The organism is Moraxella sp. ZY200743 (assembly GCF_050885545.1).
GTDB classification, from domain to species: Bacteria; Pseudomonadota; Gammaproteobacteria; order Pseudomonadales; family Moraxellaceae; genus Moraxella; species Moraxella haemolytica.
In genome coordinates, this window is sequence record NZ_CP091313.1 from 2,076,176 (window position 1) to 2,133,846 (window position 57,671).

At 44.5% G+C, this 57,671-nt stretch carries 38 protein-coding genes (2 of these 38 running past the window's edge); 21 read left to right on the plus strand and 17 right to left on the minus strand.

The genetic code is table 11. The features are described 5' to 3' along the window. Positions 1-625, minus strand: partial view of a TRAP transporter substrate-binding protein gene (locus L3D27_RS10125; protein WP_432481111.1) — the 5' portion only. 446 nt of this gene lie to the left of the window's left edge; only the first 625 of its 1,071 coding nucleotides appear in the window; the start codon lies at positions 623-625; its stop codon lies beyond the left edge, outside the window. A gap of 332 nt (positions 626-957) precedes the next feature. Beyond that, complete coding sequence (locus L3D27_RS10130) at positions 958-2,508, minus strand: phospholipase D family protein (RefSeq protein WP_432481112.1); 1,551 nt, start codon at positions 2,506-2,508, stop codon at positions 958-960. A 389-nt stretch (positions 2,509-2,897) separates the two neighbouring features. On the opposite strand from L3D27_RS10130, the gene phhA reads away from it, so the two are divergent. Both phhA and L3D27_RS10140 read left to right on the plus strand, forming a co-directional pair. Then, the gene (gene phhA, locus L3D27_RS10135; RefSeq protein WP_432481113.1) at positions 2,898-3,686 is read left to right on the plus strand and encodes a phenylalanine 4-monooxygenase; all 789 of its coding nucleotides are present in this window, start codon (positions 2,898-2,900) and stop codon (positions 3,684-3,686) included. A 167-nt stretch (positions 3,687-3,853) separates the two neighbouring features. Further along, the gene (locus tag L3D27_RS10140; RefSeq protein ID WP_284673541.1) at positions 3,854-4,204 is read left to right on the plus strand and encodes a 4a-hydroxytetrahydrobiopterin dehydratase; all 351 of its coding nucleotides are present in this window, start codon (positions 3,854-3,856) and stop codon (positions 4,202-4,204) included. Between the two features lie 66 nt (positions 4,205-4,270). Here L3D27_RS10140 and maiA read toward each other — a convergent pair whose 3' ends face one another. The 5 genes from maiA to hppD form a co-directional block, all read right to left on the minus strand. Next, entirely contained in the window at positions 4,271-4,906 is a 636-nt protein-coding gene (gene maiA / locus L3D27_RS10145) for a maleylacetoacetate isomerase (RefSeq protein WP_284673542.1), read from the minus strand. Between the two features lie 73 nt (positions 4,907-4,979). Next, the gene (locus L3D27_RS10150) at positions 4,980-6,371 is read right to left on the minus strand and encodes a Na+/H+ antiporter NhaC family protein (protein WP_432481114.1); all 1,392 of its coding nucleotides are present in this window, start codon (positions 6,369-6,371) and stop codon (positions 4,980-4,982) included. 114 nt (positions 6,372-6,485) lie between these two features. Next, positions 6,486-7,484: a fumarylacetoacetate hydrolase family protein gene (locus L3D27_RS10155; protein ID WP_432481115.1), complete on the minus strand. Its 999-nt coding sequence runs from the start codon at positions 7,482-7,484 to the stop codon at positions 6,486-6,488. A 77-nt stretch (positions 7,485-7,561) separates the two neighbouring features. Beyond that, positions 7,562-8,107: a VOC family protein gene (locus L3D27_RS10160; protein WP_284673545.1), complete on the minus strand. Its 546-nt coding sequence runs from the start codon at positions 8,105-8,107 to the stop codon at positions 7,562-7,564. A gap of 279 nt (positions 8,108-8,386) precedes the next feature. Continuing rightward, complete coding sequence (hppD, locus tag L3D27_RS10165; RefSeq protein ID WP_284673546.1) at positions 8,387-9,481, minus strand: 4-hydroxyphenylpyruvate dioxygenase; 1,095 nt, start codon at positions 9,479-9,481, stop codon at positions 8,387-8,389. Positions 9,482-9,678: 197 nt separating this feature from the next. Here hppD and L3D27_RS10170 point away from each other — a divergent pair, with 197 nt between their 5' ends. The 7 genes from L3D27_RS10170 (at position 9,679) to parC (ending at position 17,114) form a co-directional block, all read left to right on the plus strand. Next, complete coding sequence (locus L3D27_RS10170) at positions 9,679-10,578, plus strand: LysR family transcriptional regulator (RefSeq protein WP_432481116.1); 900 nt, start codon at positions 9,679-9,681, stop codon at positions 10,576-10,578. Between the two features lie 173 nt (positions 10,579-10,751). Next, on the plus strand, positions 10,752-11,030 hold the full coding sequence (locus L3D27_RS10175; RefSeq protein WP_284673548.1) for a GNAT family N-acetyltransferase: 279 nt from the start codon (positions 10,752-10,754) through the stop codon (positions 11,028-11,030). A gap of 48 nt (positions 11,031-11,078) precedes the next feature. Continuing rightward, positions 11,079-12,881, plus strand: coding sequence for a DUF294 nucleotidyltransferase-like domain-containing protein (locus L3D27_RS10180; protein WP_432481117.1), 1,803 nt, complete (start codon positions 11,079-11,081; stop codon positions 12,879-12,881). A 9-nt stretch (positions 12,882-12,890) separates the two neighbouring features. Then, positions 12,891-13,538 carry an exonuclease domain-containing protein gene (locus L3D27_RS10185; protein ID WP_284673550.1) on the plus strand — a complete coding sequence of 216 codons (648 nt, stop codon included), beginning with the start codon at positions 12,891-12,893 and terminating at the stop codon, positions 13,536-13,538. Between the two features lie 141 nt (positions 13,539-13,679). Further along, positions 13,680-13,964 carry a 4a-hydroxytetrahydrobiopterin dehydratase gene (locus tag L3D27_RS10190; RefSeq protein WP_284673551.1) on the plus strand — a complete coding sequence of 95 codons (285 nt, stop codon included), beginning with the start codon at positions 13,680-13,682 and terminating at the stop codon, positions 13,962-13,964. Between the two features lie 97 nt (positions 13,965-14,061). Continuing rightward, positions 14,062-14,739: a thiaminase II gene (gene tenA, locus L3D27_RS10195; protein WP_284673552.1), complete on the plus strand. Its 678-nt coding sequence runs from the start codon at positions 14,062-14,064 to the stop codon at positions 14,737-14,739. 137 nt (positions 14,740-14,876) lie between these two features. Then, the gene (gene parC, locus L3D27_RS10200; RefSeq protein ID WP_432481118.1) at positions 14,877-17,114 is read left to right on the plus strand and encodes a DNA topoisomerase IV subunit A; all 2,238 of its coding nucleotides are present in this window, start codon (positions 14,877-14,879) and stop codon (positions 17,112-17,114) included. A gap of 113 nt (positions 17,115-17,227) precedes the next feature. Here the strand turns inward: parC and L3D27_RS10205 are convergent, their stop codons facing one another. The 9 genes from L3D27_RS10205 to L3D27_RS10245 form a co-directional block, all read right to left on the minus strand. Beyond that, positions 17,228-17,539: an NGG1p interacting factor NIF3 gene (locus L3D27_RS10205; protein ID WP_284673554.1), complete on the minus strand. Its 312-nt coding sequence runs from the start codon at positions 17,537-17,539 to the stop codon at positions 17,228-17,230. A 102-nt stretch (positions 17,540-17,641) separates the two neighbouring features. Continuing rightward, positions 17,642-18,358: a phosphoribosylaminoimidazolesuccinocarboxamide synthase gene (gene purC / locus L3D27_RS10210; RefSeq protein ID WP_284673555.1), complete on the minus strand. Its 717-nt coding sequence runs from the start codon at positions 18,356-18,358 to the stop codon at positions 17,642-17,644. 50 nt (positions 18,359-18,408) lie between these two features. Then, positions 18,409-18,684, minus strand: a complete 276-nt coding sequence (locus tag L3D27_RS10215; protein WP_284673556.1) for a hypothetical protein — start codon at positions 18,682-18,684, stop codon at positions 18,409-18,411. Between the two features lie 35 nt (positions 18,685-18,719). Then, entirely contained in the window at positions 18,720-19,631 is a 912-nt protein-coding gene (gene dapA / locus L3D27_RS10220) for a 4-hydroxy-tetrahydrodipicolinate synthase (RefSeq protein WP_284673557.1), read from the minus strand. Between the two features lie 109 nt (positions 19,632-19,740). Next, on the minus strand, positions 19,741-21,126 hold the full coding sequence (locus L3D27_RS10225; protein ID WP_284673558.1) for a trypsin-like peptidase domain-containing protein: 1,386 nt from the start codon (positions 21,124-21,126) through the stop codon (positions 19,741-19,743). A gap of 241 nt (positions 21,127-21,367) precedes the next feature. Beyond that, complete coding sequence (gene tmk / locus L3D27_RS10230; RefSeq protein WP_284673559.1) at positions 21,368-22,006, minus strand: dTMP kinase; 639 nt, start codon at positions 22,004-22,006, stop codon at positions 21,368-21,370. A gap of 40 nt (positions 22,007-22,046) precedes the next feature. Continuing rightward, positions 22,047-23,183, minus strand: a complete 1,137-nt coding sequence (gene mltG, locus L3D27_RS10235; RefSeq protein ID WP_432481119.1) for an endolytic transglycosylase MltG — start codon at positions 23,181-23,183, stop codon at positions 22,047-22,049. A 137-nt stretch (positions 23,184-23,320) separates the two neighbouring features. Beyond that, positions 23,321-24,175, minus strand: a complete 855-nt coding sequence (locus L3D27_RS10240; RefSeq protein WP_432481120.1) for an aminotransferase class IV — start codon at positions 24,173-24,175, stop codon at positions 23,321-23,323. A gap of 9 nt (positions 24,176-24,184) precedes the next feature. After that, complete coding sequence (locus L3D27_RS10245) at positions 24,185-24,784, minus strand: hypothetical protein (protein WP_432481121.1); 600 nt, start codon at positions 24,782-24,784, stop codon at positions 24,185-24,187. Between the two features lie 154 nt (positions 24,785-24,938). Between L3D27_RS10245 and aroE the strand changes: the two genes are divergently transcribed. The 6 genes from aroE to L3D27_RS10275 all read left to right on the plus strand — a co-directional run bounded on the left by aroE (position 24,939) and on the right by L3D27_RS10275 (position 30,190). Continuing rightward, entirely contained in the window at positions 24,939-25,751 is an 813-nt protein-coding gene (gene aroE, locus L3D27_RS10250; RefSeq protein ID WP_432481122.1) for a shikimate dehydrogenase, read from the plus strand. 167 nt (positions 25,752-25,918) lie between these two features. Beyond that, positions 25,919-27,739, plus strand: a complete 1,821-nt coding sequence (locus L3D27_RS10255) for an acyl-CoA dehydrogenase C-terminal domain-containing protein (RefSeq protein ID WP_432481123.1) — start codon at positions 25,919-25,921, stop codon at positions 27,737-27,739. Between the two features lie 99 nt (positions 27,740-27,838). After that, the gene (locus L3D27_RS10260) at positions 27,839-28,126 is read left to right on the plus strand and encodes a tetratricopeptide repeat protein (protein WP_432481124.1); all 288 of its coding nucleotides are present in this window, start codon (positions 27,839-27,841) and stop codon (positions 28,124-28,126) included. Positions 28,127-28,133: 7 nt separating this feature from the next. Further along, complete coding sequence (locus tag L3D27_RS10265; protein ID WP_432481125.1) at positions 28,134-28,319, plus strand: tetratricopeptide repeat protein; 186 nt, start codon at positions 28,134-28,136, stop codon at positions 28,317-28,319. Between the two features lie 165 nt (positions 28,320-28,484). Further along, a complete protein-coding gene (locus L3D27_RS10270) occupies positions 28,485-29,018 on the plus strand; it encodes a tetratricopeptide repeat protein (RefSeq protein ID WP_284673566.1) in 534 nt (177 codons plus the stop codon). Positions 29,019-29,224: 206 nt separating this feature from the next. Then, the gene (locus tag L3D27_RS10275) at positions 29,225-30,190 is read left to right on the plus strand and encodes an SEL1-like repeat protein (protein ID WP_432481126.1); all 966 of its coding nucleotides are present in this window, start codon (positions 29,225-29,227) and stop codon (positions 30,188-30,190) included. A 61-nt stretch (positions 30,191-30,251) separates the two neighbouring features. Here L3D27_RS10275 and L3D27_RS10280 read toward each other — a convergent pair whose 3' ends face one another. Further along, positions 30,252-31,526 carry a glutamate-5-semialdehyde dehydrogenase gene (locus tag L3D27_RS10280; protein WP_432481127.1) on the minus strand — a complete coding sequence of 425 codons (1,275 nt, stop codon included), beginning with the start codon at positions 31,524-31,526 and terminating at the stop codon, positions 30,252-30,254. A 277-nt stretch (positions 31,527-31,803) separates the two neighbouring features. On the opposite strand from L3D27_RS10280, the gene L3D27_RS10285 reads away from it, so the two are divergent. The 6 genes from L3D27_RS10285 to L3D27_RS10310 form a co-directional block, all read left to right on the plus strand. After that, entirely contained in the window at positions 31,804-32,580 is a 777-nt protein-coding gene (locus L3D27_RS10285) for an ABC transporter ATP-binding protein (RefSeq protein ID WP_432481060.1), read from the plus strand. Positions 32,581-32,690: 110 nt separating this feature from the next. Further along, a complete protein-coding gene (locus tag L3D27_RS10290) occupies positions 32,691-33,443 on the plus strand; it encodes a transporter substrate-binding domain-containing protein (RefSeq protein WP_284673460.1) in 753 nt (250 codons plus the stop codon). 72 nt (positions 33,444-33,515) lie between these two features. After that, positions 33,516-34,292 (plus strand): transporter substrate-binding domain-containing protein, encoded by a 777-nt coding sequence (locus L3D27_RS10295; protein ID WP_432481061.1) that lies wholly within the window; start codon positions 33,516-33,518, stop codon positions 34,290-34,292. A 291-nt stretch (positions 34,293-34,583) separates the two neighbouring features. Then, complete coding sequence (locus tag L3D27_RS10300; protein ID WP_432481063.1) at positions 34,584-36,602, plus strand: YadA-like family protein; 2,019 nt, start codon at positions 34,584-34,586, stop codon at positions 36,600-36,602. 485 nt (positions 36,603-37,087) lie between these two features. Beyond that, on the plus strand, positions 37,088-57,544 hold the full coding sequence (locus L3D27_RS10305) for a YadA-like family protein (RefSeq protein WP_432481128.1): 20,457 nt from the start codon (positions 37,088-37,090) through the stop codon (positions 57,542-57,544). A 40-nt stretch (positions 57,545-57,584) separates the two neighbouring features. After that, positions 57,585-57,671: the start of an OmpA family protein gene (locus L3D27_RS10310; protein ID WP_432481066.1), read on the plus strand. 780 nt of this gene lie beyond the right edge of the window; only the first 87 of its 867 coding nucleotides appear in the window; the start codon lies at positions 57,585-57,587; its stop codon lies off the right edge, out of view.

Genomic DNA, 57,671 nt, shown 5'->3' on the forward strand with positions numbered 1-57,671 from the left:
CTGATAAACTTGGCAACGGAATACTCACAGGTGTTGCACCAAACGCTTCTAGTGTTTTATTGGTCAAGCGGGTTGGAGCTCGCATTTTTAGCCCTTTAAAGTCTTCTAGCCTAGTGATTGGACGAACATTATTATGGATCTGCCCACGGTCATGCACATTAAATGCCAGAGGCTTAACTTTTTCAAAATCTTTTTTTCCGAACTCCTCATATATTTGCCAAGCCACCCGACTGCTCTTTTCACCGTCAATAGTCATAAAGGGAAGCTCCATCACTTCCATACTAGGAAAACGCCCCGCAGTATAGCCTGGCAAGGTCCACACAATATCTGCCACACCATCGGTTACTTGGTCAATCAACTGAGCCGGCGTACCTCCAAGTTGCATGGCAGGATAAAATTGACAGGTTAGTTTACCATCAGATTCGGCAGCGATTTTATCGCACCAAGGCTCAAGTACTTTTTTTTGACTCATGGCTGTCGCTGGCCAAAAGTGAGAAACTTTCAATACTACTTTTTCACCACCACTTGGCGTAATCACATTCTGTACACCGATATCCTCTGTACAAGCACCCAACACCAATGATACCGCACCCAACAACGCCAACTTTACCGTCTTAACTTTCATGTCAATACTCCTAAATACCATTTAATCATCATAAGCTTAAAAGAGCTTAATCAATCTAGATTATTAAACACCAACTCTACATCAAAAATACAATCGTTTTTTTTAATTTATTTATCTAAATTTACAATAAATATAGATGATTTTATTGCTTTATACACCTAATCCTCATAGGACTGACTTTTAGATAGATAATACTGAATAAAAAAACCATTTATTTAAATCATCAAATAAATGGTTTTTTTATTCAAATTTTTAGCGATTTTATGCCTTATGCACCTATTGATGCTTAGTACTTTTTTGGTTTGTTTATTTGCTTAAGCATAACCCCACCACTACAACAACCACTCAATCGGCAGATGACTGGCTATCCATACCTGAATACGCCGATGCAAAGGAGAATCAGGTTCGGTGGTGCGTTCTAGTAACTGACCATTTTCTGTGGTGGTCCACACTTTTTTACCCTCATCATTTAAGCTTAACGCATAGGTGTGCGTTGGGATATTGGTAGACAAACCTTTTACCAACCTCTCTGCTAATACAGGACTTTCAATAATCAGACCCATCTCGGTATTAAGATTGGCAGAACGGGGATCCATATTAAACGAGCCGACATACAGATACCGACCATCCACCATAAAGGTTTTGGCGTGCAGGCTTGCCCCTTGTCCGTCATAGGCATTACGCACTTTGGCAGGCTTGACCGTGGCATTGTCTTTTAGTTCGTAGAGCCTAACCCCACTTTGTAATAAATCCTCTCTATACTTAGCATAACCTGAATGCACCACCGCCACATCGTTGGCAGCTAAAGTATTGGTCAATACCTGTACGGATTTGCCATTTTTGGCAAGTTCGCTTAATAGTCTTTTGCCTTGATTGGTTGGCACAAAATAAGGAGAGACAATGATGAGTTCTTGTTGGGTGTTTTGAATTAACGGGGCAATGTATTTAACCAAGATATTTGAATCTTTATGCTTCTTTAGTACTTTATCAGGGTGGTCGCTGATGAGCTGTGTTTTTGCCCAAACCAAAGGCATATCCCCATCTGTTAGATACTTAGCGAAATTGGTCTGCGTTAGTAGCTGTAGATATGCTTTTGATGCCTCAGACACACCTGATAGGTCAGCAGGGGCAACCTTACCGATAATATCACTTGCCATATAAGACGACCGACTATTCCAATAACGGTCAAAATCGTTAGCCGTCTTGCGAGAAGCGTCGCCCACCACTGCCACATCTAAGTCGGCAAACATCACCCCGCTACCTGCATCAAAGTACTCATCGCCAATATTGCGACCACCTACGATACTCACCAAGCTATCGGCAGTCATTGATTTATTGTGCATACGACGGTTTAGACGAAAAAAGTCGCTCAAGTAGCCCAATGGGCGAAAAGTACGGTGCATATAAGGGTTGAATAAACGAACTTCAATGCGATCATGATTATCCAATGCCTTAATCACGCCATCCATGCCTGCCATTGTATGATCATCTAAGAGTAGTCGCACTCGCACACCCCTATCTGCCGCCGCCAGTAGTCTTTGGCTAAGTAGCCTACCTGAAAGATCATCGTGATAGATATAATACTGCACATCTAGGCTGTCTTGGGCAGACTCCACCAACGCAAGCCGTGCCAAAAACGCATCACGACTGTCCGCAAGCACATACACCCCACTTTCATCTTTACGCTTAATGACTTCTGGCAAAAGCATTTTGGCAATCTTGCTATCAGGATTGGTTGCTAGATGAGTGGTTTGGATATTATGGCTATTATCAGGCAAGGGGCGATAAGTCGCCAATCCGATAAAAATAAGAAACAAGGTCAGAATCAGCAGTCCGATCAGAAACCTTTTAATACAGCCTTTTATGGCGGACATAGATGGCATTGTTATGAACCTTTTATCTAAAACAAGACAATGAATGGTACTGTTTAATTGGCGGTATTATTTGATTGATACATTATTCTCATCAATGGTGTTATTTATTATACATTCCGATAATTTATAGAATACCAAATCACAACCCATCAAATTATACCCCCATCATCTCACATGGACTTATCTAGCATATCATGTAAACTACAATCCAGCAAATACCATCAACTATGCTCCAGCTCTTATTATAACAAAAAAGCCATCTCAATACGCACTTGACAAACATTTTTTGTTATTTTAAGATATGTTTAGCAAACAATCAGGAATTTAATTGGTAACTTTTGGTCATTTATTGGTTAACTCAATAAATTATCTTAAAAAATCATCTTACAAGGAGTTTTATGCAAATCAAAACCCCCTATATCTCTCACACCCCAGACGATAAAAAACGCATCATATGGAGCGATGAGGAAAATGGTATCTGGAGAGACTTAATCACCCGCCAACAAAAAAGCACGGTCGGCAGTGCTTATCAGCAATATTTGGACGGTTTAAACACCTTAAATCTACCAATTAACCATATTCCCCAACTGCCTGATTTGGATGCGGTATTACAACAAACAAGTGGTTGGCAAACCGCTCCTGTCCCTGCCTTAATCTCATTCGGTAAATTTTTTGAATTACTCGCTAATCAAAAGTTCCCTGTAGCGACTTTTATTCGTACCAGAGATGACTTTGATTATATTCAAGAACCTGATATTTTCCACGAAATTATTGGGCATCTACCCCTATTGACCAATCCTAACTTTGCCAATTTTACGCATATTTATGGAAAGTTAGGATTGCAAGCCGACAAAAAAGTACGGGTATTTTTGGCACGCCTGTACTGGTTTACCATGGAATTTGGGCTGATCAACACCCAAGACGGACTGCGTATTTATGGAGGCGGTATCTTATCATCACCTGCTGAAACAGAATACGCCCTAAGCGGTAAGCCAGAGTACAGACCCTTTAATGTCAATGATATTCTAAGAACACCTTATCGCATTGATAAAGTGCAGCCGATTTATTATGTCATTGACGACCCAGAGGCATTATTTTCTTTGACCGAACAATCATTAATGCAAGAAGTTGATAAAGCAATGGAGCAAGGGTTGTTTGACCCCCACCCAAGTTTATTAGACGACTAGCAGATTTAATGACTGTTGAGCTCACTACCTTTACAGCATGACTTGCCCTAAGATGCCTTTGAAAGAGAAAGTCGTCATGGCTTACTAGCTTATCACGAACGGTTTTTTAATCCTTCAAGGTGTAATTAGGGCAATATTTTTAACTTAATTTTTATAGGGAATTTTTTATGAGCGATTTAAAAAACCAATTTTGTGAAGCCTGCCAAGCAGACGCTCCAAAGGTAACAGATGAAGAGCTTGCCACTTTCATGAAACAACTACCAGACTGGGCTGTCATCTCCGAACAAGTCGGCGAGCATCATGTTTTACAATTAAAAAGGGTATTTAAGTTTAAAAACTTCAAAACAGCTTGGGCATTTGGCGATAAGCTCATGCAACTGGCTGAGAGTGAAGGACATCACCCTGGCATTTTTGTAGAATGGGGGAAGGTAACAGTAACTTGGTGGTCGCACAGCATCAAGGGTCTGCACAAAAATGACTTCATCATGGCAGTAAAGACAGACGAGCTATACACATAACCCAAGAATATCATTGAAATAAAAGCGATAATCTAGGTTATCGCTTTTATTTATCTTTTTATTTTGTTATTCAAAGTCAATTTGTTTTTCTGGGCTTGCCTGAATGAACGCATCTAGTTGATTGCAGTTTTCTACTACCTTGACAATATTAGGAAAGGCACTCAAATCCACTTTAAAGCGATTGGCATTATATACTTGTGGCACCAGACAAATATCAGCCATTGTGATATTATCGCCAAAAGCATATTGACCGCCATGTGTTTTTAATAATTGCTCCAAAGCAGTAAAATTGACCTTAATCCAGTGAGCATACCAGCTTTGTTTTTGTTCATCGCTTATGTTTAATTCACCTGTTAAATATTGCAACACTCGCAAATTATTCACAGGGTGCGTATCACAAGCGATGATATGACACATAGACAGCACAGTCGCCCTGTCATAATGATCTTTTGGTAGCAGTGATGGGCTAGGATACTCATTCTCCAAAAAATCTAAAATCGCCATTGATTGGCTAAGTATCTTACCATCATCAATCTGTAAACTTGGCAATAATTGGCTCGGATTTTTGGCCTGATAGTCGTCTGACCTTTGCTGACCTTTGACCAAGTGTACAGGAATGATGCCATGAGAGATGTTTTTGAGATTTAAAGCGATGCGTACACGATATGCCGCCGAACTTCTAAAATAAGAGTAAAGTTCCATAATCCTTCCTTGAAAATGGTAGGGAAAATGCCATCTAAAGCCAGTGGCACCGCCCCACTTTGATGATTGGTTATTAGTTTTTGGCAGGTTCTAACTTGCTGATGGTAAAGCCAGTAAACCCATAAACCAGTGTCAAAATAAAGCACAAGTAACAAAAAAACGCAAACGGTACATAGTTAATCACTGGCATTCCAAATATCCCCGTCAAAAATCCGCCATACACTCCCCATGGCACTAAAGGATTGATGACCGTGCCGGCATCCTCAATGGTACGAGACAAATTTTTTGGGTGCAGTCCAAGCCGTTGATACTCTGGTAAAAAAGCATTGCCCGATAAAAGCAAACTTAGATACTGCTCACCGACAAGCACATTAATCCCAAAAGCCGTAAAGGCAGCAGCAGCCACGCCATGAGAGGCTTTGGTGAGTAGATGACGCATCGCATCAAGCAGTGCTGGCAATACGCCAAGCCCTTGAAGCAATCCACCCAAAGACAATGCCAAAATCACCAAAATTTGGGTAAAAAACATACTCTCCAAACCACCACGAGAGACCAGTTTTCCTACCGCCCCCAAGTCCACACCCTCTGGCAATGAATAGCCCTTAAAGAACCAACCACCAAGCTGTGATAGACTTGGGCTAGAATGGGTGTAGGTCAAGGCAAGTGCCACAACGATGGTTGCACCAATGGCATAGATGGCATTGACACGCATGATGGCAAGTGCAATCAACACCAAAAAGGGCAATAAGGCATAGCTGTGCACCAGTCCACTTGCGACCAGACTGTCTTTTAATTCTGTCACGCCTGTCAAATCGCCAGTCGCCGATGGCATGAACATAAATAAAATCGCTGTAATAATCCACGCAGGCACTGTGGTGTACATCATATTTTTGATATGCCCAAACAAATCCACGCCAACAATAGATGCTGCAATGCTTGTGGTGTCAGATAATGGCGACATCTTATCGCCAAAGAGTGCACCAGAAACGACCGCCCCTGCCACAATCGCAGGATTCGCCCCAAAGGCTGCCGCCATTCCCAAAAACGCCACACCCACTGTCGCACAAGTAGTAAATCCGCTACCAAGTGCCAGACCAACCACACTTGCTAAAATAAAAGCAGATAAATAAAACCACTCCGCCAACAAAAAGTTAAACCCATAATACATCAAAGTAGGAATAGACCCACTCATCATCAAAGCAGAAACTAAAAGCCCAATGAAAGAAAACAGATAAATCGCCCCCATTCCTGTGGCGACCCCACCTATCATCTTATCTTGCATTGCTTCAAATTTGACACCTTTGGTCAGTCCAAATATCATCAAACCCAAGATAACAATCAGTAGCGATAACAATGGCACAAAGCCGAGTTGAATCATCGTCAAGGCAAGCACCGCCACCACAATAATGGCAATCGGTACGGCTTGTTTGGGGGTTAAATGTAAAAGCGGGGCTTGCTTACTCATAAAAAAATTCCTTACTGCCATATGATGACAGCTCATCTGCCCTAGTCATCACTTATGATCAGCAGTCATTATAATCAAAAACAACCGCATAATTCAATGAAAATAAAACCAATGTCAAAAATCGGTCTTCACTGTATTAACAATCTCACCAAAAATGCTATTACCATCTTTGTCATTCATATAGATTTTGACAGTGTCGCCATGATCCAAGAACTCGGTGCTAGGCTTACCATTTTCAATGGTCTCATACATACGCACTTCAGCGATACAGCAGTAACCTACACCGCCTTGTTCTACCGATGAGCCATATAGATTGCCTTGTTTGTTGGATACTGTGCCAGAGCCGACAATCGTCCCTGCTTCAATTTCACGAGTTTTAGCAAGATGGCTAAGCAAGCGTGCAAAATCAAATGTCATGTCCACGCCTGCATTGGGGCAACCAAATGGCTTGCCGTTAATCTCTACATTTAAGGGCAAATGCACCTTATTATCCACCCAAGCATCGCCCAATTCATCAGGGGTTACAAACACAGGGCTAAATGCCGAAGCAGGCTTAGACTGCACAAAACCAAAACCTTTGGCAAGCTCATCAGGGATAAGATGACGCAAAGAAACATCATTAACCAACCCAACTAAGGCGATGGCTTTTTCTGCCTGCTTTTGGCTCGCCCCAAGCGGTAAGTCAGTTGCCACCACCACCACTTCTGCCTCTAAGTCAATGCCCCACTCTTTTTTGGCAAGTATATCATCTGTTGGTGCGATGAAACTGTCTGAGCCACCTTGATACATGAGTGGGTCATCATAAAAAGAGACTGGCACTTCTGAGTTACGAGCTTTTCGTACCAGTTCTACATGGTTAAGATAAGCAGAGCCGTCTGCCCACTGGTATGCTCTTGGTAATGGTGAATGACAAGCGTTTTGATCAAAGGGCTTGCCAACTTCTGATGCGTTTAGCTCATCGTAGAGTTTTTGTAGGGTAGGCTTATGCACTCCCCAATCGTCAAGAGCTGATTGCAGTGTGCTAATTTCTGGCTCAAGATAACGACTCAAATCACGGCTAACCACAATTAGGCGACCGTCTCGGCTGTCAGTTTTTAGGGTGGCTAATTTCATCGGTTTTCCTTAAATTTACAAAAACAAACCGTCTATTTATTGTATCAGTATACTTTAAAATAAACGGTTTTTATGCGTTATACTTCAGGCGGTTCTGTGCCATCATGCACCCATCTGGCATGCTTGGGTGCTTTTTTGGTTATCGCCCATTCGTTTAGCATGTCCCATTTGACTTTATCTAACGCTTTTGATTGCTTTTTTGTGGTTACATCAAAGGCAAGCTCGATGCGGTGTCCATTGGGGTCAAAAAAGTAGATGGAGTGGAACAAGGTGTGATTAGTTGGACCTAGCACATCAATGCCCTCACTGATTAACCTGTCTTTGGTGGCAAGTAGTTTTTCCATGCTATCTACTTTTAATGCCAAATGCTGTGTCCAAATAGGTGTGTTCTCATCTCTACCCATCTCTGGGCGAGTTGGCAATTCAAAAAACGCCAAAATATTACCACCCCCAGCATCCAAAAAAATGTGCATATAAGGATCAGGCTCGCCTGTGGAAGGAACTTTGTCCTCACCGATGGCAAGCACAAAATCCATATCAAGGTGCTTTTGATACCATTCTACTGTCTCTTTGGCATCACGACAACGATAGGCGACATGGTGTACGCCTTGAGTTAGAGCCATAGTCTATTCCTTTATCTAAGATGGGCTTTATCTAAAGCCTAACCAATTTTAAACCCTTTAAAAAGCGAGCCGTATTTTTCAACCATATCCGCCAACCCTGTTTTTTAGCACAGTTGCCAATCACGGTTTTTTGCATGATTTACCATCACAAAACACTGCCTGCTTTTTGTCATTGAAAGTAACATTTTAGTGCCAATCAAACTTTATAAAAATGACCAACTGTACTTAATCAGCCTAAGATGGATAAAAAGTTTGACTGACAAAAAATTAAACAGCTTATTACAATGATTCTGCTGGCACTTCTAACGCCCCACGGCGGATCTGGTCTCGCTCAAGACTCTCAAAGAGTGCCTTAAAATTGCCCTCACCAAAGCCTTGTGCGTAGTCGCCCTTACGCTGGATAAATTCAAAGAACACAGGACCCATCAAAGTTTCAGAGAAAATTTGTAATAGCAGGCGTGGCGTACCATCTTCGGTGGTGCCATCTAGCAATATGCCACGAGCTTGAAGCTCTGATGTAGGCTCGCCATGATTTGGTAGTCTTTCTTCTAGCATCTCATAATAAGTATCTTTTGGTGCGGTCGCTAGTGGCACGCCTGCTGCACGAAGCTGGTCAATGCTTTCAATCAGGTTATCCGACAAGAACGCAATGTGCTGAATGCCCTCGCCATTAAACTTCATCAAAAATTCTTCAATCTGACCACCACCCTGCTTGGATTCTTCATTCAAAGGAATGCGGATTTTACCATCTGGAGCGGTTAAGGCTCGGCTTGCCAAACCTGTGTATTCACCCTTGATATCAAAGTAGCGAATTTCTTGGAAGTTAAAGAATTTTTGGTAAAAATTATACCAATAGTCCATACGACCACGATATAGATTATGCGTTAGATGGTCAATGACTTTAAAGCCAAAGCCGACAGGGTTTTTATCCACCCCTTCAATGAACTCAAAATCAATATCATAAATGGTATTATCGCCCTCAAAACGGTCAATAAAATAAATCAATGAACCGCCAATGCCTTTGATGGCAGGCAAGCGAAGCTCCATTGGGTTGGTCGGTACTTCTACAGGTTCAGCACCCATCTCAATGGCACGATTATAGGCGTATCGTGCATCTTTGACACGAAAACCCATCGCACAGGCACCCGCCCCATGCTCTTGGGCAAAGTAATAAGCCTGACTGTTTTTGGTGCGGTTCACCAAAAGATTGATGCCACCTTGACGATAAAGTGAGACATCTTTTGAGCGGTGGTGAGCCACTTCGGTAAAGCCCATTTTCTCAAAAATTGGCTCTAAAAAATTTGGGTGTGGGCTTGAAAACTCTAAAAACTCAAAACCATCTAGCCCCATTGGATTTTCAAATAAATCTGCCATAATAATCCCTTGCTTGTTAATGAAAAACTGGCTAAAATCCCATGAAGAATACTTGCAATCAATTGAAAGCCAGCTGTGATTATCATAAAATAAGCACTGCAAATCTACAAATGGGTTTTTTGCTTTATTTATTGGATTTTACAATAATTTGGATTTTTATAATTTTTTATAATAATGACGACAATACGGATTAGTTTATGAATGTTACCTTTCGCCAGATTAACGCCTTCATTGCTGTGGCTCGCCACAAAAGCTTTACCAAAGCCGCCGATGAGCTACATCTGACACAGTCATCGTTGAGTGGTCTAATTAAAGAGATGGAACGCCAACTTGACATCACGCTATTTGACCGCACCACTCGTCAATTACATCTATCAGAAGGTGGCACAAGACTGCTACCCTATGCCTTAAAAGTGCTAGATGATATGCAGCTGCTGAATAATGAAATCTATGATTTAAAGGATTTTCATCAAGGCAAAGTACGAGTAGCAGCCAGCCAGCAACTTGCCGCCACAATCATGCCTGAGCTTATCAAGGAATTTAAAAAAATCCATCCAGATGTTCAAGTTAGCCTTATTGATTGTGGTATTGGCGAGGTCATGGATCGTGTGCAGATTTTAGATGCCGATATTGGCATCGGTCCTGAATATCCGTTTAGCAATGACATTGTAGCGACAGAGCTGTTCGCTTCACCGTTTTATTTAATCATCAAAAAAGACCACCCTTTAAGTGGTCATGATGAATTAGATTGGGGCGATATTCCACAAGGCGAACTCATCACCCTACAATCTGCCTTTGCTGAACAAATCCGCAACGCCTTGCCACTTGATTTATCCGAGCGGTTATTTCGTGCCGATTATGAGGTCAATTTTTTGTCCACTGCTCTTGGTATGACCAAAATGGGACTTGGCATTACCCTTGCCTTAACTTATGCCAAAACTTGGGTAGAACAGCACAACTTGACCATGATACCGATTAAAAACCCCACGATAGAAAGAAAATTTTTACTGTACACTCACAAGCATCGTTCACCCAGCCCTGCGGTCATCACCTTTAAAAAATTCTTGGTGGATTATGCCAAGCATTGGGATGCCTAATTTGGCACAGCTAACCGACCGTACAACACCACACAGTCTAAAATGAGACACCCTAATGCCAAGCATTAACAAAAACAATCTGCAATCTTTGTACGAATGTTATTTACAATCTGCATAAAATTTCTTATGCTAAACAACTCATTTATTTCATCTCATCAATCTGACCAGAGACCATGACAAACATCATACACGACACCGACAACCATCGCTTTACAACCACCATTGACGGCTTGACCGCATTTATCAGCTATGTTGATACAGGCGAGACACTCATCTTTGACCACACCATCGTCCCAAACGCTCTTGGTGGTCGTGGCATCGGCACTGCACTCGTCAAGCACGCCCTAGCCTACGCCCAAGTACAAGGCAAGAAAATTGTGCCTGCTTGTAGCTTTGTGGCACACTATGTTCAAAAACACCCCGAATACCAGTCGCTACTGCATTTGGCTTGATGAATCAAATCACTCAAGCAGTCCTAGAATCAACACAAGGAAGTCGTGATGAATCATGCATTAAACCACCTATTCGCCCCACCGTTTGATGTCCTAACTGACGATGAACGAAAGTCGCTCACCAAAAAAAGCCAAATCGTCTATTTGCCCGAAAATACCGCCATCAATGATGAATGGCGTGGCGATTTATTCATCGTCATCAAGGGCAAGCTGACCCAGTACCAAGATGACGAGCTAATAGCAGGCTTAAACATGGGTGATTGGTTTGGTCTTGCGGATAAAAACGGAGCATTGTTTAAGGTTATCACCCAAGAACAAAGCCTGCTGTATCGCCTAGATGGGGCAACCATCAATAAAATCAGCGAACATAATGACCACTTACGCACCTTGCTGTTTGATGACCTATCCACCCGTAAATCCAAACAAGAAGCTCGCCTTGCTCACCACCAAAACCAACAGATGCTCTATCGCAGTGTGATGAGTATTGGCGAACACATCAAACAGCCAAATTTCATCGATGCCAACGCCACCTTGTATGATGCCACCTGTGCCATGATGGCAGTTGATGCCAAGCACATTTTGGTCAGTAGTGAGCATGGCACAGGAATATTCACCCAAGCTGATGTCTGCCGTGCCATCATGGATAAGACGGACTTTACCAGTACATCTGTCTGTGCCTACAGCCAATTTAAACTTACCACCATTCACGAGACGCACGATTTAAGCGAAGCACTCATCACCATGATTGGCAAGCGAATACACCGCCTGCCCATCGTCAATGATACAGGAGATATCATCGGCGTGATTGGGCAGACCGAGCTTTTAAATTATCTGACCAATCAATCCCAACTCATCACACAGCGTATTGACCAAGCAACAACACTGCACGAGGTGGCTCTTGGTGTAGAGATGATTGGCAAATTTATCCGTCATCAAAACCAAAGTGGCATGAAAATCCATGTTATCGGTCGCATCGTCCAGAGCCTAAACGCCCATGTCTTTGCCAAGGTATGGCAATTGATTGCCCCATCTCACATCATTGCTAATAGCTGTATGATTGTCATGGGTTCAGAAGGTCGTGGCGAGCAGGTCATGCGTACCGACCAAGACAACGCTCTGATTGTGCGTGATGGTTTTATTGATGACACCTTACCAAACCATGCTCGTGCATTTAATGATGCTTTATATCAACTAGGCTATCCCTACTGCGATGGTGGTATCATGATGAGCCATGACACTTGGCGACAGTCACTTAGCAACTTTAAGGCTCAAGTAACCACATGGGTTGCTACGCCCAACGGTGAATCTATGGTTCATCTTGCCACCTTAATAGACGCTTACCCTGTGTGTGGCGATACGACATTATTTACCGAATTAAAATCACATTGGCAACACGCCATCAAACACGCCCACACCAATTTTATCAACCGCTTTGCTGCACCGACCATTCAGATGGCAGGCGGAGCAACTTTTTGGCAAAAATTTACAGGCGGTGCAGACAGCGACATTGACCTAAAAAAAGCAGGCATCTTTCCCGTCGTACACGGCGTGCGTAGCCTTGCCCTAGAATATGGCATTGATGAAACCAGCACCCGACTACGCCTAAAGCACTTATCTTCGCTTAAAGCCATTGATGATAAAACCGCCCAAAATCTCATCGAAGCCTTAGAATTCTTTTTATCAAAACGCCTTGAAGTCGCCCTAACCACCGATGATAAGTCTGCTCGCAAGGTCAATCCAAATACCTTATCATCACTGGAGCGAGACCTACTCAAAGAAAGCCTGTCAGTGGTCAAATATTTTAAAGGATTTATCACTCGTCATTATCGGCTTGATGTCTTTGTGGGATAGGAGAGCATCATGTTTGATTTTTTAAACAACCTACTAGGCGGTCAATCGTCTCAATCTAAAGACCCAAAATATGCTCATCTAGCCGCCCACTTGACTGGAAAACCGCCTGCTGATGAATGGGTATGTCTGGATTTGGAATTGACAGGGTTAGACCCAAAAAACCATCACATACTAAGTATTGGTGCGGTCAAAATATCAAAGGCTCATGACACCTTTGTCATTGATACAGCAAATGCCCTATCCATCATCTGCCGTCCACCCATCATGCCAAGCACGAACAGCATCATCGTCCATCACCTTCGCCCTTGTGATGTCAAAAATGGTGTCAGTACCGATGAGATGATAGCGTGTTTATTGCCCTTTATCGGCACTCGCCCCATTATCGGCTTTTGTACCAGTATGGATGCTAAATTCATTAACGCTTTAATCAAACCAAGGCTCGGCAAAAAACTGCCCAACACGCTCATTGATGTTACCCAACTTGACCAAAAACTTAGACAAAAAACCAATAAAAACAGCGATTTACCGATTGATAAACGGCACTTAACCGAGCTTTTGCAAGCCTATCAGATTCCCATCTTGCCTGCACACGATTCACTCAATGATGCCTTAATGACTGCCATGTTATTTTGTCATTTAAAAAGTAAGTTGGGCTAAATCAGACAAGGAAAATCAAGGCGGATTGATGATATCCAACCAACCCTATGCCAACACATTCCGTCAAAAATCTGCTCGCATTTGCGATGAAATATGCTAAACTAACAAACAGTTCTATCACACCTTTAACGAAGGAATCTCATGAGTAGTCTTACCTCAGACCAAGTCTCCCTACAATTAGAAGGGCTACCTAACTGGCAACTAGAAGGTCATAGCTTGGTACGCACCTATGAATTTAATGATTTTGCTACTGTGGTGGCATTCATTGTAAAAATCTCATTCCACGCCCAAGAGCTAGAACACTACCCACAGTGGGAAAATTGCTACACCACCTTAAAGGTACGCATTGGCAATCCTGAGCGTGGTGCGGTAAGAAACCGAGATGTGCAGCTTGCCAAACGCCTAGAAGCAGCTTTTATTGCCTAAATTTCAACCTTAAAAAGCCAAGCCATCTTGTTTTTTTAGTTCTTGGTGGGTTTTACGCCCACCGCATCCCCCTTAACCAATCAACGACAGGACGGTCATGCAACCATTTAGCCAAACCCTGTGGCAAGAAAATCAGGCTTTGTACGAAGCCACCTTAAATTTGCCTTTTAATCAAGAGCTGGCAGCAGGCACGCTATCTACAGAGGCTTTTAGCCATTATGTCATCCAAGATGCCCACTATCTGCTCGCCTACGGTCGTGCTTTAGCGGTGTGTGCTGCCAAAGCCTACGAAGCTGATGAGGTGATTTTATTTAGCGAGGCTGCCAAAGTTGCCATTGTGGTTGAACGCTCACTACATGATGGCTTCATGCAAAGTTTTGGCATCAGCCGTGAGGATTTTTTAAACACGCCTTTAACGCTGGCTTGTCATCATTACACCTCCTATCTCATCGCCAGTGCTTATGCTGACAGTTATCCTGTGGTATTGGCAAGTTTATTGCCATGCTTTTGGATTTATGCCAAAGTTGGACAAGACATCTACGACAAATCCGCCCCAAATAACCCCTATCAAGCATGGATTGATACCTATGCAGGCGAGGATTTTCATGAGGCGGTCAATCAAGTGATTGCAGTCATTGATAAGGTTGCCACCCATGCCGATGCCGATACACTGAGTAAGATGCGAACCGCCTATACTTATGCCGCCAAACTAGAATGGCTATTTTGGGACAGTGCTTATCATCAGACCTGCTGGCGTGGGCTAGATATCATCTAAAATTAACATCAGCTTAAGATGGATTTACCCCACAAAAAGCCCATAAGGCTGTCTGGGCTTAGATGATTTTAAAGCAAAGTTAGTAAAAATTTGTTAAAATAGCGGTTATTTTTTGATTACAATGACCGCTTTTTTGTATGACCACAGACAACCAAACCAACTTTGACACTCGCTCCATTGCTGAATTTACCGAATCGGCATACTTAAATTACGCCATGTATGTCATCATGGATAGAGCTTTGCCACACATTGCTGATGGACTAAAACCAGTTCAACGCCGTATCGTCTACGCAATGAGCGAACTTGGATTAAAGCACACCGCCAAACCCAAAAAATCCGCTCGTACTGTCGGCGATGTGTTGGGTAAATACCACCCACATGGCGATTCGGCGTGCTATGAAGCAATGGTGCTTATGGCACAGCCTTTTAGCTATCGCTACCCTTTGATTAGCGGTCAAGGCAACTGGGGTTCTGCTGACGACCCAAAATCTTTTGCCGCCATGCGATACACCGAAGCTAAGATGAGCGACTATGCAGGAACTTTACTATCTGAGCTTGAACAAGGCACGGTAGATTGGGTGGATAATTTTGATGGTTCTTTAAAAGAACCAGCCACACTACCTGCACGCCTGCCCAACATTCTACTAAATGGCACAACAGGCATCGCTGTCGGCATGGCAACCGATATCCCGCCGCACAATCTCGTTGAGACGGTTAAGACCTGCATCAAGCTACTAAAAAACCCAAATCTATCCGTGCGTGAGCTATGCAAGACACTCATCGCCCCTGACCTACCAACTCGTGCTGAAATCATCACCTCAAAAGATGAGCTTATCAGTATGTATGAACAAGGTCGTGGTAGCTATAAGATGCGTGCCACCTATCACATCAACCCAAAAGAAAAAAACATCGTTGTGATTGACGCTCTGCCATATCAGGTCTCAGGCAATAAAGTCATCGAACAAATTGCCAAGCTCATGACAGACAAAAAACTACCATGGATAAATGACATCAATGATGAATCTGACCACGAGAATGCCTGTCGCATCGTGCTTGAATTGAAAAAGGACAGACTAGATATTGATAAAATCATGAACCACTTGTTCGCCATGACCGACCTTGAAACCAGCTTTCGAGTGAACATGAATGTGATTGGTGTCAATGGCAAACCACAAGTCAAAAACCTAAAAGACATCTTATCTGAGTGGCTAGACTGTCGTCGTGGCGTGGTGATTCGCCGTCTTGAGCATCGCTTGGCGAAGATTGATAAACGCTTGCACATCTTAGCAGGTCTACTGATTGCCTACCTAAATATTGATGAAGTCATTCACATCATTCGCACCGAAGACGACCCAAAACTTGAGCTAATGAGTCGCTTTGGTCTAACCGACATACAGGCTGATGCCATCTCGGACATCAAATTGCGTCAGCTTGCCAAACTAGAAGAAATAGAACTCAATGCTGAAAAAGCTGCCCTTGAAGCAGAGCGAGCCATCATCGCCGAACAGCTTGCCAATCCAAAGCGTCTGACCGCCCTACTCATTGATGAACTGACAGAAGACATGAAAAAACACGGCGATGCTCGCATGTCGCCTGTGGTCGAGCGAGCTGAAGCCACTGCCCTAAAAGCGACCGAACTTGTACCTAGCGAATCGGTAACGGTTGTACTATCAAAAGCAGGTTGGATTCGCATGGCAAAAGGTCATGGCATTGATACCAGTACACTAAACTATCGCTCAGGCGATGAATATCAAGCCTCAGCACAGGGTAAAACAAATGACAGACTCATCTTACTTGATAGCACAGGTCGTAGTTACGCCCTAGATACCATCAACCTACCGTCTGCTCGTGGACAGGGTGAGCCTATCACCAGTATGCTAAACCCACCGGCAGGAGCGAAGATTGAGCAGGTTTTGTTTGGTAATAAAGACGACAAAGTGTTGCTTTCAAGCTCGGCAGGTTATGGTTTTGTTGGACAGTTTGGTAATTTTGAAACCAATCAAAAGGCAGGTAAGTCCATCATCAACCTGTCTGATTCCACCCTTCTGCCCATCAACACCATCAAAAAAGATGACACACTTGTTGCTGCCTTATCTAGTACCGGTCATTTACTTGTGTTTGAATTATCCGATTTGCCAAGCCTAACCAAAGGCAAAGGCAATAAAATCATGGGATTAAAACAACAAGACGGCGAGACGCTCATCAGTTTAGTTAGCTTAAGTGCATCAGACAGCTTAGCCATCCATGCAGGCAAACGCATCTTGACCATCAAGCCTGCCGACATCGCCGACTACATGGGCAAGCGAGCTGGTCGTGGCACTCGCTTGCCAAGGGGCTACTGGAGCGTATCTGGCATGAGTCGCATAGAAGAGTAATCTAGGCTTTGTAGTAAAACACCCATACTTGCTTTAAGTATGGGTGTTTTACTACACAATCCATGTAGACTGCTTTTTGTCATCTTAGATACATTTGCTTTTGGCACATTCAGCTATATTTCTACCAATTCATATACATCATAAGCAGGCATTTCATAGGGGTGAGCAGATTTGTAAGCAGCAACGACCGCAGACAGCTTGTCATTAGGGACAATCGTCTCAACCCTCCATTCACTCACATACTCAATTTTATCAATCTCGCCAATGGCAGGTTTCGCCCCTTTTAAAGGCTTAAACTGACCCATGCCCAAGATTTGCCATGAGCAGTGGCTATATCCATCAAAGCACCCTGCCCCTGCATTAAATACAGCAGTCTTGACTTTTTCTAAATCATTCTCTGGAATATATCCGATGAACTTATACATCCGCCACCTATGTGCCAAACAATGTGTCAATGGTCAATGCCACATTGCTAATAGCAATGGGCTATACCAAAAGAAAAACCCAAGACAACTTGGGTTTTTATATTAACCTTCCAAAGGCACACCGATACGCAAGGCAACCTCTTCGTAGCCTTCAACAACATCACCCAACCCTTGACGGAAACGGTCTTTGTCTAATTTTTTCTTGGTTTCTTTATCCCACAGACGACAGCCATCTGGAGAAAACTCATCGCCAAGCACGATGCGACCATGGAACAGACCAAACTCCAGTTTAAAATCGACAAGCAACAAACCTGCGTCATCAAAGATTTTTGACAGCACCTCATTGACTTTATGGGTCAGCGTCTTCATCTGCTCAAGCTCATCAGCAGTGGCATAACCCAAAGCAATGGCGGTTGACTCTGAGAGCATTGGGTCGCCTAAGGCATCATCCTTGTAGAACAGCTCATAAGTCGGTGGCAACAGTGGCAAGCCTTCTTCTAGCCCCAAACGCTTCATCAGACCACCGGCAGCATAGTTACGCACCACGCACTCCACAGGAATCATTTTTAGGCGTTTGACCAATACCTCATCATCCGACAGTTGACGCTCAAAATGCGTCTCAACCCCTGCCTCGCTCAGCTTTTGCATGATGAATGCGTTAAAACGGTTATTCACTCTGCCTTTGCGGTCAAGTTGGGCGATTTTTTCGCCATTGAATGCGGATGCATCATTACGAAAATGCAAAATCAGATAATCCTCATGCTCCGTCTCATACACAGACTTGGCTTTACCAGTATATAGCAGGGCTTGTTTTTTCATGGCGACTCTCGTAAAAATTAAGATTTAAAATACGCAATCAGACCAAACGGTTATTGGGCAGATTGGGTGGGTGGCTTTGGCAATTCAAACTGCTTACCTGCTGCATTTTTAAAGCCTGTATCGCCTTGCTGATTTGGGGTGGGATACAAAGGGGTAAATGCGGCGGTCTGTTGGTTCGCTGGTAGTTTGATGGGTGGTAGTTTTTGGCTGGCTTGATAATGCAGACTGCCATCATCACGCTTACTTAGCAAGTCCTTGATACTTGTACAGCCTGTCGTTGCTACCACAGCAAGCATAACAGCTGTTGTCATTTTAATCATATTCATAGTTTAACCTTTTTTAGTTGCTGTCTGAGCGTCTATCAAAGTACAGTTGCTTTTTTTAATGCTTCATCAATAACAAGCTGATTTTGCTTTGATAACCAAACAAGTGGCAGGCGAATACCTGTATCAATCTTGCCCATCTTATGCAGGGCATATTTGACAGGCTGCGGACTTGATTCACAGAACAAATCTTTATGTAGATGTTTAATGATATCATGAATTTTGGTCGCTTGCTCAAAGTCGCCTGCCAATGCCAATTCAAACACCTGACTCATTGCCTTAGGTGCGACATTTGAAGTAACCGAGATGTTGCCCTTAGCACCGTGCTTGATGAGTTCTAATGCTGTTGGGTCATCGCCTGACAATACCACCATATGCTCACCGACCGCCTTGACCAATGATGCTCCACGCTCTACGCTGCCTGTAGCGTCCTTAATGGCAACAATGTTTGGTAGCGTCATCAACCGCTCAACCGTCTCTTGGCTAATGTCCACGATGGTGCGACCTGGCACATTGTACAGCACCTGCGGAATATCCACCGCCTCACTGATGACCTTATAATGCTGATAAATACCCTCTTGGGTTGGCTTATTATAATAAGGGGCAACCAATAACGCACAGTCTGCACCTGCTTCTTTGGCAGCAGTAGTCAGCTCAATTGCCTCAAGGGTGTTATTCGCCCCTGTTCCTGCAATCACAGGCACACGACCTGCTACATACTTCACAAAAAAACGAATGACTGCAATATGCTCATCCATTGACAAAGTTGCCGATTCGCCTGTCGTACCAACAGCAACCAATGCGTGCGTCCCTTCATCAATCTGCCAATCAATAAGTTTGGCAAGTGCATCATAATCCACCGCACCATCTGCCGTCATCGGCGTAACCAGTGCTGTAATAGAACCTCTTAATTTTGATTTGATGTCCTGATAAATATCTGTCTTTGTCATAATAAAGCCAATTACAATTACTAAAATCAATCACTAAAATAAGCCTAGTTTATCATACTTAATTTAGCTTTTGATGGATTTTTTTAGATTTATTTTGCAAATTTTTATATCAATCAATACGCATACCGATGATGGCAGGCGTGCCTTGTCTGATGAACTGCACAGGGACGATGCCTTGTTTTGGCAGGCTTTGTACAGCAACCGCCATCTCATCAGCATTGGTGGTTGGCTGATTATTCAAAGCAAGAATCACATCGCCTGCTTGTATGCCTGCGCGTGCTGCAAGACCCATTGGGCTGACCGCAGTAATCACCACCCCACCTGCCACGCCAACACCATTTAAAAGACGCTGTTCGGCAGGGGTTAGCTCTTTTAGACGAAGCCCTAGTTTTACGCCTTGGCTTTGGTGTTTACCACCTGCCGAGACATCGCTGGGTGCTTCAGCGAATATGCCTTTGGCGACAAATTTTTGATTACCTCTTTGATAGGTAAGATTAAAATGATCTTGTGGCTTGGCACGATTAAACAGATTTAATAATTCAGCAGCGTGTGCGATGGGTTTACCATTAAAAGCAAGCACCAGATCCCCCGCCCGAAGCCCTGCTTCTTCTGCAGGTGAGTCTGCCAACACACGGGTTAATAACGCCCCCTGTGGTCGTGCCAACCCATACATCAATGCCAAATTACGATCGACATCTTGCACCACCAACCCCAACGCAGCACGGCGTACTTTGCCATGATTTTTTAATTGTTCATAGATATGCAAGGCAGTATCAATGGGTATGGAAAACGACAAACCCATATAACCGCCTGTATCGCTAAAGATGTGTGAATTGACACCAATCACCTCACCTTTTTTGTTGAATAAAGGACCGCCTGAATTACCCTGATTTAGTGCGACATCTGACTGAATAAAAGGTGTGGTCGCCTCTGGAGTCATGTTGCGTGATTTGGCAGAAACAATGCCTGCCGATGCTGAATAATCAAAGCCAAAAGGCGAACCAATGGCAAGCACCGGCTCGCCCACACGCACCTCATCGCTTGATGCGACCAAGGCGGGGAAATGACTCCCTGCCACTTTTAGTACAGCAATGTCCGACGCCTCATCAGAACCAACAAGCACCGCATCTAGCTCCGTACGGTCATTTAGGGTAACGGTAATGCTGTCCGCCCCTTTGACAACATGATGATTGGTTAAGAGATAACCATCTGTCGTAATAAAAAAACCTGTGCCAAACCCATGTTCAATGGCAGGCAGTACCCCACGCTCGCCCAGATGCTCACGCAACACTCGAGCTTGTGGGCTAATCATATCATCTTCACTCACAGATCTGGTCGTAGAGACACGCACCACACCACTTGAGACTTGCTCCACCAAATCAGCAAAGTCCACCTGTACCACAGCTTGAGCAGACGGCACAACAAAGACATAGGGGGTCGCTGCCATTAAAGAAAGTACCGCACCCACAAGAGCAGACTTAACAAATATACGCATCTAATTATCCTCTTTTGATGGCACCTACTGACGACATCAACTCAAAATAAGAACCTTTCTTAGCCGTCTTCATGATTTAAAAACGCCCCAGTATCTTAAAAATACGCCCAGCCGTCAAGTCATCCTTATTAGTAAAAAAGTTGCCAACCCAGTAACAAAGTTACACAAAATTTGGTTACGCAAAATCCGATTGCACAAAATTTAGCCAAAAGCATTTTTAGATAAAAAAATAGGCTATTGATCAATCCGCCCCAAAACAATCCCCCATCGCCTGACGGATACGCTCACCCACCTCATCAACACTGCCATTGGCATCAACACGGCGAATACGGCTAGGATATTTGGCGTATTGATGTGCCAAACCTTGATACACTTTATCAAAAAAACTCGTATCCAACGATTCAAAACGGTCAGCTCGGCTACGCTTAGCAGCACGCTGCATACCTGTTAAGACATTCAAATCAAGCCATAAAGTAACATCAGGCAATCTGGGTACAAAATGAGCAATCATCAGCTCAATCTTAGCAAGTGCCTGCTCATCACCACCAAAGCGACCAAAACCCTGATACGCTACCGTACTATCAATGAATCGATCACATACCACCCATTTGCCCGCATCTAGGGCAGGCAATATCGTCTTATGCAGATGGTCGGCTCGAGCAGCAAACATAAGTAGTAGCTCGGTATCATCATTTAAGGTGCTATTCTTGTCCAACAAGATACCACGAATGATCTCCGCCACATCCGCCCCACCTGGCTCACGAGTACGCACATACTCAATACCAAGCGTATCAAGATGATGACAAAACCCATCAATCGCAGTGGTCTTTCCCACGCCTTCTGTCCCCTCAAAGCTGATGAATTTTGGCAGATGATTCATGGTTTATCCTCGTGTGATGTGATTGCACTAACTTGACTTGTTATCGGCTTTGCTTTGCCATGGCTGCACGATATTCAGCGACAGCACGATTATGCTCATCAAGTGTACGGCTAAACTTATGACCACCTTTTCCTGTTGCCACAAAAAACAGCACATCGGTCGCCTCAGGATTCATGGCAGCATCAATGGCAGCCTTAGATGGCAGGGCGATGGGAGTCGGTGGCAGACCGTGGATTTGGTAGGTGTTGTAATCGGTTTTTTCTTGAATGTTAGAACGGTAAATTTTACCATCATATCGGTCAAACAGCCCATAAATGATGGTTGGGTCAGTTTGTAATCGCATATTTTTACGCAGGCGGTTGATGAACACCGCTGCTACCTTGTGTCGCTCATCAGCAAATCCTGTTTCTTTTTCAATAATACTTGCCATGATGAGTGCTTCATAGCTATTATTATAAGGCAGACCCTGCTGACGATTCTCCCACGCCGCTGCCAGTGTTTTTTGTTGGTCATTATAGAGTTTTTGGAGAATCTGGCGGTCGGTTGTGCCACGGTCAAAAAAGTAAGTGTTGGGAGAAAATTGACCTTCCAAATTCCCATTGACTGCAGTAATGCCCAACGCCTTTGATACCGCTTCATTATCACGGCGTACCTCTGCCCACGAGTAGCCATCTGCCCTAGGGGTTAGAACTTCAAGCGTGATACCATCAGTGTTTTTTAGGGTGTGGTATAAATCTTTGACGGTCTTACCTTCAATAATCTGCACCTTGACCGTCTGGGCTTTTGTTCCTTGCACCAAGATACTCAACGCCTGCCTTAGGCTTGCCCCTGCAGGAATTTGGTAAACCCCTTCTTGTAGCGGTGTTCGTACAGCCAGTTTTAGATATAGCTTAGCAAGTACACCAGATGATAGAGATGAAGTTTGCCACTTATCCTCCGCCAACAGACCATAATAAGTATCGCCTTTTTTAACCTCTAGCATCTTTGCTGGTCTATCAGACTTGGCAAAAATGCTGGCATATACAACCACCGCACACCAAATCAATAGAGCCAAACTTACCAATCTTAGCCCCTTACCCTGTTTTGGTTTGGCGGTGTTTTTTCGGTGTCGTGTCGGTCTTTTTGGGGTAGATTTTTTTGAGTTGAGTTTTTTTGTGGACTTGGGCGATTTTGTCATGGTGGTCAATGGCTTATCAAGGACTAAAGTTGGCTACAGACTTAATATAACAGAAAATATCAACGATTACAGGGTAAGAACAACTGGGACAATAATCAAAAATAGCATCAAATGAGCGTTATTGTATCATGATTGGCTTAGTGTGGGTGCGTTTGATGATAAAGTTTTGTAAAAAAACCATTCATCTTTAATGGGTGTACGACACCATTTATTGTTAATGCAGATATCGGCATCACACCACGCACCGCATTACAAAACGCCAAACCATCAAGGTTCATCAAATCTTCATCAAGCAACACTCGCTCGGCAATGTCGTATTGGGTCATCAATACTCGCCGCATTACCCCATCAACACCACACGCCTGTACAGGCGGAGTATGCCACTTGCCATCTAGATGATACAGCACATTACTCATGCTACCACTGACCCACTCACCTGATGCACTCGCCACCAAGCCCTCAATAATGGCTGAATCATGCTGCTGATGGCAGTGCAATTCACGCTGAATAAACACCTGCTCGTGAGCACTGATGAGCTTTAATCCTAAAAATCGGCTCGTTCTAAGAGATAATCGCTCGGACAGACACACTGCCACGCCTGCCAACTGATAAGGAATGCCATCATAAAAAGACACGCCACTATAAATGGGCGATGGCATCAACTTTATCAACACCACCGCACGACCATCAGCATAGCCATAACCACGCACTGCCTGCCTATCTCTTGTGATGATGACCTTTAAGACACCCTCACCCATCTGAACTGCCAAATCTATCAACACCGCCAGCACACTCTTCACATCAAGCGACAGCTCAAAACGAGCAGATGACAGCGTTAGTCTATCTTGATGCCCATCAATACAAAGTATGCGTCCGTCATGCACGCCCATGGTGCTAAAAAAACCATCGCCGTACGCCAAGGCTCGACTGTCCATCACACCAGTCGTCTTAGTCAGTCGCCCATCATGCAACTCATAATATGCCATCGTCATGATCTACGCTCATCGGTTAAAGATGATGCGACATTGATAGTTTGTGCAGTTGGCAGACAGTACGCCTGCTACTTTGGTCGCATAGAGCCGATTGGGCTGATTTAACATACCTGCTACCAGACGCTCGCCCTCTTCGCCTGCGTACGTACCCATCATCGCATAGACTTTTTGGGCATAATCTATACTCGCTGTCTTTTGAGCATCATTATCCTTTGGGGCGGCATAATACCATAGCACTTCTAGCACCGCCTCAGACTCAATGACATAAAAAGGTGGTTCACTTTTGGTGGTAAAGCGGTATTTAGTGGCATGATTGCCATAAAAATCCAGCGATTGCTCACTGGTGGCAGTCGTACCCAGATGGCGTTTGATGCCCTCAAAGTCCAGCTGTTTTTTGGGCAATCTGCTCCATGTGTCAGTCTGATAGACAACAGGATCGTATCGCTTAGGCTCGCCATCATCTCGGATAAGCTGTTCGTCTGATGGAACAGGACGAAAAACCAAAAACAGTGCAATCGCCAAAGCGATGAATGCCACCATCAAAAAATATGGCAGTTTGGACTTATTAGACTGAGACTGATTGGCAGTAGGTGGGCTGATTTGGCTCATGATTTTGATAGGCTGATTGATGATAATGAATGAATCAATAAAGACGACTGGTATTGTACCTAAGTTTTAAAAAATTTGCTATTTTTTCAAAAATACAGTACAAAATACAGCACATTGTTTTATTCACCCATCACAACCACCAATACGGATTTTTATGCAACACTTTATCGTCATCGGCAATCCCATCAGCCACTCAAAAAGCCCACAAATTCATCACGCCTTTGCAGACAGCTTAGGTCTTGCCATCAGCTATCGCCGTCAGTTTTGCCCAACTGATGCAGACAGCTTTCGTGCGGTGGTAGAAGCCTTTTTTTGTGGTGGTGGTGTTGGGGCAAATGTAACCCTACCCTTTAAAGAAATTGCCTTTGAGCTGTGTAGCCCCATCAATGGCGGTGCTTTAAGTAGCTACGCTCAGAGTGCAAAAGCCGTGAACACGCTCGCCTTGCGTGATGGCAAATTATACGGCGACAACACCGATGGGCGTGGCTTGGTGGCAGATCTCATCGCCCAAAAGGTTGATTTGCAAGGCAAAAATATCGCCATCATTGGTGCAGGCGGAGCAACTCGTGGCGTGATTTTGCCACTCATGGAACAAGGGGCGACTCTGACTCTCTTTAATCGCACGCTCTTAAAAGCAACCAATCTAAAAGATGAGTTCGCCCCCCATGGCATGATTGGCGTACAGAGCCTAGATGCACTGGCAACTGGCGATTTTGACTACGATGTCATCATCAATGCCACAAGTGCCACCACGACAGGTCAGCAATTATCATTATCACCCAATCTAAAGGCTTGTGTCGCCTACGACATGATGTATGGCAAGCCATCGGCATTCTTGGCACATTTTGCCAAGCAAGGGGCACGCACTTTGGACGGCTATGGAATGCTCATTCATCAAGCCAAACTTGCCTTTGAGATGTGGACAGGCACACAATTGGATTTGGACAAAGTGGCATTAGAAAAATAGCGTATGAATAACTTTAATTTATAAAAAACAAACTTTTATATGAAAATAAATTAACGATTACAGAAAAATTAAGCCAATTTAAAAAATCTATTGTATAGTGCATACATGGCGATGATACGCATCGCTGATGAGTTATTCACTACAATTTTAGCCAACAAGGATTGCTTATGCTAACTTATAAAGCACCCGTAAGAGACATTAAGTTCTTGATGAATGAAGTGTTTGATTACCAAACACACTACCAAAATCTACCAAATGGGGCAGGTGCTGATGCCGAGACGGTGGATATGATTATACAGGGTTTTGCTGACTTTGCCGAAAATGTATTAGCACCGATTTATCAGCCGGCAGATGCTGAAGGCTGTCATTTTAAAGATGGCGAAGTTACCACGCCAAAGGGCTTTAAAGAAGCGTATCAAACCTTCGTTGAAGGGGGTTGGCAGGGCATTTCTTATCCAGAAGAGTTTGGTGGCATGAATCTGCCCATGTCGCTCAATCTGGTCAAATCTGAGATGATGGGCAGTGCCAACTGGCCGTGGGCGATGTACCCTGGATTGTCTATTGGTGCGGTAAATACCATCTTACAATATGGCGATGACACCCAAAAAGCCACTTACCTACCCAAGCTCATCTCAGGGGAATGGGCAGGAACAATGTGCCTAACCGAAGCACAATGTGGCACTGACCTAAATCAGATGAAGACTCGTGCCACCCCAAACGAAGACGGCTCTTATGCCATCACAGGCACCAAGATTTTTATCAGTGCAGGCGAACATGACCTAACCGAGAACATCGTTCATATCGTACTGGCTCGCCTACCTGATGCACCAGCAGGCACCAAAGGCATCTCACTATTCATCGTACCAAAATTCTTGGTAGATGCCGATGGCAAAATGGGCGAGCGTAATGCCGTATCTTGTGGCTCTATTGAACACAAAATGGGCATCTCTTCATCTGCCACCTGTGTGCTAAATTTTGATGGGGCGACAGGCTATCTGATTGGCGAACCAAACAAAGGGCTAAAAGCCATGTTCACTTACATGAACACCGCACGCATTGGCACAGGCATTCAGGGGCTTGCTCACATGGAGCTGGCATTTCAAAACGCCCTGCCCTATGCCAAAGAACGCCGCTCCATGCGTGCCTTATCAGGTGCCAAAGAGCCTGAGCAAGCAGGCGACGCCATCATTCATCATGCCGATGTTCGCCGTATGCTTCTCATCCAAAAGGCATTTAGCGAAGGTGGTCGCTCGATGATTTATCACTCGGCACGCTATGCTGACCATCTGGCGAATGCTGTGGTAGCAGACGATGAAGCAGCGATTAAAAAATGGGATGATAAACTGGGTTTTTATACCCCCATCTTAAAAGGGTTTTTGACCGAACTAAGCATTGAATGTGCCAAGCACGGACAACAGATCTACGGCGGACATGGCTACATCAAAGAAACAGGCATGGAACTCATCGCTCGTGATGCACGCATCGCCACCTTATACGAAGGAACAACAGGCGTGCAGGCTCTAGACTTGCTCGGTCGCAAGGTTCTACTACACGGTGGTGGCAAGGTCGTGCGAGACTATACCGCAGGCATCATGAAATGGTGTAGCGAATACGCCCTAGATAAGAACATGCGTCAATATGTCTGGGCCTTGACCAAGCTATGTGCCGAGTGGAATATGCTGACTGCTCGCCTACTACTGGCTGCTCGCAAAGACCGAGACATCGTCTCAGCAGCCTCTGATGACTACCTGATGTATTCAGGCTATGTGATGATGGCTTACCACTGGGCACGCATGGCAGCGGTTGCCTTTGACAAGATGAAAAATAGCGGTGAACAGCCACACGAATTTTATCTTGCCAAAACCCAGACCGCCGAATTTTATTTTGAAAAAATTCTACCACGCACCGATGCCCACGCCAACGCCATGACCACGCCAAGCGAAGTCATGACCAAGATGGATATTGAGCATTTTGCGTTTTTGGATTGATTGGTTTATTCCCATAAAAAGGCGGATTTTTTTCCGTCTTTTTATTGCCCAAGAGAATAAAATCCCTATTATACTCATACCGCTTTTTTGGAGAACATCATGAAAATATCACGCATCCTATTCACCCTACTACGGGCATTAGGCTTAGGCGTGGCAAGACCTGCGATGGCAGATGACTTTGTCACCGCTACCTCTTATTTAAACACCAAAAACTACGAGCAAGCCTTTGCTATTTTTAAAAGATTAGCCAAGCAAGGGCTTGTAGAAGCTCAATATAATCTGGGCAATATGTATCGTGGTGAAGATGGTATCAATCAGGACTATGAGCAGGCTCTCTCTTGGTATGAAAAGGCAGCCAAGCAAAGGGCATATCAATGCTCAACATAAGTTGGGTATGATGTACATCGGCGGAGAAGGCACAAGCCAAGATTATGACCAAGCGGTATATTGGCTTAAAAAGGCAGCCGAGCAAGGAGATGTACAGTCTCAAACCATTGTGGGTATGCTATATGCCATTGGCAAAGGCGTAAACCAAGATTATGTGCCGCCAAAGAGTGGTTTGGTAAAGCCCGTGATTTAGGATTCCAAGATGGCTGCGACGCCTATGAAATGCTGGGCGAACTAGAACAAACCCGCAGACTACACTCAATCAAATACAAAGGGCAGACATTCCTTATATCCTTTTTAGTTGCCAAAGACAGCAAAATCAGATATCATACATCAACACAATTTTTTGGAGCATATTATGAAAACATCACGCACCCTATCTGCCCTACTACTGGCACTCAGTCTAAGTGTGGCAGCACCTGCGATGGCAGATGACTTTGATACCGCTGTGTCTTATTTAAACACCCAAAACTATAAGCAAGCTCTCCCTATTTTTACAAAATTAGCTAATCAAGGGGACGCAAGGGCTCAATATGGTTTGGGTGTCATGTATGACAACGGACAGGGCATCAAAAAGAATGATGCTCAGGCGGTGGCTTGGTTTACAAAAGCCGCTGAGCAAGGGCTTGCAGAAGCTCAATATAATTTGGGCAATAAGTATGTCAATGGCGAAGGCGTACGCCAAAGCTATGCCCAAGCTCTAGCGTGGTACAACAAAGCCCAAGCCCAAGGGGTTGCACAAGCCGCCCATAATATCGGGGTGCTATATCTTAGTGGCGAAGGCATCAACCAAGATTATACCGCCGCCAAAGAGTGGTTTGGCAGAGCCTGTGATTTAGGATTCCAAGATGGCTGCAACACCTATAAAATGCTCAGCCAACGAGGCTACTAATCCACAGTCTACAGCGACCAAATGACCAATCAGGCTGTAATGGTCATCATTATAGCTAGTAGGTATGGTGGTATCTATCAGATACTAACAAAAGCCTGTACTTAATCAAAACAAAAAGGACGGATATGGTTTTTCCGTCCTTTTTGTTGCCAAAGAAAACAAAATCCTGTATCATCTCACGGATATTTAGCTATCTGGAGATACTGATGAGAACATCACGCACCCTATCTGCCCTACTACTGGCATTAGGCTTAAGTGTGGCAGCACCTGCGATGGCAGATGACTTTGATACCGCTGTGTCTTATGTAAACACCCAAAACTACGAGCAAGCCTTTGCTATTTTTAAAAAATTAGCCGAACAAGGGGATGCTGTAGCCCAAACTATCGTGGGTGCGATGTATGCCAAAGGCGAGGGTGTCAGCCAAGATTATGCCCAAACCCTAGCGTGGTATAACAAATCAGCCGAGCAAGGAGATGCAAACGCTCAACATAATCTGGGTAATATGTATCTTAGTGGAGAAGGTGTCAAGCAGGATTATGCTCAGGCGGTATCTTGGTATAAAAAGGCAGCCGAGCAAGGAGATGCAAACTCTCAAAACAATTTGGGTGTGATGTATGCAAATGGGCAAGGCGTCAAGCAGGATTATGCTCAGGCGGTATCTTGGTATAAGAAGGCAGCCGAGCAGGGACACACCAAGGCTCAATATAATCTAGGTATGATGTATGATAATGGGCAGGGCATACAACAAGACTTTACTCAAGCATTCTTTTGGTATAAAAAAGCAGCCGAGCAAGGGCATATAGAGGCTCAATATAATCTGGGCAATATGTATCTTAGTGGAGAAGGTGTCAAGCAGGATTATGCTCAGGCATTCTTATGGTTTAGACAGGCGGCCGAGCAAGGGCATACAGATGCTCAAAATAATTTGGGTAATATGTACGCTGTTGGACTGGGCGTAAACCAAAGCTATACCGAAGCCCTAGCATGGTATACACAAGCCCACACCCAAGGTAATACAAAAGTTGCTCAGAATATCGGAGTACTCTATTACAATGGTCAAGGCGTAAGCCAAGATTATGCCATCGCCAAAGAATGGTTTGGCAAAGCCTGTCAATCAGGATACCAAAACAGCTGTGATGCCTATGAAATGCTTAGCCAACAAGGCTACTAATCCACAGTCCACAACCTAAAAAAAGCGTGTCATGCACGCTTTTTTTAGGTTCATGACGACCTTAAGGGCGGATTTCCCCATGCCCTAATACCACCCATTTTTGGGAAGTCAAGCCATGCAATCCCACAGGACCACGAGCGTGGATTTTGTCCGTTGAAATACCAATCTCCGCCCCAAGCCCATATTCAAAGCCATCAGCGAAGCGACTTGACGCATTGACCATCACACTTGATGAATCCACCTCACGGATGAATTGTTGGGCATTAGGGTAGCTGTCTGTGATGATGACATCGGTATGATGACTGCCATAGTGGTTGATGTGGCAGATTGCCTCGTCCAGATTTGCCACGATTTTCACTGCCAGTTTTGGGGCGAGATATTCAGCATACCAGTCATCTTCGGTGGCGAGCGTCAGGTTCAGCGGATAATCCGCCAGCAGTGCCATTGACTGCTCACACACAAAAAACGCCATCTGTTCATCAACAGCACGCATCGCCATCAAAATCTGGGGAAGTACTGTCTTGGCAATGTTCTCATGAATGAGTAGGCTCTCCATCGCATTGCACGGAGCATAGCGAGAGGTTTTGGCATTGACGCAGACCTTGATTGCCATATTGACATCACAGCTTTCATCAACATAGGTGTGGCAGTTGCCATCTAGATGCTTAATCACAGGCACTTTTGCTCCCTTAGCGACCCGCTCAATCAGCCCCCTACCCCCTCGTGGAATCACCACATCAACGAACTCTGACATGCCAATCAAACTGTCCACCGCCATACGGTCGGTCGTCTCTAGCACCTGCACCGCCTCGCTTGGCAGTCCTGCTGATACCAATCCTTGTTTGACACAATTAGCGATGGCTTGATTAGAATAAAACGCCTCCGAACCACCACGCAAGATGATGGCATTGCCAGACTTGATGGCAAGGCTTGCCGCCTCCACCGTTACATTCGGACGGCTTTCATAAATCATGCCAATCACGCCAAGCGGTACACGCATCTTACCAAGTAAAATACCACTCGGACGATGGCTCATCTCGCTCATCTGACCAATCGGATCGGGCAAGCTAATCACATCATCTAGCGATGACAACATCGCCTCAAAACGACTCTCATTGATGATAAGGCGATCTAGTAACGCACTATCTAATCCTTGCTGTTTACCCTTTGCCACATCTTTGGCATTCTCAGCCAAGATGATGGATTGATTGGCAATCATCGCTGACTTGATGGCACTTAATGCGGTGTTTTTGGTGGCGGTATCCGCTGCTGCAAGCTGACGAGAGGCACGCTTGGCTTGCTCGCCCACCTCGTTCATGTATGTTTTGATGCTCATAAATCCCCCTTACCGGTCAATTTACCCTATCATAGCAATCACTGGCTAATTTTTCTATGCGAATTATTCATAAATACCAATAAATCATCAAAATTGTCAATAAATTTACCACAACCGCCCAAAATTTCGCTAAAATACAAAAAATTTCACCCAAAATCACAAAAATATTTGCCTTTTTTATGGTTTTGGCGAAAATATCCCAATCAACTTGTTATATTTCATCAACGAACCCAAAACTTTCGTTATCAAATCAAACCTTTTTTATTAAGTAACCAACATGATTGACACTCGCCCCATCGCCTTAGACCTGCAAGACATTCACAAAAACTACGGCTCACTGTCCGTACTCAAAGGCGTCTCTTTGACCGCCTATGATGGCGATGTCATCAGCATTCTAGGTTCGTCAGGTTCGGGCAAATCTACCTTGCTACGCTGTATTAACCTACTTGAAAAACCCACCAAAGGTAGCATCACCATCGGCAATGAAGCCTTAATCTTGACCGAGAAAAAAGGCGAATTGGTCGCCAAAAATCCAAGACAGCTAGAAAGTTTACGCTCAAAAATCGGCTTCGTATTCCAAAATTTCAACCTATGGCCACACAAAACCATCTTGGATAACATCATTGAAGGTCCAACCCAAGTACTCAAACAACCCAAAGATCAGGCAATCGCCGAAGCCGAACACCTGCTCAACAAGGTTGGTCTGCTTGACAAAAAAAATGCCTATCCTGACAATCTGTCAGGCGGTCAGCGTCAGCGTGTGGCAATCGCTCGTGCTTTGGCAATGAAGCCACAGGTGCTACTGTTTGATGAGCCGACCTCAGCATTAGACCCTGAGCTGGTCAATGAAGTGCTGTCTGTCATGCGTGGGCTGGCCGCAGAGGGTCGCACCATGCTCATCGTTACCCACGAGATGCGTTTTGCTCGTGAGGTATCAGATAAGATTGTGTTTTTACATCAAGGACGCATTGAAGAGATTGGCACGCCTGACGAGGTCTTTGATAACCCAAAATCTGAGCGTGTGCGTGAATTCATGGCATCGCATCGCTCTTAGGGTTTGACTTAAGGTTTGTTGTTCAAGTTCGTTTTTGGTACTTATTTTGTTAGTATTTGCTTATTAATATCTGTTTTGTTAATATCTACTTGTTAGTTTAAGGACATTTTATGTTATATAAATTCGCAGGCGTTACCGCCATCGCTCTTGCCCTAGTCGCTTGCAGTCAAGACAAGCCTGCCCAGACGACCGAACAGCGTCAGCTGACCATCGCCACCGAAGCGGCTTATCCCCCATTTAATGACACCGCTCCAGATGGCAAGATTGTCGGCTTTGATGTTGAGGTCATCAATGCCGTGTGTGCCGAAATCAACGCCAAATGCGACATTGTCGCCCAAGATTGGGAAGGTCTAATCCCTGGTCTTAATGCCAAAAAATACGACGCCATCATCGCAGGCATGTCCATCACTCCAGAACGCCTAGAGCAGGTGGATTTTACCGAGCCGTATTTTTCTAATACCATCGTTTGGCTATCTAAGACCGATGGTAGCTTCGACCCAAACAACATCACCAACAAAATCCTAGGTTCACAGCGTTCAACCACAGGGGCTGCCTATATCGCCGAAAAATATGACGGCAAAGATGGCAACACCGTCAAGCTCTACGACACCTACCTAAACGCCTATCTTGACCTAAAAGCAGGTCGTAACGCTGCTGTCATGGCAGAAAAAGTCTCTGCTGCCGAATGGCTAAAACAAGAACAGCAAGGCTTTGGCTTGGTCGGCGAAGAGATTGACAACAACGACAATCTGGGCATTGCGGTTCGCAAAGGCGACACCCTAAAAGATGAATTCAACCAAGCCCTTACCAAACTCAAAGAATCAGGTAAATTGGCAGAGATTGAAACTGCCAGTTTTCAATAATTCATCAGCCATCACTAGCGTGGCAATCAGCCCACGCTAAAACCAATCAAAAATAAGTAAGGGGCAATCATCATGAAACTAAAACTACTTAGCATATTGGCAATCAGCACCCTTGTTGTTGCCTGTAGCAATAATCAAGGGGCAGACGACAAGAGTGCAGCCACCACCGGCGAAAAACAAATCCGCATCGCCACCGAATCTAGCTTTAAGCCATTTAGCTACCTAGATGCCAGCGGTAACTTGGTGGGCTTTGAGATTGACCTAGCCAACGCCCTATGCCAAGAGATGGCCGCCAAATGCGATATCCAAAGCCAAGATTGGGACGGTCTGATTGTCGGTCTAAATGCCAAAAAATTTGATGCCGTCATGGCAGGTATGTCAGCGACCAGCGAGCGTGCCAAAGTGGTGGATTTTAGCGATTCGTATTTTAACAACACCCTAGTCCTGCTTGGTCAAAAAGGCGTTGAGCTCAATGCCAACACCCTAGATGACAAAAACATCGCCGTACAGCAGGCCACCGTTTCTGCCGACTACCTAACCAAAAACCACCCCAAAGCAACCATCAAAGCATACAGCACCCAAGACAATGCTTATCTTGATTTGACCGCTGGTCGTGTCGATGGTATGTTGTCAGACATCGTTCCTGCATTAGACTGGCTAAAAACCGAGCAAGGGGCTGATTTTGAAGTCAAAGGTGAACCGATTGACATCAACGACAGCGTCGCCATCGCCCTACGCAAAAATGACCCACTAAAAGACGAATTCAACACCGCTCTTGCCACCCTAAAACAAAACGGCAAATATGATGAGTTGGTGGATAAATATTTTGACAAAACCATCATCAAATAACCAAAATGGGCGTCAGCCACTTAACTTAACCACAAGAAATATTAACAGGAGGCAACAATCACTAATTAGCAACATAGCAGTTTTGTTACATCTACCCCCTGCTCTTGTCCATGCAGGCATCGTTGTGTTAGAGCCATCCAACTTCAACCAAGAGATGAATCGTTAACGCTTGGTCATATAAACAAAACTTAACAAAACACCCCATGACGAAGCCAAACAATGCCATGAGTCGTGTTTGGCTTACGAATAAATAGCAACATTTCATCAGTCATTATTATTTGTGAGCAAATTATGAATAAAAACCTAATGAAACAGCGCAACAAAAACCGTACCGCCCATACCAACAACTTTAGTATCCACATTCCAATAACATCCCTGACACTGGCAGTAATAACCACCCTACCCCTGATGACTACTAAGGCATATGCTCAGCAGGGATTTGTTCCTGCTGGCACTATAGCGGGGACAGGAGCTACTGCGGTTGGACAAGGGTCTCAAGCAATGGCAAATTTAGCTACTGCGGTTGGATCTGATGCCCAAGCAACAAAAGCGAGCTCTACTGCACTTGGTGCAGGTTCTAGAGCAACTCAAGGGACCTCTACTGCACTTGGTGCAAGTTCTCAAGCAATGGGACTGGATTCTACCGCACTTGGGCAAGGTTCTCAAGCATTGGAGCAAAACTCTACTGCGGTTGGACAAGGGGCTCAAGCAACAGCAGTAGGTACTATTGCACTTGGGAAAAGTGCTCAAGCAACAATGACAAGCTCTTTTGCACTTGGGCAGGGAGCTCAGGCAACAGGACAGAACGCTATTGCCATTGGTAACAATACTATGGTTCGGTCTGTAGGAGCTGTAGCACTTGGTCATGGCATCACCATTAGTAATGACTCTAATCATGCTGTGGTGCTTGGCAATGGGAGTACATATACTACACCCATGCCAACAGCAGATTACTCATTTATGCTTCCATCAGCCACCAATAGCTCCGGAGTGCGTACCACAATCAATTTTGCAGGAACTCGTCCAACATCAGCCGTTTCTATCGGTGCAAAACATCAAGAACGCCAAATCGTCCATGTCGCTGCTGGTCGTGTTACTGCAGACTCAACCGATGCGATCAACGGCTCTCAGTTATACGGCGTGCTAACTGCGATACAGAGCATAAAAATACCAGATGTATTAATTGGTGCTGGAGAGCCAAATACTCAAGGCAAAGAAGGTGATATCTACATTAACAGCACTACCGGAGATCTGTACAAAAAAACAGGAAATAGATGGGGTGCTAAAGTTGGAAGTCTCAAAGGTCCTAAAGGTGATAAAGGCGAAACTGGTCCGCAGGGTCCACAAGGTCCAGCTGGTGAAAAAGGCGAACAAGGGGAACAAGGTCCTAAGGGTGATAAAGGCGACACCGGTCCACAAGGCCCTAAAGGTGATAAAGGCGACACCGGTCCACAAGGTCCAGCAGGTCCAGCTGGTGAAAAAGGCGAACAAGGGGAACAAGGTCCTAAAGGTGAGAAAGGCGAAATTGGTCCAGCAGGTCCACAAGGTCCTAAGGGTGATAAAGGCGATATCGATCAAGCCACTAAGGATAAAATCCAACAAAGCATCAATGATGCCAAGACCGCCAATGACAAAGCTGTCATCGCTGATAATAAAGCCACCCAAGCACAACAAACAGCCAATACCAATGCTGCTAAAATCAGCAAAGGTCTGAATGTTAAAACTCAAGATAATAAAACCACCAACCACCAGTTAGGCGATACGATTACCATCACTGGTCAGTCGAACATTAGCACCAACACAGAGCAAGGCAGTGTTGTCGTATCATTAAATGACGATATTACTGTTAAATCGGCAACTGCTGAGCGTGTCGTGGCAGATCAGGTAGTAGTCGGTCCTGTCAGTATCGCAAAAGACACAGGCATCAATGCAGGTGGTCTGACCGTGCAGAATGTCGCTGATGGTCGTATCGCACCAGACAGCACAGATGCTATCAATGGTGGTCAGTTGTTGGGTGTTTATAACCACATCGATGAGCGTGTCTTTGGTATTGGCAACCGCATTGATGAGATCGAAGACCGCCTACAGGCAGGCATCGCAGGTAATCATGCAGCCATGTCATTACCACAAGCCACACTAGCAGGTCAATCGATGGTCTCAGTTGCACTGGGTGCATATGCCGATAAAGGTGCCATCGCCATCGGTTATTCTCGGCTAAGCGGTAGCGGACGAGTAACCTTGAAGTCGCATTTAAGTGCTGATACCAAAAAAAAGGTCGGTGCTGGCGTAGGTGTAGGCCTTGCGTGGTAACCCACCTTCTGTAATACCAATATACTAATAATGCCCGTGTGCTTTGCCCTATTTGGGCTAAAGCACACAGGTTAATTGTCTTTGGCAACACAATACAAAACCCCAACCACAGTAAGCCATTAGTAATAAAACAACAATTATTATTAATAGTAACAATAAAATAACAACTCTCTTTCATTATTTTATCCCCCCCCCTGCGGAGTAAATATTGTGGTAAAATACACCCATTTAAGCTAAATATATTAGCAATATTATCAATTAATAATATCAATTGATAATATTAATTGATAATATCAATTGATAATATTAATGAATAACAACTTAAGTTTGGGTTATAATCCAACAAAACACCCAAACAATTACACCAAGCAATGCACAGCAAGTTTGGTTCATAAAGGTTTGGTCATCAAACCGCATTGATTTTTTTAACCACCCTTGTAAAAATTCAGTCAACAAGGGTGGGCTAACTACGCTGGAATGAAAGTATGAATAAAGTCTATAAGGTTATTTTTAACCGCACCACACAAGTGTTTCAAGCTGTCTCTGAATTGGCTCGTGGTCATCAACGCACCCAAACCGGTAGCACATCATTAAGCAAAGACCCTACTCAAACAGGCAGTAGCTTTCATCTAAACCCAATTGCCAGTGCAATAGACTCTCTTAAACCAGCAGTTCGTTCGTTCGCCCTAACCACCCTACTGCTCAGCGGACTTAGCTTTTCTGGGAGCGTGTCGGCTCAGTTTTGGGAAGGTAGTAACAGTGGTGCAGAGAACTTGGTTTGGGGGGGGCGTAACGTAACCACTAATAACAGTAACATAACTGGCAATCCTGCACCTTATACTGGACGAGGAAACGTCAATGCCTATAACTCGATTGTGATCGGGCACAATACTTTCCTTGGCAAGTCAGGGGTTGCCGGTGCAAGTGTGCCAAACGCAAACGTGATTATCGGTCACGGGGCAATCGGACGGGGTGAGCAAGTTCAAAATGCGATTGCTTTAGGGGCAAGAGCGAATACTGGTGGTAACCAAACAATCTCTATCGGGGCAGACTCGACAACCGTGAGTAACGGCAACATCTCTATTGGTTCGCAAGCGTCCTCTAGGGACCCAAACTCTCTTGCTATCGGGACAGGGGCTAAATCAAGAGGCGGATCAGTAGCGATAGGTAACGCAGCAATAGCAGAGAATACGTCTATTGTGATTGGTTATAGCTCACAATCTAAGTCTAGCAACGGGACAGTACTGGGGATTGAAGCAGTCAATGCCAGTAATAACGGGACGGTTTTGGGTTTCCAAGCGAGGGTTAATGACAATTCACTAGATGGGATTGCAATAGGACGTTCTGCAACAGTTCAAGCCAGATCGCAAGGCGGTATTGCGATTGGTTCTGGCACGAATATTCAAGGTTTGAATTCTCTTGGTATAGGAACATCAGCTATAGCAAGAGGATCATCAGTGGCCATCGGTAGTTCAGCACGGGCGGATAACAGCTCTATCGTTATTGGTATAGGCTCAGTTGGCTTATCCACCAACGGTGTGGTGCTAGGGAATCAAGCAATCAACAATGGCAAAGACAGTACGGTTATCGGGTATGGGGCAAAGCTTTCCGGTGATGGGGCAGACAGATTCAGAGCAGGTCGGACTCGTGCATTAGAAAACTCCTTAGTTGTGGGGACAGATGCTCGTGCGTGGTCAGGATACTCGGTGGTGCTGGGGCGTGAGGCACAGGTTGGTGATGCTAATAATGATGCGGTTAGCGGTACAGCCGTAGGTGAGCGTGCCAAAGCACTTGCCTATCGTAGTACGGCACTGGGGAGTAATGCGTTGGTTAACGCCAGCGGAGACGGCGGTATCGCGATTGGTCGCTCTGCTTTATCAAATGCCTCACAAGGGATTGCGATTGGCTCGGGAGATGCAGATAGCGCTAACAACCCTGCAACGGTAAATGCAGAGGGGGGGGTTGCGATTGGGCATAACGCCAAGGTTGACACTGATCATATACGAGCAGTGGCGATAGGTTATAGTACAACTGCCGGTGGTGCGTATAACGTGGTCATCGGTAATGGAGCATCAGCATCTGGCAGTGAAAATGTGGCTATCGGTAGAAATTCAAATGCGACCGATGTGGGAGAGAGAAGTGATTTAGTAATTGGTAATAAGACCTTTAATGCGAATCAATGGCAAGGCTACAACAAGAAAAATTCTTTTGCGGTAGCTAGTGGGGGTAAAGAACGGGTTATTCAACATGTAGCGGCCGGTACGATTAGCCCCAACAGCACCGAAGCGATTAACGGCTCGCAGTTGTATCACATTGTAAATGGTATCGGGTTTGATGTGCATGATAATGCCGGTGCTAAAAAAGCAACCGTTGGTATTGGTAATAAACTGGAATTTAAGAAAGGGACGAATAACTTAGTTAGTGTTACGGTGAATAACAAAGGGGGTACAAACGGCTCAAAACAAAATGCAGAAGTCGTATTTGATGTCATAACGCAGGAGCTTGACAGTGCAAATAATAAAACAAAGGTAACGGCTGCGAGAGGTCCAGCAGGTTTGGCGAAGTCTGCTGATGTGGCACAGGCGATTAACGATGTGGCAGAAGCGTTACAAAAGGATATAAAAAACATTGGCGTAAGCTGGAAGCTGGCTACAAAAGCCGGCACAGGTGGTACAGCGAATAACAAACAGCATACAATCACATCTAATAAGACAGTAACATTCCAAGCCGGTAAAAACATAGCACTGACACAGACAGATGGAACCATCGATATTGCCGTAAGTGATACGCCAAGCTTTACATCAATGAGTACAAGCGGTGCTGCGACGATTGGTGGGAAATTAACGGCTCGAGGTGGTTTGGATGTGACCGGCGATACCACGCTTAGAGGTACCACTGCAAGTACGTTGAATGTGACCGGTGCGACCACGCTTGGAACTACCACGCTTGGAAGTACCACTGCAAATAGTTTGACCGTGACGAACACGGCAAATGTTGGTGGTATGCTAAATGCCAACGGTGGTTTGACGGTAGCAAATAGAAAAACGGTTGATTTTAATAATAATAGACTGACTGAGGTGGGTGATGCTACAGCTGATACTGATGCCGTCAATAAGAAACAGCTGGATGCTTGGGCTGACAAAGGGATAAAGTTTTGGGGTGATTCAAACAAAAACGGACAACATCTCACACGTCAGTTGGGCATGGACATAAAAATTACCGGCGGTGCTAATGAGGGTCAGTTGACTGATAACAATATTGGGGTGGTTGTTGGTAACAAGGGATTGGAAGTAAAACTATCCAAAACACTAACTGGGCTAACTTCAGTAACAACAAACTCACTAACAGTCAATAATGGTGCCACCTTTAAACAAGGCATAACCTTAGGTAATGCCAACAATGGTCCGAAGATTGTTAATAATGGTGATGCCATCAAGGTTCAGAAGAACGGAGGAGGGTATGCTCGAATCACCAATATTTGGGACGGTAAAGATGCTTTTGATGCAGTCAATAAAGGGCAGTTGGACGAGCTGGCTAATACAGGATTACAGTTTGAAGGTGATTCAGCTAGTGATGTTGCCACTCGCAAGTTAGGCCAAAAACTGAATATTACCGGCGGTGCTAATAGGGATAAGTTGACTAATAATAATATTGGGGTGGTTGGTGGTAGTAATGGTCTGGTTGTAAAACTTGCCAAGAATCTTAAAGGCTTAGAGTCAGTAGAGACGAAGACACTTACAACCACCGGTCGTATTACAGCCGGTGGTGGTTTGACAGTGACTACTGGGGGCTTGACTGTTCAGGCTGGTAAAACCAACTTGAACGGTGGCTTGACAGTAACCGGTGACACAAAAGTTGCTAAACTAACAGCAACCGGTGATACACAAGTTGTTAAGCTAACAGCAACTGGTGATACCTCGCTTCAAAACACCAATGTTGGTGGTACGCTGAATGTGACTGGCTCAACCAATTTGACCAATGGCTTGACAGTGGCCGGTAATACAAATGTTGCTAACCTAACAGCGACCGGTAATACATCGCTTAACACAATTACTACGACAGGTGCTGCGACCATCAACGGTACGCTAAATGCCAACGGTGGTTTGACGGTAGCAAGTAGACAAACGGTTAATTTTAATAATAATCAACTGGCTAATGTGGGTAATGCTACAGCAGATCATCATGCCGTCAATAAGAAGCAGTTGGACGAGCTGGCTAACAAAGGGATAAAGTTTTTGGGTGATTCAACCGTTGTCGGTCAACATCTCACACGTAGGTTGGACACGGACATAAGAATTACCGGCGGTGCTAATGAGAATCAGTTGACTGATAACAATATTGGGGTGGTTGTTGGTACTGACAATCTGGTTGTCAAACTTGCCAAGAATCTTAAAGGCTTAGAGTCAGTAGAGACGAAGACACTTACAACCACCGGTCGTATTACAGCCGGTGGTGGTTTGACAGTGACTACTGGGGGCTTGACTGTTCAGGCTGGTAAAACCAACTTGAACGGTGGCTTGACAGTAACCGGTGACACAAAAGTTGCTAAACTAACAGCAACCGGTGACACAAAAGTTGCTAAACTAACAGCAACCGGTGATACACAAGTTGTTAAGCTAACAGCAACTGGTGATACCTCGCTTCAAAACACCAATGTTGGTGGTACGCTGAATGTGACTGGCTCAACCAATTTGACCAATGGCTTGACAGTGGCCGGTAATACAAATGTTGCTAACCTAACAGCGACCGGTAATACATCGCTTAACACAATTACTACGACAGGTGCTGCGACCATCAACGGTACGCTAAATGCCAACGGTGGTTTGACGGTAGCAAGTAGACAAACGGTTAATTTTAATAATAATCAACTGGCTAATGTGGGTAATGCTACAGCAGATCATCATGCCGTCAATAAGAAGCAGTTGGACGAGCTGGCTAACAAAGGGATAAAGTTTTTGGGTGATTCAACCGTTGTCGGTCAACATCTCACACGTAGGTTGGACACGGACATAAGAATTACCGGCGGTGCTAATGAGAATCAGTTGACTGATAACAATATTGGGGTGGTTGTTGGTACTGACAATCTGGTTGTCAAACTTGCCAAGAATCTTAAAGGCTTAGAGTCAGTAGAGACGAAGACACTTACAACCACCGGTCGTATTACAGCCGGTGGTGGTTTGACAGTGACTACTGGGGGCTTGACTGTTCAGGCTGGTAAAACCAACTTGAACGGTGGCTTGACAGTAACCGGTGACACAAAAGTTGCTAAACTAACAGCAACCGGTGATACACAAGTTGTTAAGCTAACAGCAACTGGTGATACCTCGCTTCAAAACACCAATGTTGGTGGTACGCTGACTGTGGGTGGTGCTACGACCTTTAATGGTACGGTTAATGCAACTCAAGGCTTGACAGTGACCGGTGGTGCAACGCTAGATAGTGCAAATATTACCGATACCCTGACTGTGGGTGGTGCTACGACCTTTAATGGTACGGTTAATGCAACTCAAGGCTTGAATGTAACCGGCTCAACCAACTTGAACGGTGATTTAACCGTAACTAATGGTACTACCACTGTTGAGGCATTAACAGCGAGTGGAGAAACAAGACTTCAAGAATTAATCGTTGGGGGTCAAGCACAGTTTACAGATTCACTGGTTGTTGAGAAGCAAGCAACCTTTAAAGAGGGCATAACCTTAGGTAATGCTAATGATGGTCCGAAGATTGTGCGTGACGGCAATAATATCAAAGTTCAGAAGAGCGATGACTCTCCTACGAAGATCACCAATGTGGCTGCTGGTGACGCTCCTAATGATGCGGTTAACTTTGAACAGTTTGAAGCGAAAGCTGGGGAAATTACCGATAAAGGATTGAAGTTTGTTGGTGATGATGGTAATAAAGTTCATCGTAAATTAGGCGATACACTGAAGATTGTTGGTGAAGCTGATAAGGATGAATTAACCGAAAGAAATATCGGGGTGGTGAAAAACACTTCAGATGACGGTTTGATAGTAAAACTTGCTAAATCGTTGACTGGCTTGACTAAGGTGTCGACGCAGTCGTTGGAAGTGACTAACGATGCGACTATTGGTGGTGGTTTGACGGTGAATAATGGTTTGACGGTAACTGCCGGTGAAACCAAGCTTCAAAACACCAATGTTGGTGGTACGCTGACTGTGGGTGGTGCTACGACCTTTAATGGTACGGTTAATGCAACTCAAGGCTTGACAGTGACCGGTGGTGCAACGCTAGATAGTGCAAATATTACCGATACCCTGACTGTGGGTGGTGCTACGACCTTTAATGGTACGGTTAATGCAACTCAAGGCTTGACAGTGACCGGTGGTGCAACGCTAGATAGTGCAAATATTACCGATACCCTGACTGTGGGTGGTGCTACGACCTTTAATGGTACGGTTAATGCAACTCAAGGCTTGAATGTAACCGGCTCAACCAACTTGAACGGTGATTTAACCGTAACTAATGGTACTACCACTGTTGAGGCATTAACAGCGAGTGGAGAAACAAGACTTCAAGAATTAATCGTTGGGGGTCAAGCACAGTTTACAGATTCACTGGTTGTTGAGAAGCAAGCAACCTTTAAAGAGGGCATAACCTTAGGTAATGCTAATGATGGTCCGAAGATTGTGCGTGACGGCAATAATATCAAAGTTCAGAAGAGCGATGACTCTCCTACGAAGATCACCAATGTGGCTGCTGGTGACGCTCCTAATGATGCGGTTAACTTTGAACAGTTTGAAGCGAAAGCTGGGGAAATTACCGATAAAGGATTGAAGTTTGTTGGTGATGATGGTAATAAAGTTCATCGTAAATTAGGCGATACACTGAAGATTGTTGGTGAAGCTGATAAGGATGAATTAACCGAAAGAAATATCGGGGTGGTGAAAAACACTTCAGATGACGGTTTGATAGTAAAACTTGCTAAATCGTTGACTGGCTTGACTAAGGTGTCGACGCAGTCGTTGGAAGTGACTAACGATGCGACTATTGGTGGTGGTTTGACGGTGAATAATGGTTTGACGGTAACTGCCGGTGAAACCAAGCTTCAAAACACCAATGTTGGTGGTACGCTGACTGTGGGTGGTGCTACGACCTTTAATGGTACGGTTAATGCAACTCAAGGCTTGACAGTGACCGGTGGTGCAACGCTAGATAGTGCAAATATTACCGATACCCTGACTGTGGGTGGTGCTACGACCTTTAATGGTACGGTTAATGCAACTCAAGGCTTGAATGTAACCGGCTCAACCAACTTGAACGGTGATTTAACCGTAACTAATGGTACTACCACTGTTGAGGCATTAACAGCGAGTGGAGAAACAAGACTTCAAGAATTAATCGTTGGGGGTCAAGCACAGTTTACAGATTCACTGGTTGTTGAGAAGCAAGCAACCTTTAAAGAGGGCATAACCTTAGGTAATGCTAATGATGGTCCGAAGATTGTGCGTGACGGCAATAATATCAAAGTTCAGAAGAGCGATGACTCTCCTACGAAGATCACCAATGTGGCTGCTGGTGACGCTCCTAATGATGCGGTTAACTTTGAACAGTTTGAAGCGAAAGCTGGGGAAATTACCGATAAAGGATTGAAGTTTGTTGGTGATGATGGTAATAAAGTTCATCGTAAATTAGGCGATACACTGAAGATTGTTGGTGAAGCTGATAAGGATGAATTAACCGAAAGAAATATCGGGGTGGTGAAAAACACTTCAGATGACGGTTTGATAGTAAAACTTGCTAAATCGTTGACTGGCTTGACTAAGGTGTCGACGCAGTCGTTGGAAGTGACTAACGATGCGACTATTGGTGGTGGTTTGACGGTGAATAATGGTTTGACGGTAACTGCCGGTGAAACCAAGCTTCAAAACACCAATGTTGGTGGTACGCTGACTGTGGGTGGTGCTACGACCTTTAATGGTACGGTTAATGCAACTCAAGGCTTGACAGTGACCGGTGGTGCAACGCTAGATAGTGCAAATATTACCGATACCCTGACTGTGGGTGGTGCTACGACCTTTAATGGTACGGTTAATGCAACTCAAGGCTTGAATGTAACCGGCTCAACCAACTTGAACGGTGATTTAACCGTAACTAATGGTACTACCACTGTTGAGGCATTAACAGCGAGTGGAGAAACAAGACTTCAAGAATTAATCGTTGGGGGTCAAGCACAGTTTACAGATTCACTGGTTGTTGAGAAGCAAGCAACCTTTAAAGAGGGCATAACCTTAGGTAATGCTAATGATGGTCCGAAGATTGTGCGTGACGGCAATAATATCAAAGTTCAGAAGAGCGATGACTCTCCTACGAAGATCACCAATGTGGCTGCTGGTGACGCTCCTAATGATGCGGTTAACTTTGAACAGTTTGAAGCGAAAGCTGGGGAAATTACCGATAAAGGATTGAAGTTTGTTGGTGATGATGGTAATAAAGTTCATCGTAAATTAGGCGATACACTGAAGATTGTTGGTGAAGCTGATAAGGATGAATTAACCGAAAGAAATATCGGGGTGGTGAAAAACACTTCAGATGACGGTTTGATAGTAAAACTTGCTAAATCGTTGACTGGCTTGACTAAGGTGTCGACGCAGTCGTTGGAAGTGACTAACGATGCGACTATTGGTGGTGGTTTGACGGTGAATAATGGTTTGACGGTAACTGCCGGTGAAACCAAGCTTCAAAACACCAATGTTGGTGGTACGCTGACTGTGGGTGGTGCTACGACCTTTAATGGTACGGTTAATGCAACTCAAGGCTTGACAGTGACCGGTGGTGCAACGCTAGATAGTGCAAATATTACCGATACCCTGACTGTGGGTGGTGCTACGACCTTTAATGGTACGGTTAATGCAACTCAAGGCTTGAATGTAACCGGCTCAACCAACTTGAACGGTGATTTAACCGTAACTAATGGTACTACCACTGTTGAGGCATTAACAGCGAGTGGAGAAACAAGACTTCAAGAATTAATCGTTGGGGGTCAAGCACAGTTTACAGATTCACTGGTTGTTGAGAAGCAAGCAACCTTTAAAGAGGGCATAACCTTAGGTAATGCTAATGATGGTCCGAAGATTGTGCGTGACGGCAATAATATCAAAGTTCAGAAGAGCGATGACTCTCCTACGAAGATCACCAATGTGGCTGCTGGTGACGCTCCTAATGATGCGGTTAACTTTGAACAGTTTGAAGCGAAAGCTGGGGAAATTACCGATAAAGGATTGAAGTTTGTTGGTGATGATGGTAATAAAGTTCATCGTAAATTAGGCGATACACTGAAGATTGTTGGTGAAGCTGATAAGGATGAATTAACCGAAAGAAATATCGGGGTGGTGAAAAACACTTCAGATGACGGTTTGATAGTAAAACTTGCTAAATCGTTGACTGGCTTGACTAAGGTGTCGACGCAGTCGTTGGAAGTGACTAACGATGCGACTATTGGTGGTGGTTTGACGGTGAATAATGGTTTGACGGTAACTGCCGGTGAAACCAAGCTTCAAAACACCAATGTTGGTGGTACGCTGACTGTGGGTGGTGCTACGACCTTTAATGGTACGGTTAATGCAACTCAAGGCTTGACAGTGACCGGTGGTGCAACGCTAGATAGTGCAAATATTACCGATACCCTGACTGTGGGTGGTGCTACGACCTTTAATGGTACGGTTAATGCAACTCAAGGCTTGACAGTGACCGGTGGTGCAACGCTAGATAGTGCAAATATTACCGATACCCTGACTGTGGGTGGTGCTACGACCTTTAATGGTACGGTTAATGCAACTCAAGGCTTGAATGTAACCGGCTCAACCAACTTGAACGGTGATTTAACCGTAACTAATGGTACTACCACTGTTGAGGCATTAACAGCGAGTGGAGAAACAAGACTTCAAGAATTAATCGTTGGGGGTCAAGCACAGTTTACAGATTCACTGGTTGTTGAGAAGCAAGCAACCTTTAAAGAGGGCATAACCTTAGGTAATGCTAATGATGGTCCGAAGATTGTGCGTGACGGCAATAATATCAAAGTTCAGAAGAGCGATGACTCTCCTACGAAGATCACCAATGTGGCTGCTGGTGACGCTCCTAATGATGCGGTTAACTTTGAACAGTTTGAAGCGAAAGCTGGGGAAATTACCGATAAAGGATTGAAGTTTGTTGGTGATGATGGTAATAAAGTTCATCGTAAATTAGGCGATACACTGAAGATTGTTGGTGAAGCTGATAAGGATGAATTAACCGAAAGAAATATCGGGGTGGTGAAAAACACTTCAGATGACGGTTTGATAGTAAAACTTGCTAAATCGTTGACTGGCTTGACTAAGGTGTCGACGCAGTCGTTGGAAGTGACTAACGATGCGACTATTGGTGGTGGTTTGACGGTGAATAATGGTTTGACGGTAACTGCCGGTGAAACCAAGCTTCAAAACACCAATGTTGGTGGTACGCTGACTGTGGGTGGTGCTACGACCTTTAATGGTACGGTTAATGCAACTCAAGGCTTGACAGTGACCGGTGGTGCAACGCTAGATAGTGCAAATATTACCGATACCCTGACTGTGGGTGGTGCTACGACCTTTAATGGTACGGTTAATGCAACTCAAGGCTTGACAGTGACCGGTGGTGCAACGCTAGATAGTGCAAATATTACCGATACCCTGACTGTGGGTGGTGCTACGACCTTTAATGGTACGGTTAATGCAACTCAAGGCTTGACAGTGACCGGTGGTGCAACGCTAGATAGTGCAAATATTACCGATACCCTGACTGTGGGTGGTGCTACGACCTTTAATGGTACGGTTAATGCAACTCAAGGCTTGAATGTAACCGGCTCAACCAACTTGAACGGTGATTTAACCGTAACTAATGGTACTACCACTGTTGAGGCATTAACAGCGAGTGGAGAAACAAGACTTCAAGAATTAATCGTTGGGGGTCAAGCACAGTTTACAGATTCACTGGTTGTTGAGAAGCAAGCAACCTTTAAAGAGGGCATAACCTTAGGTAATGCTAATGATGGTCCGAAGATTGTGCGTGACGGCAATAATATCAAAGTTCAGAAGAGCGATGACTCTCCTACGAAGATCACCAATGTGGCTGCTGGTGACGCTCCTAATGATGCGGTTAACTTTGAACAGTTTGAAGCGAAAGCTGGGGAAATTACCGATAAAGGATTGAAGTTTGTTGGTGATGATGGTAATAAAGTTCATCGTAAATTAGGCGATACACTGAAGATTGTTGGTGAAGCTGATAAGGATGAATTAACCGAAAGAAATATCGGGGTGGTGAAAAACACTTCAGATGACGGTTTGATAGTAAAACTTGCTAAATCGTTGACTGGCTTGACTAAGGTGTCGACGCAGTCGTTGGAAGTGACTAACGATGCGACTATTGGTGGTGGTTTGACGGTGAATAATGGTTTGACGGTAACTGCCGGTGAAACCAAGCTTCAAAACACCAATGTTGGTGGTACGCTGACTGTGGGTGGTGCTACGACCTTTAATGGTACGGTTAATGCAACTCAAGGCTTGACAGTGACCGGTGGTGCAACGCTAGATAGTGCAAATATTACCGATACCCTGACTGTGGGTGGTGCTACGACCTTTAATGGTACGGTTAATGCAACTCAAGGCTTGACAGTGACCGGTGGTGCAACGCTAGATAGTGCAAATATTACCGATACCCTGACTGTGGGTGGTGCTACGACCTTTAATGGTACGGTTAATGCAACTCAAGGCTTGACAGTGACCGGTGGTGCAACGCTAGATAGTGCAAATATTACCGATACCCTGACTGTGGGTGGTGCTACGACCTTTAATGGTACGGTTAATGCAACTCAAGGCTTGAATGTAACCGGCTCAACCAACTTGAACGGTGATTTAACCGTAACTAATGGTACTACCACTGTTGAGGCATTAACAGCGAGTGGAGAAACAAGACTTCAAGAATTAATCGTTGGGGGTCAAGCACAGTTTACAGATTCACTGGTTGTTGAGAAGCAAGCAACCTTTAAAGAGGGCATAACCTTAGGTAATGCTAATGATGGTCCGAAGATTGTGCGTGACGGCAATAATATCAAAGTTCAGAAGAGCGATGACTCTCCTACGAAGATCACCAATGTGGCTGCTGGTGACGCTCCTAATGATGCGGTTAACTTTGAACAGTTTGAAGCGAAAGCTGGGGAAATTACCGATAAAGGATTGAAGTTTGTTGGTGATGATGGTAATAAAGTTCATCGTAAATTAGGCGATACACTGAAGATTGTTGGTGAAGCTGATAAGGATGAATTAACCGAAAGAAATATCGGGGTGGTGAAAAACACTTCAGATGACGGTTTGATAGTAAAACTTGCTAAATCGTTGACTGGCTTGACTAAGGTGTCGACGCAGTCGTTGGAAGTGACTAACGATGCGACTATTGGTGGTGGTTTGACGGTGAATAATGGTTTGACGGTAACTGCCGGTGAAACCAAGCTTCAAAACACCAATGTTGGTGGTACGCTGACTGTGGGTGGTGCTACGACCTTTAATGGTACGGTTAATGCAACTCAAGGCTTGACAGTGACCGGTGGTGCAACGCTAGATAGTGCAAATATTACCGATACCCTGACTGTGGGTGGTGCTACGACCTTTAATGGTACGGTTAATGCAACTCAAGGCTTGACAGTGACCGGTGGTGCAACGCTAGATAGTGCAAATATTACCGATACCCTGACTGTGGGTGGTGCTACGACCTTTAATGGTACGGTTAATGCAACTCAAGGCTTGACAGTGACCGGTGGTGCAACGCTAGATAGTGCAAATATTACCGATACCCTGACTGTGGGTGGTGCTACGACCTTTAATGGTACGGTTAATGCAACTCAAGGCTTGAATGTAACCGGCTCAACCAACTTGAACGGTGATTTAACCGTAACTAATGGTACTACCACTGTTGAGGCATTAACAGCGAGTGGAGAAACAAGACTTCAAGAATTAATCGTTGGGGGTCAAGCACAGTTTACAGATTCACTGGTTGTTGAGAAGCAAGCAACCTTTAAAGAGGGCATAACCTTAGGTAATGCTAATGATGGTCCGAAGATTGTGCGTGACGGCAATAATATCAAAGTTCAGAAGAGCGATGACTCTCCTACGAAGATCACCAATGTGGCTGCTGGTGACGCTCCTAATGATGCGGTTAACTTTGAACAGTTTGAAGCGAAAGCTGGGGAAATTACCGATAAAGGATTGAAGTTTGTTGGTGATGATGGTAATAAAGTTCATCGTAAATTAGGCGATACACTGAAGATTGTTGGTGAAGCTGATAAGGATGAATTAACCGAAAGAAATATCGGGGTGGTGAAAAACACTTCAGATGACGGTTTGATAGTAAAACTTGCTAAATCGTTGACTGGCTTGACTAAGGTGTCGACGCAGTCGTTGGAAGTGACTAACGATGCGACTATTGGTGGTGGTTTGACGGTGAATAATGGTTTGACGGTAACTGCCGGTGAAACCAAGCTTCAAAACACCAATGTTGGTGGTACGCTGACTGTGGGTGGTGCTACGACCTTTAATGGTACGGTTAATGCAACTCAAGGCTTGACAGTGACCGGTGGTGCAACGCTAGATAGTGCAAATATTACCGATACCCTGACTGTGGGTGGTGCTACGACCTTTAATGGTACGGTTAATGCAACTCAAGGCTTGACAGTGACCGGTGGTGCAACGCTAGATAGTGCAAATATTACCGATACCCTGACTGTGGGTGGTGCTACGACCTTTAATGGTACGGTTAATGCAACTCAAGGCTTGAATGTAACCGGCTCAACCAACTTGAACGGTGATTTAACCGTAACTAATGGTACTACCACTGTTGAGGCATTAACAGCGAGTGGAGAAACAAGACTTCAAGAATTAATCGTTGGGGGTCAAGCACAGTTTACAGATTCACTGGTTGTTGAGAAGCAAGCAACCTTTAAAGAGGGCATAACCTTAGGTAATGCTAATGATGGTCCGAAGATTGTGCGTGACGGCAATAATATCAAAGTTCAGAAGAGCGATGACTCTCCTACGAAGATCACCAATGTGGCTGCTGGTGACGCTCCTAATGATGCGGTTAACTTTGAACAGTTTGAAGCGAAAGCTGGGGAAATTACCGATAAAGGATTGAAGTTTGTTGGTGATGATGGTAATAAAGTTCATCGTAAATTAGGCGATACACTGAAGATTGTTGGTGAAGCTGATAAGGATGAATTAACCGAAAGAAATATCGGGGTGGTGAAAAACACTTCAGATGACGGTTTGATAGTAAAACTTGCTAAATCGTTGACTGGCTTGACTAAGGTGTCGACGCAGTCGTTGGAAGTGACTAACGATGCGACTATTGGTGGTGGTTTGACGGTGAATAATGGTTTGACGGTAACTGCCGGTGAAACCAAGCTTCAAAACACCAATGTTGGTGGTACGCTGACTGTGGGTGGTGCTACGACCTTTAATGGTACGGTTAATGCAACTCAAGGCTTGACAGTGACCGGTGGTGCAACGCTAGATAGTGCAAATATTACCGATACCCTGACTGTGGGTGGTGCTACGACCTTTAATGGTACGGTTAATGCAACTCAAGGCTTGAATGTAACCGGCTCAACCAACTTGAACGGTGATTTAACCGTAACTAATGGTACTACCACTGTTGAGGCATTAACAGCGAGTGGAGAAACAAGACTTCAAGAATTAATCGTTGGGGGTCAAGCACAGTTTACAGATTCACTGGTTGTTGAGAAGCAAGCAACCTTTAAAGAGGGCATAACCTTAGGTAATGCTAATGATGGTCCGAAGATTGTGCGTGACGGCAATAATATCAAAGTTCAGAAGAGCGATGACTCTCCTACGAAGATCACCAATGTGGCTGCTGGTGACGCTCCTAATGATGCGGTTAACTTTGAACAGTTTGAAGCGAAAGCTGGGGAAATTACCGATAAAGGATTGAAGTTTGTTGGTGATGATGGTAATAAAGTTCATCGTAAATTAGGCGATACACTGAAGATTGTTGGTGAAGCTGATAAGGATGAATTAACCGAAAGAAATATCGGGGTGGTGAAAAACACTTCAGATGACGGTTTGATAGTAAAACTTGCTAAATCGTTGACTGGCTTGACTAAGGTGTCGACGCAGTCGTTGGAAGTGACTAACGATGCGACTATTGGTGGTGGTTTGACGGTGAATAATGGTTTGACGGTAACTGCCGGTGAAACCAAGCTTCAAAACACCAATGTTGGTGGTACGCTGACTGTGGGTGGTGCTACGACCTTTAATGGTACGGTTAATGCAACTCAAGGCTTGACAGTGACCGGTGGTGCAACGCTAGATAGTGCAAATATTACCGATACCCTGACTGTGGGTGGTGCTACGACCTTTAATGGTACGGTTAATGCAACTCAAGGCTTGACAGTGACCGGTGGTGCAACGCTAGATAGTGCAAATATTACCGATACCCTGACTGTGGGTGGTGCTACGACCTTTAATGGTACGGTTAATGCAACTCAAGGCTTGACAGTGACCGGTGGTGCAACGCTAGATAGTGCAAATATTACCGATACCCTGACTGTGGGTGGTGCTACGACCTTTAATGGTACGGTTAATGCAACTCAAGGCTTGAATGTAACCGGCTCAACCAACTTGAACGGTGATTTAACCGTAACTAATGGTACTACCACTGTTGAGGCATTAACAGCGAGTGGAGAAACAAGACTTCAAGAATTAATCGTTGGGGGTCAAGCACAGTTTACAGATTCACTGGTTGTTGAGAAGCAAGCAACCTTTAAAGAGGGCATAACCTTAGGTAATGCTAATGATGGTCCGAAGATTGTGCGTGACGGCAATAATATCAAAGTTCAGAAGAGCGATGACTCTCCTACGAAGATCACCAATGTGGCTGCTGGTGACGCTCCTAATGATGCGGTTAACTTTGAACAGTTTGAAGCGAAAGCTGGGGAAATTACCGATAAAGGATTGAAGTTTGTTGGTGATGATGGTAATAAAGTTCATCGTAAATTAGGCGATACACTGAAGATTGTTGGTGAAGCTGATAAGGATGAATTAACCGAAAGAAATATCGGGGTGGTGAAAAACACTTCAGATGACGGTTTGATAGTAAAACTTGCTAAATCGTTGACTGGCTTGACTAAGGTGTCGACGCAGTCGTTGGAAGTGACTAACGATGCGACTATTGGTGGTGGTTTGACGGTGAATAATGGTTTGACGGTAACTGCCGGTGAAACCAAGCTTCAAAACACCAATGTTGGTGGTACGCTGACTGTGGGTGGTGCTACGACCTTTAATGGTACGGTTAATGCAACTCAAGGCTTGACAGTGACCGGTGGTGCAACGCTAGATAGTGCAAATATTACCGATACCCTGACTGTGGGTGGTGCTACGACCTTTAATGGTACGGTTAATGCAACTCAAGGCTTGACAGTGACCGGTGGTGCAACGCTAGATAGTGCAAATATTACCGATACCCTGACTGTGGGTGGTGCTACGACCTTTAATGGTACGGTTAATGCAACTCAAGGCTTGAATGTAACCGGCTCAACCAACTTGAACGGTGATTTAACCGTAACTAATGGTACTACCACTGTTGAGGCATTAACAGCGAGTGGAGAAACAAGACTTCAAGAATTAATCGTTGGGGGTCAAGCACAGTTTACAGATTCACTGGTTGTTGAGAAGCAAGCAACCTTTAAAGAGGGCATAACCTTAGGTAATGCTAATGATGGTCCGAAGATTGTGCGTGACGGCAATAATATCAAAGTTCAGAAGAGCGATGACTCTCCTACGAAGATCACCAATGTGGCTGCTGGTGACGCTCCTAATGATGCGGTTAACTTTGAACAGTTTGAAGCGAAAGCTGGGGAAATTACCGATAAAGGATTGAAGTTTGTTGGTGATGATGGTAATAAAGTTCATCGTAAATTAGGCGATACACTGAAGATTGTTGGTGAAGCTGATAAGGATGAATTAACCGAAAGAAATATCGGGGTGGTGAAAAACACTTCAGATGACGGTTTGATAGTAAAACTTGCTAAATCGTTGACTGGCTTGACTAAGGTGTCGACGCAGTCGTTGGAAGTGACTAACGATGCGACTATTGGTGGTGGTTTGACGGTGAATAATGGTTTGACGGTAACTGCCGGTGAAACCAAGCTTCAAAACACCAATGTTGGTGGTACGCTGACTGTGGGTGGTGCTACGACCTTTAATGGTACGGTTAATGCAACTCAAGGCTTGACAGTGACCGGTGGTGCAACGCTAGATAGTGCAAATATTACCGATACCCTGACTGTGGGTGGTGCTACGACCTTTAATGGTACGGTTAATGCAACTCAAGGCTTGACAGTGACCGGTGGTGCAACGCTAGATAGTGCAAATATTACCGATACCCTGACTGTGGGTGGTGCTACGACCTTTAATGGTACGGTTAATGCAACTCAAGGCTTGACAGTGACCGGTGGTGCAACGCTAGATAGTGCAAATATTACCGATACCCTGACTGTGGGTGGTGCTACGACCTTTAATGGTACGGTTAATGCAACTCAAGGCTTGAATGTAACCGGCTCAACCAACTTGAACGGTGATTTAACCGTAACTAATGGTACTACCACTGTTGAGGCATTAACAGCGAGTGGAGAAACAAGACTTCAAGAATTAATCGTTGGGGGTCAAGCACAGTTTACAGATTCACTGGTTGTTGAGAAGCAAGCAACCTTTAAAGAGGGCATAACCTTAGGTAATGCTAATGATGGTCCGAAGATTGTGCGTGACGGCAATAATATCAAAGTTCAGAAGAGCGATGACTCTCCTACGAAGATCACCAATGTGGCTGCTGGTGACGCTCCTAATGATGCGGTTAACTTTGAACAGTTTGAAGCGAAAGCTGGGGAAATTACCGATAAAGGATTGAAGTTTGTTGGTGATGATGGTAATAAAGTTCATCGTAAATTAGGCGATACACTGAAGATTGTTGGTGAAGCTGATAAGGATGAATTAACCGAAAGAAATATCGGGGTGGTGAAAAACACTTCAGATGACGGTTTGATAGTAAAACTTGCTAAATCGTTGACTGGCTTGACTAAGGTGTCGACGCAGTCGTTGGAAGTGACTAACGATGCGACTATTGGTGGTGGTTTGACGGTGAAAAAAGCAACCACGTTATTAGGTGGATTAACCACCATTGGGAACAATGTCACCATTGGTGATAGTTTTACTATAGGTAATAGTCTTGTCTCTGGTGATGCAGGTGTTCAAGGTGATTTGTATGTCTCTGGTGATACCAACCTTAAAGACACCACCGTTGATGGCAAGCTGAAAGTAACCAAAGGTATGGATGTAAAAGGTAAATCAACCTTTGAGGTGATAGAGATTCCAAGTTCAAAAGAGAATCAACCGCCACTGTTGCTTGATAAAACGGGTATTAGCGGCTTGCCGGATAATATCAAAAATCGTTCGAGCGACCTTACGGTGTTATCAGATCTTGATCCGGAATTGGATGTTTCTAATCAGGGTGCCGATCCAGCAGAAAGAGCAAAAAGATTGTCTCGTGCAGCAACCATAGCTGATGTGTTGTCGGTGGGCTTTAACCTAAAAAACAATGGTGCATCAAGAGACTTTATTCGTGGTTTTGATACAGTTGACTTTATCGATGGTAAGGCAACTACCGCAGTTGTCACTCGTGAGGGTAACAGCAAAACAAGCAAAGTGACCTTTAATGTCAATGTTGATAATGACACCATTAAGCTGATTGACGGCAATAAGATTGCTGCTAACACCACCGATTTGATGGTAGGCAATAGCGGTCGATTAGATATTCCAATGGTATCTTTCGATGCGATAGACAATGCTAAGAAACTGATGACCGCCAGAGATATTGCCTATGCGATTAATCAATCCGGTTTCCAAGTCATCTCCGGTCAAACCGGACTTGGTACTAATTCTGGTGCATCCGAAGAAGTGGTGAGAGCTGGTGATTTGATTAAGCTGATTGCCGGTGACAACTTGGATATTAAACAAGAAGGTACAACCTTTACCTTCTCTCTTAAAAAGACATTAACGCTTAAAGATGATAAGGGTGATGTAACCACACTCTCCCCTGCAGGTGTTAAGACACAGGGTAATGGCGGTGGTAGTACTCTGGGCAACGGCGGTGGTAGTAATGTCGGTAACGGCAATGGTACTGGCGGCGGTGCAGTCGGTAATGGCGGCGGTGAGAGCACAGTCGATAAAGGCGGGCTTACTGTTGCAGACAGAGACGGTAATGTCAGCAAAGTGACGGCGAACGGTGTTGCTGTTGAAGGCAAAAACGGCAGCAGTAGTCTTGAAGAAGGTGGTTTATCGGTCATCGGTAAAGATGGTGAAAGCAGTCTTAAAGAAGGTGGTTTATCAGTTATCGGCAAAGACGGTAGTAGCAGTCTTAGTGGCGATGGTGTGAATGTTATCGATAAAGATGGTAACGGGGGCGAGTTTAATGCAAAAGGCATCTCACTCATTGGACCAAAAAACCAATTAAACCTACAAAACAATAAGCTTGAAATGACCGCAACCAATGCTGGTAAAACCAATACATTTAGTATTGAAAATACGGCAGAAGGAGCGAAAGTTGGTGGCGTTGCTGATGGTGTTGACCCTAATGATGCAGTCAATAAGGGCCAGCTGGATGCACAGGCAAATAAAGGCCTGAAGTTCGTTGGTGATGACAATCAAGAAGTCCATCGTAAATTAGGTGAGACGCTAACCATTGTCGGTGGCTTAACGGATGCAACCAAGCTGTCTGATAATAATATCGGAGTGATGAAAGATGGTGATGGCAAGTTGGTTATAAAACTTGCTAAGAATATTAGCGGTTTAAGCAATATTGAAACCACTGGTCGTATTACTGCCGGCAATGGTCTGACTGTTGAAGCTGGTGGCTTAAATGTTAAAGGTGATACGACGCTTCAAAAGACAACCGTTACTGATTTCACTGCAAATGGCGATACAACGCTTCAAAAGACTGTTGTGAATCAAACCCTAACGGTTGAAAAACAAGCGACCTTTAAAGATACAGTTGAGGTAAATAATGGCTTGACAGTAACCAATGGCGAAACCAAGCTGAAAAATACTGCTGTTAATGGTACGCTGAATGTGACTGGTAACACAACGATTGATAAAACCTTGATAGTTAAGGGTGATACAACTGTTGAGAAGTTAACAGCAAATGGTGATACAACGCTTGAAAAATCATTGACTGTTAAAGAGAAAGCGACCTTTAAAGATACAGTTGAGGTAAATAATGGCTTGACAGTAACCAATGGCGAAACCAAGCTGAAAAATACTGCTGTTAATGGTACGCTGAATGTGACTGGTAACACAACGATTGATAAAACCTTGATAGTTAAGGGTGATACAACTGTTGAGAAGTTAACAGCAAATGGTGATACAACGCTTGAAAAATCATTGACTGTTAAAGAGAAAGCGACCTTTAAAGAGGGTATCACCTTAGGTGATGCTACTACAGGACCACAGATTGTTCATGAAGGTGATGATACCATCAGAATTCAGCAGAACGATGGCAGTGCAGCACGCATTACCAATGTGGCTGATGGTCATATCGCACCAGACAGTAAAGATATCGTCAATGGTGGTCAGCTGATGAATGTTTATAACCACATCGGTAAAATTGAAAGTCAGCTACAAGCAGGTATTGCCGGTAATAACGCTGCAGCGTCCCTACCACAAGTCATGATGCCAGGCAAATCTATGGTATCGGCAGCATTGGGCGGCTTCCGTGATAAGAAAGCAATCGCCATTGGTTATTCTCGCTTGAGTGACAATGGACGCATGGCATTGAAGTCAAACTTAAATGTTGACACCGAGAAGAACCTTGGCTATGGTGTGGGCGTAGGCTTTACCTGGTAACCCACCCATTGCGATAACTTTTATCTTAGGAAAACATGATATGAATAAAAAACATACCGCATTGTTTGGTGTGATGTTGATGGCGATGACGCTAACTGGTTGTGTTTCAACTTCTGCTTTGGAAGTT

What these genes read in the sequence shown, in the direction of transcription:
- L3D27_RS10185 (WP_284673550.1), top strand. Translation starts at nt 12,891, where the DNA reads ATGTTTGATTTTTTAAACAACCTACTAGGCGGTCAATCGTCTCAATCT.
- L3D27_RS10295 (WP_432481061.1), top strand. Translation starts at nt 33,516, where the DNA reads ATGAAACTAAAACTACTTAGCATATTGGCAATCAGCACCCTTGTTGTT.
- L3D27_RS10130 (WP_432481112.1), bottom strand. Translation starts at nt 2,508, where the DNA reads ATGCCATCTATGTCCGCCATAAAAGGCTGTATTAAAAGGTTTCTGATC.
- L3D27_RS10285 (WP_432481060.1), top strand. Translation starts at nt 31,804, where the DNA reads ATGATTGACACTCGCCCCATCGCCTTAGACCTGCAAGACATTCACAAA.
- hppD (WP_284673546.1), bottom strand. Translation starts at nt 9,481, where the DNA reads ATGGCAGATTTATTTGAAAATCCAATGGGGCTAGATGGTTTTGAGTTT.
- L3D27_RS10290 (WP_284673460.1), top strand. Translation starts at nt 32,691, where the DNA reads ATGTTATATAAATTCGCAGGCGTTACCGCCATCGCTCTTGCCCTAGTC.
- L3D27_RS10240 (WP_432481120.1), bottom strand. Translation starts at nt 24,175, where the DNA reads ATGACGATGGCATATTATGAGTTGCATGATGGGCGACTGACTAAGACG.
- L3D27_RS10305 (WP_432481128.1), top strand. Translation starts at nt 37,088, where the DNA reads ATGAATAAAGTCTATAAGGTTATTTTTAACCGCACCACACAAGTGTTT.
- mltG (WP_432481119.1), bottom strand. Translation starts at nt 23,183, where the DNA reads ATGACAAAATCGCCCAAGTCCACAAAAAAACTCAACTCAAAAAAATCT.
- L3D27_RS10300 (WP_432481063.1), top strand. Translation starts at nt 34,584, where the DNA reads ATGAATAAAAACCTAATGAAACAGCGCAACAAAAACCGTACCGCCCAT.
- parC (WP_432481118.1), top strand. Translation starts at nt 14,877, where the DNA reads ATGACCACAGACAACCAAACCAACTTTGACACTCGCTCCATTGCTGAA.
- maiA (WP_284673542.1), bottom strand. Translation starts at nt 4,906, where the DNA reads ATGGAACTTTACTCTTATTTTAGAAGTTCGGCGGCATATCGTGTACGC.
- L3D27_RS10255 (WP_432481123.1), top strand. Translation starts at nt 25,919, where the DNA reads ATGCTAACTTATAAAGCACCCGTAAGAGACATTAAGTTCTTGATGAAT.
- L3D27_RS10275 (WP_432481126.1), top strand. Translation starts at nt 29,225, where the DNA reads ATGAGAACATCACGCACCCTATCTGCCCTACTACTGGCATTAGGCTTA.
- tmk (WP_284673559.1), bottom strand. Translation starts at nt 22,006, where the DNA reads ATGAATCATCTGCCAAAATTCATCAGCTTTGAGGGGACAGAAGGCGTG.
- L3D27_RS10205 (WP_284673554.1), bottom strand. Translation starts at nt 17,539, where the DNA reads ATGTATAAGTTCATCGGATATATTCCAGAGAATGATTTAGAAAAAGTC.
- L3D27_RS10225 (WP_284673558.1), bottom strand. Translation starts at nt 21,126, where the DNA reads ATGCGTATATTTGTTAAGTCTGCTCTTGTGGGTGCGGTACTTTCTTTA.
- phhA (WP_432481113.1), top strand. Translation starts at nt 2,898, where the DNA reads ATGCAAATCAAAACCCCCTATATCTCTCACACCCCAGACGATAAAAAA.
- L3D27_RS10180 (WP_432481117.1), top strand. Translation starts at nt 11,079, where the DNA reads ATGAATCATGCATTAAACCACCTATTCGCCCCACCGTTTGATGTCCTA.
- aroE (WP_432481122.1), top strand. Translation starts at nt 24,939, where the DNA reads ATGCAACACTTTATCGTCATCGGCAATCCCATCAGCCACTCAAAAAGC.
- L3D27_RS10175 (WP_284673548.1), top strand. Translation starts at nt 10,752, where the DNA reads ATGACAAACATCATACACGACACCGACAACCATCGCTTTACAACCACC.
- L3D27_RS10155 (WP_432481115.1), bottom strand. Translation starts at nt 7,484, where the DNA reads ATGAAATTAGCCACCCTAAAAACTGACAGCCGAGACGGTCGCCTAATT.
- tenA (WP_284673552.1), top strand. Translation starts at nt 14,062, where the DNA reads ATGCAACCATTTAGCCAAACCCTGTGGCAAGAAAATCAGGCTTTGTAC.
- L3D27_RS10265 (WP_432481125.1), top strand. Translation starts at nt 28,134, where the DNA reads ATGATGTACATCGGCGGAGAAGGCACAAGCCAAGATTATGACCAAGCG.
- L3D27_RS10245 (WP_432481121.1), bottom strand. Translation starts at nt 24,784, where the DNA reads ATGAGCCAAATCAGCCCACCTACTGCCAATCAGTCTCAGTCTAATAAG.
- L3D27_RS10190 (WP_284673551.1), top strand. Translation starts at nt 13,680, where the DNA reads ATGAGTAGTCTTACCTCAGACCAAGTCTCCCTACAATTAGAAGGGCTA.
- dapA (WP_284673557.1), bottom strand. Translation starts at nt 19,631, where the DNA reads ATGACAAAGACAGATATTTATCAGGACATCAAATCAAAATTAAGAGGT.
- purC (WP_284673555.1), bottom strand. Translation starts at nt 18,358, where the DNA reads ATGAAAAAACAAGCCCTGCTATATACTGGTAAAGCCAAGTCTGTGTAT.
- L3D27_RS10260 (WP_432481124.1), top strand. Translation starts at nt 27,839, where the DNA reads ATGAAAATATCACGCATCCTATTCACCCTACTACGGGCATTAGGCTTA.
- L3D27_RS10215 (WP_284673556.1), bottom strand. Translation starts at nt 18,684, where the DNA reads ATGAATATGATTAAAATGACAACAGCTGTTATGCTTGCTGTGGTAGCA.
- L3D27_RS10150 (WP_432481114.1), bottom strand. Translation starts at nt 6,371, where the DNA reads ATGAGTAAGCAAGCCCCGCTTTTACATTTAACCCCCAAACAAGCCGTA.
- L3D27_RS10270 (WP_284673566.1), top strand. Translation starts at nt 28,485, where the DNA reads ATGAAAACATCACGCACCCTATCTGCCCTACTACTGGCACTCAGTCTA.
- L3D27_RS10170 (WP_432481116.1), top strand. Translation starts at nt 9,679, where the DNA reads ATGAATGTTACCTTTCGCCAGATTAACGCCTTCATTGCTGTGGCTCGC.
- L3D27_RS10140 (WP_284673541.1), top strand. Translation starts at nt 3,854, where the DNA reads ATGAGCGATTTAAAAAACCAATTTTGTGAAGCCTGCCAAGCAGACGCT.
- L3D27_RS10280 (WP_432481127.1), bottom strand. Translation starts at nt 31,526, where the DNA reads ATGAGCATCAAAACATACATGAACGAGGTGGGCGAGCAAGCCAAGCGT.
- L3D27_RS10160 (WP_284673545.1), bottom strand. Translation starts at nt 8,107, where the DNA reads ATGGCTCTAACTCAAGGCGTACACCATGTCGCCTATCGTTGTCGTGAT.